Annotated in this window: 41 protein-coding genes (1 of these 41 cut by a window edge); 29 read left to right on the forward strand and 12 right to left on the reverse strand. The window is 60.6% G+C overall.

Translation table 11 applies throughout. From position 1 onward, the window contains the following. Positions 1-1,371, reverse strand: partial view of a 2,3-bisphosphoglycerate-independent phosphoglycerate mutase gene (gene gpmI, locus BMX68_RS17850; protein WP_017132491.1) — the 5' portion only. Its footprint begins 165 nt before the window's first position; only the first 1,371 of its 1,536 coding nucleotides appear in the window; it begins with the start codon at positions 1,369-1,371; its stop codon lies off the left edge, out of view. Between the two features lie 147 nt (positions 1,372-1,518). Between gpmI and BMX68_RS17855 the strand changes: the two genes are divergently transcribed. The 3 genes from BMX68_RS17855 to secB are packed head-to-tail and all read left to right on the forward strand — an operon-like array spanning position 1,519 to position 2,712. Then, positions 1,519-1,932 carry a rhodanese-like domain-containing protein gene (locus BMX68_RS17855; protein ID WP_017132490.1) on the forward strand — a complete coding sequence of 138 codons (414 nt, stop codon included), beginning with the start codon at positions 1,519-1,521 and terminating at the stop codon, positions 1,930-1,932. A gap of 1 nt (position 1,933) precedes the next feature. Beyond that, positions 1,934-2,188, forward strand: a complete 255-nt coding sequence (grxC, locus tag BMX68_RS17860) for a glutaredoxin 3 (RefSeq protein WP_017132489.1) — start codon at positions 1,934-1,936, stop codon at positions 2,186-2,188. A 41-nt stretch (positions 2,189-2,229) separates the two neighbouring features. Beyond that, on the forward strand, positions 2,230-2,712 hold the full coding sequence (gene secB, locus BMX68_RS17865) for a protein-export chaperone SecB (RefSeq protein WP_017132488.1): 483 nt from the start codon (positions 2,230-2,232) through the stop codon (positions 2,710-2,712). 69 nt (positions 2,713-2,781) lie between these two features. Here the strand turns inward: secB and BMX68_RS17870 are convergent, their stop codons facing one another. Continuing rightward, positions 2,782-3,237 carry a tRNA (cytidine(34)-2'-O)-methyltransferase gene (locus BMX68_RS17870; RefSeq protein WP_017132487.1) on the reverse strand — a complete coding sequence of 152 codons (456 nt, stop codon included), beginning with the start codon at positions 3,235-3,237 and terminating at the stop codon, positions 2,782-2,784. On the opposite strand from BMX68_RS17870, the gene BMX68_RS17875 reads away from it, so the two are divergent. Beyond that, positions 3,236-3,676: a hypothetical protein gene (locus tag BMX68_RS17875; RefSeq protein WP_017132486.1), complete on the forward strand. Its 441-nt coding sequence runs from the start codon at positions 3,236-3,238 to the stop codon at positions 3,674-3,676. The two genes, BMX68_RS17870 and BMX68_RS17875, sit on opposite strands and share 2 nt — an antisense overlap. Before the next feature lie 256 nt (positions 3,677-3,932). Here the strand turns inward: BMX68_RS17875 and ntrC are convergent, their stop codons facing one another. The 6 genes from ntrC to glnA form a co-directional block, all read right to left on the reverse strand. After that, positions 3,933-5,360: a nitrogen regulation protein NR(I) gene (gene ntrC, locus BMX68_RS17880; RefSeq protein WP_017132485.1), complete on the reverse strand. Its 1,428-nt coding sequence runs from the start codon at positions 5,358-5,360 to the stop codon at positions 3,933-3,935. Continuing rightward, positions 5,357-6,442 (reverse strand): nitrogen regulation protein NR(II), encoded by a 1,086-nt coding sequence (gene glnL, locus BMX68_RS17885; protein ID WP_017132484.1) that lies wholly within the window; start codon positions 6,440-6,442, stop codon positions 5,357-5,359. The genes ntrC and glnL overlap by 4 nt, the downstream gene beginning before the upstream one ends. A gap of 317 nt (positions 6,443-6,759) precedes the next feature. Next, on the reverse strand, positions 6,760-7,287 hold the full coding sequence (locus BMX68_RS17890) for a DUF4124 domain-containing protein (protein WP_017132483.1): 528 nt from the start codon (positions 7,285-7,287) through the stop codon (positions 6,760-6,762). 83 nt (positions 7,288-7,370) lie between these two features. Beyond that, complete coding sequence (locus tag BMX68_RS17895; RefSeq protein WP_017132482.1) at positions 7,371-7,937, reverse strand: chorismate mutase; 567 nt, start codon at positions 7,935-7,937, stop codon at positions 7,371-7,373. Positions 7,938-8,073: 136 nt separating this feature from the next. After that, positions 8,074-8,490, reverse strand: coding sequence for a cupin domain-containing protein (locus BMX68_RS17900; RefSeq protein ID WP_017132481.1), 417 nt, complete (start codon positions 8,488-8,490; stop codon positions 8,074-8,076). Positions 8,491-8,733: 243 nt separating this feature from the next. Then, entirely contained in the window at positions 8,734-10,140 is a 1,407-nt protein-coding gene (glnA, locus tag BMX68_RS17905) for a type I glutamate--ammonia ligase (RefSeq protein WP_017132480.1), read from the reverse strand. A 327-nt stretch (positions 10,141-10,467) separates the two neighbouring features. On the opposite strand from glnA, the gene thiI reads away from it, so the two are divergent. Then, on the forward strand, positions 10,468-11,922 hold the full coding sequence (thiI, locus tag BMX68_RS17915; RefSeq protein WP_074862446.1) for a tRNA uracil 4-sulfurtransferase ThiI: 1,455 nt from the start codon (positions 10,468-10,470) through the stop codon (positions 11,920-11,922). Between the two features lie 139 nt (positions 11,923-12,061). Then, positions 12,062-13,882 carry a translational GTPase TypA gene (typA, locus tag BMX68_RS17920; protein WP_017132479.1) on the forward strand — a complete coding sequence of 607 codons (1,821 nt, stop codon included), beginning with the start codon at positions 12,062-12,064 and terminating at the stop codon, positions 13,880-13,882. A gap of 122 nt (positions 13,883-14,004) precedes the next feature. Here the strand turns inward: typA and BMX68_RS17925 are convergent, their stop codons facing one another. Further along, entirely contained in the window at positions 14,005-14,439 is a 435-nt protein-coding gene (locus BMX68_RS17925; RefSeq protein WP_017132478.1) for a YkgJ family cysteine cluster protein, read from the reverse strand. 264 nt (positions 14,440-14,703) lie between these two features. On the opposite strand from BMX68_RS17925, the gene BMX68_RS17930 reads away from it, so the two are divergent. The 3 genes from BMX68_RS17930 (at position 14,704) to BMX68_RS17940 (ending at position 19,021) form a co-directional block, all read left to right on the forward strand. After that, a complete protein-coding gene (locus tag BMX68_RS17930) occupies positions 14,704-17,154 on the forward strand; it encodes a glycogen/starch/alpha-glucan phosphorylase (RefSeq protein ID WP_017132477.1) in 2,451 nt (816 codons plus the stop codon). A 249-nt stretch (positions 17,155-17,403) separates the two neighbouring features. Beyond that, the gene (locus BMX68_RS17935) at positions 17,404-18,414 is read left to right on the forward strand and encodes a class 1 fructose-bisphosphatase (RefSeq protein WP_017132476.1); all 1,011 of its coding nucleotides are present in this window, start codon (positions 17,404-17,406) and stop codon (positions 18,412-18,414) included. A 4-nt stretch (positions 18,415-18,418) separates the two neighbouring features. Continuing rightward, entirely contained in the window at positions 18,419-19,021 is a 603-nt protein-coding gene (locus BMX68_RS17940) for a DUF924 family protein (RefSeq protein WP_074862449.1), read from the forward strand. A gap of 68 nt (positions 19,022-19,089) precedes the next feature. Here the strand turns inward: BMX68_RS17940 and BMX68_RS17945 are convergent, their stop codons facing one another. Then, positions 19,090-20,982, reverse strand: a complete 1,893-nt coding sequence (locus BMX68_RS17945; RefSeq protein WP_017132473.1) for a methyl-accepting chemotaxis protein — start codon at positions 20,980-20,982, stop codon at positions 19,090-19,092. A 273-nt stretch (positions 20,983-21,255) separates the two neighbouring features. Here BMX68_RS17945 and bamE point away from each other — a divergent pair, with 273 nt between their 5' ends. Then, positions 21,256-21,510, forward strand: coding sequence for an outer membrane protein assembly factor BamE domain-containing protein (bamE, locus tag BMX68_RS17950; RefSeq protein WP_017132472.1), 255 nt, complete (start codon positions 21,256-21,258; stop codon positions 21,508-21,510). A gap of 30 nt (positions 21,511-21,540) precedes the next feature. Further along, on the forward strand, positions 21,541-22,098 hold the full coding sequence (locus tag BMX68_RS17955) for a lipocalin family protein (RefSeq protein WP_017132471.1): 558 nt from the start codon (positions 21,541-21,543) through the stop codon (positions 22,096-22,098). A 149-nt stretch (positions 22,099-22,247) separates the two neighbouring features. Here the strand turns inward: BMX68_RS17955 and BMX68_RS17960 are convergent, their stop codons facing one another. After that, positions 22,248-23,612 carry a formimidoylglutamate deiminase gene (locus BMX68_RS17960; protein ID WP_017132470.1) on the reverse strand — a complete coding sequence of 455 codons (1,365 nt, stop codon included), beginning with the start codon at positions 23,610-23,612 and terminating at the stop codon, positions 22,248-22,250. Positions 23,613-23,832: 220 nt separating this feature from the next. On the opposite strand from BMX68_RS17960, the gene hutC reads away from it, so the two are divergent. The 17 genes from hutC to BMX68_RS18045 all read left to right on the forward strand — a co-directional run bounded on the left by hutC (position 23,833) and on the right by BMX68_RS18045 (position 46,128). Next, complete coding sequence (gene hutC, locus BMX68_RS17965) at positions 23,833-24,501, forward strand: histidine utilization transcriptional repressor HutC (RefSeq protein WP_244159658.1); 669 nt, start codon at positions 23,833-23,835, stop codon at positions 24,499-24,501. Next, positions 24,498-25,076 (forward strand): HutD/Ves family protein, encoded by a 579-nt coding sequence (locus BMX68_RS17970; protein WP_017132468.1) that lies wholly within the window; start codon positions 24,498-24,500, stop codon positions 25,074-25,076. Before hutC ends, BMX68_RS17970 begins: the two co-directional genes overlap by 4 nt. 383 nt (positions 25,077-25,459) lie before the next feature. After that, positions 25,460-27,160: a urocanate hydratase gene (hutU, locus tag BMX68_RS17975; protein WP_017132467.1), complete on the forward strand. Its 1,701-nt coding sequence runs from the start codon at positions 25,460-25,462 to the stop codon at positions 27,158-27,160. Between the two features lie 44 nt (positions 27,161-27,204). Then, positions 27,205-28,674, forward strand: a complete 1,470-nt coding sequence (locus BMX68_RS17980; RefSeq protein ID WP_017132466.1) for a purine-cytosine permease family protein — start codon at positions 27,205-27,207, stop codon at positions 28,672-28,674. Between the two features lie 118 nt (positions 28,675-28,792). Next, a complete protein-coding gene (locus BMX68_RS17985; RefSeq protein WP_017132465.1) occupies positions 28,793-29,761 on the forward strand; it encodes an ABC transporter substrate-binding protein in 969 nt (322 codons plus the stop codon). Positions 29,762-29,987: 226 nt separating this feature from the next. After that, the gene (locus BMX68_RS17990; RefSeq protein WP_017132464.1) at positions 29,988-30,839 is read left to right on the forward strand and encodes an ABC transporter permease; all 852 of its coding nucleotides are present in this window, start codon (positions 29,988-29,990) and stop codon (positions 30,837-30,839) included. Next, positions 30,836-31,666 (forward strand): quaternary amine ABC transporter ATP-binding protein, encoded by an 831-nt coding sequence (locus tag BMX68_RS17995; RefSeq protein ID WP_017132463.1) that lies wholly within the window; start codon positions 30,836-30,838, stop codon positions 31,664-31,666. The genes BMX68_RS17990 and BMX68_RS17995 overlap by 4 nt, the downstream gene beginning before the upstream one ends. An 83-nt stretch (positions 31,667-31,749) precedes the next feature. Continuing rightward, positions 31,750-33,273, forward strand: a complete 1,524-nt coding sequence (locus tag BMX68_RS18000) for an HAL/PAL/TAL family ammonia-lyase (protein WP_017132462.1) — start codon at positions 31,750-31,752, stop codon at positions 33,271-33,273. Positions 33,274-33,382: 109 nt separating this feature from the next. Next, positions 33,383-34,927 carry a histidine ammonia-lyase gene (hutH, locus tag BMX68_RS18005; protein WP_017132461.1) on the forward strand — a complete coding sequence of 515 codons (1,545 nt, stop codon included), beginning with the start codon at positions 33,383-33,385 and terminating at the stop codon, positions 34,925-34,927. A gap of 198 nt (positions 34,928-35,125) precedes the next feature. After that, positions 35,126-36,526, forward strand: a complete 1,401-nt coding sequence (locus BMX68_RS18010) for an amino acid permease (protein ID WP_026013230.1) — start codon at positions 35,126-35,128, stop codon at positions 36,524-36,526. Between the two features lie 16 nt (positions 36,527-36,542). Beyond that, positions 36,543-37,748, forward strand: coding sequence for an imidazolonepropionase (gene hutI / locus BMX68_RS18015; RefSeq protein WP_017132459.1), 1,206 nt, complete (start codon positions 36,543-36,545; stop codon positions 37,746-37,748). Between the two features lie 2 nt (positions 37,749-37,750). Next, a complete protein-coding gene (gene hutG / locus BMX68_RS18020) occupies positions 37,751-38,554 on the forward strand; it encodes an N-formylglutamate deformylase (protein WP_026013229.1) in 804 nt (267 codons plus the stop codon). Between the two features lie 367 nt (positions 38,555-38,921). Continuing rightward, entirely contained in the window at positions 38,922-39,893 is a 972-nt protein-coding gene (pip, locus tag BMX68_RS18025) for a prolyl aminopeptidase (RefSeq protein ID WP_017132457.1), read from the forward strand. Next, positions 39,890-40,327: a D-aminoacyl-tRNA deacylase gene (gene dtd / locus BMX68_RS18030; RefSeq protein WP_017132456.1), complete on the forward strand. Its 438-nt coding sequence runs from the start codon at positions 39,890-39,892 to the stop codon at positions 40,325-40,327. The genes pip and dtd overlap by 4 nt, the downstream gene beginning before the upstream one ends. Positions 40,328-40,751: 424 nt before the next feature. After that, positions 40,752-42,518 (forward strand): glucan biosynthesis protein G, encoded by a 1,767-nt coding sequence (locus tag BMX68_RS18035; protein WP_026013228.1) that lies wholly within the window; start codon positions 40,752-40,754, stop codon positions 42,516-42,518. Then, positions 42,511-45,081: a glucans biosynthesis glucosyltransferase MdoH gene (mdoH, locus tag BMX68_RS18040; RefSeq protein WP_017132454.1), complete on the forward strand. Its 2,571-nt coding sequence runs from the start codon at positions 42,511-42,513 to the stop codon at positions 45,079-45,081. Before BMX68_RS18035 ends, mdoH begins: the two co-directional genes overlap by 8 nt. 246 nt (positions 45,082-45,327) lie before the next feature. After that, complete coding sequence (locus BMX68_RS18045; RefSeq protein WP_017132453.1) at positions 45,328-46,128, forward strand: transporter substrate-binding domain-containing protein; 801 nt, start codon at positions 45,328-45,330, stop codon at positions 46,126-46,128. 27 nt (positions 46,129-46,155) lie between these two features. On the opposite strand, the gene BMX68_RS18050 is transcribed toward BMX68_RS18045, so the two are convergent. Next, the gene (locus BMX68_RS18050) at positions 46,156-48,111 is read right to left on the reverse strand and encodes a methyl-accepting chemotaxis protein (RefSeq protein WP_017132452.1); all 1,956 of its coding nucleotides are present in this window, start codon (positions 48,109-48,111) and stop codon (positions 46,156-46,158) included. Positions 48,112-48,687: 576 nt separating this feature from the next. On the opposite strand from BMX68_RS18050, the gene BMX68_RS18055 reads away from it, so the two are divergent. Beyond that, on the forward strand, positions 48,688-50,631 hold a 1,944-nt coding region (locus BMX68_RS18055; protein WP_074862454.1), incomplete at its 3' end, for a type VI secretion system Vgr family protein.

The raw sequence follows: 50,631 nt of genomic DNA on the forward strand, positions 1-50,631 counted from the left end.
GTGGGCCTGGCCGGTGGATTCGTCTTCCATCTGCTCGGCATTGCCATGGTCGGCGGTGATCAGCGCTTCGCCGCCGACCTTTTCCAGCGCCTCGATGATACGTCCTACACACAAATCCAGGCATTCCACTGCCTTGACGGCCGCATCGAACACCCCGCTATGACCCACCATGTCGCCGTTGGCGTAGTTGACCACGATCACGTCATAGCGCTGCTGCTCGATGGCCTCGACGATCTTGTCCGTGACTTGCGGCGCACTCATTTCCGGTTGCAGGTCGTAGGTGGCAACTTTTGGCGAGGGGATCAGGATGCGCTCTTCGCCTGGGAAGGGTTCTTCCCGACCGCCGGAGAAGAAAAAAGTCACGTGGGCGTATTTTTCTGTCTCGGCGATGCGCAGCTGAGTCTTACCGTTTTTCGCCAGGTAGTCGCCCAGGACGTTTTCCAGGCTGCCTGGGGCGAAGGCCGAAGGCGCGGCAATGCTGGCCGCGTATTGGGTCAGCATGATGAAACCGGCCAGTTCGGGCTGGCGGGCGCGCTCGAAGTCCTTGAAGCCATCCTCGACGAACACCCGGGTCAGCTCACGGGCGCGGTCGGCGCGGAAGTTCATGAAAACCACCGCGTCGCCGTCTTCGACGCGGACTTTTTCGCCGATACTGGTGGCCTTGACGAATTCATCGCTTTCGCCGCGCTCATAGGCGGCTTGCAGGCCGTCCTGGGCGGTAGCGGCCTGGAATTGGGCCTGGCCGTCGACGATCAGGTTGTAGGCCTGGGCCACGCGGTCCCAGCGGTTGTCACGGTCCATGGCGAAATAACGCCCCACCAGGCTGGCGATACGACCCCTGCCGAGGGTGCGGAAGGTTTCATCCAGCAGCTCGATGGACGACCGGGCGCTTTTCGGCGGGGTGTCGCGACCGTCGAGGAAGGCGTGCAGGTAGATCTTCTGGGCGCCGCGCTTGAACGCCAGCTCGGCCATGGCGACCAGGTGGTCCTGATGGCTGTGCACGCCGCCGTCGGACAGCAGGCCAAGGATATGTACCGCCTTGTCGGCGGCCACGGCCTTGTCCACGGCGGTGCACAGGGCCGGGTTGGCGAAGAATTCGCCGTCGCGGATGGCCTTGGTGATGCGGGTGAAGTCCTGGTACACCACTCGGCCGGCGCCGAGGTTCATGTGGCCCACTTCCGAGTTGCCCATCTGCCCGTCCGGTAGGCCAACATCCATGCCGGAGCCTGAGATCAGGCCGTTGGGCATGGTCGCTACGAGGCGATCGAGTACCGGTTTCTTCGCCGAATAGATGGCATTGTAGTCATGGTTCTCGCTGTGACCGAAGCCATCCAGGATGATCAGGACCAAAGGTTTAGGCGTGGTAGTCATAGATCCCACTCGTGGCTGGATTGAAAGGACATGGAAAAAGAGTCGCAGTTTAAAGCCAAGTTCAAACACAGTCACCGCCGGGCGGGGTTTGGCCCACCTTGAGGGCTGTGTATACTGGTCGACATTTTAACGCCCTGGAACCTCCTGATGGTTGCTCACCTGATTGAATTTGCCTCAAGCCACTATTTGTTAGTCGGTGCCTTCGTGCTGTTGCTAGCATTGCTGATTGCTCATGAAATGAGCCGTGGAGGCGCCAGCCTCAGTACTGGCCAGCTAACCGCGCTGGTCAACAAAGACCAGGGCGTGGTCATTGATCTGCGGCCCAGCAAGGATTTTGCCGCCGGTCACATCGTCGGCGCGCTGAATATTCCACAGGATAAGTTGATGGCGCGTATCGGCGAACTGGAAAAGCACAAGGCCAAGACCCTGATTCTGGTCGACGTTCAGGGCCAGCATTCCGGGAGTCATGCTCGCGAATTGCTCAAGTCCGGGTTCATCGCGGCCAAACTATCCGGCGGTATTTCCAGTTGGAAAGCCGACAATCTTCCATTGGTGAAATGATATGACTCAGGTTGTCGTCTACTCCAGTGAATATTGCCCTTACTGCGCACGCGCCAAGCATCTGTTGGCGAGCAAGCAGGTTGACTTCCAAGAGATCAAGGTCGATGGCAAGCCGCAGGTGCGTGCGCAAATGATCAAGAAGGCCGGGCGCACGTCCGTGCCGCAGATCTGGATCGGCAGCAAACACATCGGTGGTTGCGACGACCTGTTCGCTCTTGAGCGCGCCGGTAAACTGGACGCGCTGCTCAACGCCTGACTCTGAAACCCTAAAGACCTGAAGATCAAGAAGGATCTGCGATGACTGACCAACAGAACACTGCTGCCAGCGAAGACCAAGACAACCCGCAATTCTCCCTGCAGCGCATCTATGTGCGTGATCTGTCCTTCGAAGCCCCGAAAAGCCCGGCGATCTTCCGTCAGCAGTGGGAGCCCAGCGTCGGCCTGGATTTGAACACCCGCCAGAAAGCTCTGGAAGGCGATTTCCACGAAGTGGTGCTGACTCTGTCGGTGACGGTCAAGAACGGCGAAGAAGTTGCCTTTATCGCCGAAGTTCAGCAGGCAGGCATCTTCCTGATCAAGAACCTCGACGCCGCTTCCATGAGCCACACCTTGGGCGCGTTCTGCCCCAACATCCTGTTCCCGTATGCTCGTGAGACTCTGGACAGCCTGGTGACCCGTGGTTCGTTCCCGGCGCTGATGCTCGCCCCGGTCAACTTCGATGCCCTGTACGCGCAAGAGTTGCAGCGCCTGCAGGAAGAAGGCTCGCAGACCGTTCAATAAGGTCGAACCTGTAGGCGCCGCGTGGTGGCATCTACAAAGAAAAAAGCGCCATTGCCGGCGCTTTTTTATTCAGGCGAAACCTAACTGGCGCCACCCTTCGTAAACCGCCACCGCCACGGTGTTCGACAGATTCAAGCTACGGCAGCCTTCTCGCATCGGTAGGCGCAGGCGTTGCTCGCCGGGCAACACATCGAGCACCTCAGCCGGCAATCCGCGACTTTCCGGGCCGAAGAGAAAGGCATCGCCCTCGGCGAATCGAGCGTCGTGGAACAGCCGCGAGCCCTTGGTGGTGAAGGCGAATAGCCGTGGCCGCCCGAGGCTTTCCAGGCAACTGGCCAGGTCCGGGTGGATCTTGAGCGTGGCGTACTCGTGATAATCGAGGCCGGCACGGCGCAGGCGCTTATCGTCCATTTCGAACCCGATGGGCTCGATCAAATGCAGGTGGCAGCCGCTGTTGGCGCACAGCCTGATAATGTTGCCGGTATTCGGCGGAATTTCCGGTTGAAAAAGGATGACGTGAAACATGCACGGCTCCAAAGGTGAAGATGGGCAGCATTCTACCCCCGAAGAGGACCCGCGACCGAAGCTATTGCCGCGGGTACTGGGATCGTTGGCGATTGTCGGCCTGATGGTGGGGTTGATGATCGGTCGCCTTAGCGCTCCTGAGCCACTGGTGTTGCAGCAGGTCGAGGCGCAGGCCGATACGCTGACACTGTGGTTCAGTGCCGAACCGAAGGTTCATGGCGAGCAGGTCGATGGCGTTGTGGCGCTGTTGTTCGATGCCGAGGGCAAGGCACAAAGTGGCCGCCTGACGGTCGCCGGCAAGGACGCCAATTGGCGGGTGCGCTTGAGTGACAAGGGAATGTTGGTGACGCTGCTAGCTGCGCGTCCCCTGCAGGGCGAGTGGGTCGGTGCGAAGGTCGATGGACGCTGGAGGTTGGTGGTTAAGCTGCGAGAGAAATAGCCGAGGGAACCTGCGGCCTGCCGGCACCTAGTGGCCTGTGCGGTGAGTTCGTTAGCTCACGTTCGGATGCCAGAAGTTCATGGCCAAGGCGCTGTGACGAGTCATAGCAGGACTATGGTGAGGAACAGCAACGCCGGCCAGGGGCTTGTGGCGCCGAAATTGACTCATAGAACTCACCACACAGGCCACTAGGTTCCCAACAAGCCCTCTGCTGGCTTCGCCGGGCTCGTGGCTTGAGGGTTGGGGCTTGCCGCGTTTAGCTTTCGTCGTCGTCCGTGCCCTCGACGCGCATGCCTAGCTCCTTGATCTTGCGAGTCAAGGTGTTGCGGCCCCAGCCCAGCAAGACAGCGGCGTCGCGGCGCCGGCCGGCAGTGTGCTTGAGGGTGGTTTCGATCATGATCCGCTCGAAACTCGGCACGGCGCTGTCCAACAGGTTCGACTGGCCTCGCGCAAGGGCCTGGTCCGCCCACTGGCGCAAGGCCTGTTCCCAGTGGCTGACTGGAATTTCATCCTGTGGCAGGTTCAACAGTTCCGGTGGCAGGTCGCCGATATGCACTTCGCGACCGGAGGCCATGACCGTGATCCAGCGGCAGGTGTTTTCCAGTTGGCGCACGTTGCCAGGCCACGGCAGGGTCTTCAGATATTGCTCGGTTTGCGCTTTCAGCAGTTTCGGCTCGACCGACAGTTCCTGTGCCGCGCGGGCGAGGAAGTGCCTGGCCAGGGTCGGGATGTCCTCGCGACGATCCGACAGGCGCGGAATATGGATGCGAATCACGTTCAGTCGGTGAAACAGGTCTTCGCGGAATTTTCCGGCGTGAACCAGGGCTTCCAGATGCTGGTGGGTGGCTGCGATAATTCGCACGTCGACCTTGACTGGCGTGTGACCGCCCACCCGGTAGAACTCGCCGTCGGCCAGGACCCGCAGCAGGCGGGTCTGGGTGTCAGCCGGCATATCGCCGATTTCATCCAGAAACAGAGTTCCGCCGTCGGCCTGTTCGAAGCGTCCACGACGCAGGTTGGCGGCGCCGGTGAAGGCGCCTTTTTCATGGCCGAACAGTTCCGACTCCATCAGGTCCTTGGGGATGGCCGCCATGTTCAGGGCGATGAACGGCGATGCGGCCCGTGGGCTGTGACGGTGCAGGGCGTGGGCGACCAGTTCCTTGCCAGTGCCGGACTCGCCATTGATCAGCACGGTGATATTGGACTGGCTGAGGCGCCCGATGGCGCGAAACACCTCCTGCATCGCCGGAGCTTCGCCGATGATTTCCGGGGTGCGGGTCGGTGTTGGTGACACCTCCAGGCCTTGCTGCTCCTGGGCATGCTGGTTGGCGCGCTTGACCAGCGACACCGCCTCATCGACGTCGAACGGCTTGGGCAGATATTCGAAGGCTCCGCCCTGGTAGGACGCCACGGCACTGTCGAGGTCGGAGTGGGCGGTCATGATGATCACCGGCAAACGCGGGTGCTGCTCGCGAATCCGTGCCAGCAGGTCCAAGCCGTTGGTGCCAGGCATGCGGATGTCGGAAATGATCACGTCCGGCTGCTGGCGGGCCAGGCGACTCATTACGCCGTCGGCGCTGTCGAAGCTCTGGGTGGTCATGCCCTCCTGTTGCAAGGCTTTTTCCAGGACCCAGCGAATAGAACGGTCGTCATCGACGATCCACACGGTTTCACTACGGCTCATGTCGATGCGACTCCTTGTTCCAGAGGCAGGAAGATCGAGAAGGTGGTGTGGCCAGGATGGCTCTCACACTCGATCAGGCCCTGGTGTTGGCTGATGATGTTCTGGGTTATGGCCAGGCCCAGTCCGGTACCGTCCGGACGGCCGCTGACCATTGGGTAGAAGATGGTGTCCTGAAGTTCGGCGGGAATGCCCGGACCGTTGTCGATGATCTCGATCTTGGTCACCAGGCGATGGCGGACATGGCCGATGGTGAATTGGCGGATGGCACGGGTGCGCAAGCTGATACGGCCCAGGCGCAGCTCGTTCTGGCTGCTGATAGCTTGCATGGCGTTGCGCACGATATTGAGCACGGCCTGGATCATCTGTTCACGGTCGATCAAGACGTCGGGGAGGCTCGGGTCGTAGTCGCGCACCAGCGTGACGCAGCCCTGGCTTTCGGCTTCCACCAGGCTACTGACGCGTTCCAGGACTTCATGGACATTGGTCATGGCCAGCGATGGCAGCTTGTTCGAGCCAAGCATGCGGTCCACCAGGTTTCGCAGGCGATCGGCTTCCTCGATGATGACGTTGGTGTAGTCCTTGAGGCTTTCTTCCGGCAGTTCGCGGGCCAGCAACTGGGCGGCACCGCGAATCCCGCCGAGAGGGTTCTTGATCTCGTGGGCCAGGCCGCGCACCAACATCTTGGTGGTTTCCTGCTTGGACAGTTGGGCCTCTTCCTTGGTGATGCGCAGCAGGCGATCACGGGGGTGGACTTCCAGCAGGAGCAGGGTTTGACCCTGGCTGAGGATCGGTGTCACAGCATAGTCGACGGTCAGCGTCTGGCCGGTCAATGCCGTCAGCATGGCTTCGCGCTTGGTGAACGGGTGTGCCTGCTCGACGGCCTGGCGTAGGGAGTTCAAGGCTTCGGTCGATTCAGTGAACAGCTCGCTGATGAATTGACCATGGCTGCGCTGGCCGCTGATGGCGAGCAACATTTCGGCCGCCGGGTTCATGTACTCAAGGCGCAGTTGGGCATTGAGCAGGATGGTGGCGGTGGTCAGGTTGTCGAGTAACAGTCTGTGCAAGGCATCGCTGATGGTCATGGGGACCTCTTTTGGAGCATGGCAAACGGGATCGGTGCCGATTTGCGCGCACGAACAAGGCGTCGATAGAAGCAAAATGCAAAAACCAAACCAAGGCTGCAAAAAAGCGGCGTGAATTGTCTGAAATAGGCGTTTCGGGCTCGATTGAGTAGCGCTGCGCCAGTCGCGACGGGTATTTTCGAACCAAAATGCGATTCGGGTCGGGTAGGTGTGCAGTTTAGTGCACCAACATGGTGCTTTGCTGGCGTGTGATTATAGAAATGGCGGAAGGCTGGCTGGCGCGACGCACACCTGTGAAAAGTCGAATCATGAACAGCTCAAGGGGTATGCACCCGTTGGACGGTGAACGCCACGGTAGGGCTTTGCTGGACGAGTTGCTCGCCTTCGAGCGCTTGTACGCTGAGCGTGTGATCGCCACGGTCGACGTTCACCAGTTGCAGGCGTGGGACATTGCTGGATTGGCCATAGGGATTGCCGTCGAGCACCAGTCGCAGCAGATGTTGGCGCTGTAGTCGCGGCTCCATTTTCACGCCGACGGTAAAGGTCCCGTTGTTGGCGCGCAGGGCTTGCTGGGTAGGGACGTCCGTCAGTTCAAACACGCTGTAGGGCGCGATGTTTGCCTGGGCTTTTGCCGGCTGCGTGGCTGCGGATTGCGCAGCGGCCGGTTGGGCCGGTTTCTGTAGCTCGACGCTGTTGAGCGGCGGCAATTCCACGGCGCGGGCGGCGCTGCCTGCGGGCGGCTGGTTGCTGTAGGCGGTATTGCCGTTCGCATCGGTGTATTGATAGATCTGCGCCGATACGGGCAGCGTGAAGGCCAGCAGCAGGTAGAGCAGAGGTCGACCCATGGAGACTCCCGATGATGGTCCTGGTCGGGGCGCATGGTTTAGCTGCGTCCTGTGATCAGCATAGAGCACAACTCCAGGCCTTTTCACCGTGGATTCTGGCACAGCTCACCCGTGGCGCGAATCAGTGCCAGGTCGTGGAGAGTGTCCGAGGTCAGGGTTTGGCGGGCCTGGATTAGCCAGGCTGGGCATTGTGGGTCCTGCCGGTAAGGGGCGAAGGCTGCATAGTGTTGCAACAATCTGGCCTGTAACCGATCCAGCGCCGGGCGGATCTGCGTGACCAGGTCGGGCCTGGGGATGACCGGTGCTTTGCCGGCTGCTCGCCATTTAGCCAATAGTGCGTACTGCACCAGTTTATTGGCTTCGATCTGCGCCGCGACAAACTCACCGATGTCTTCGGGCTGGATCTTATAGGTCGCTGCCTGCTGCCGGGCATTGGCGATCACCTGCTGTTCGCGCGAGCTGTCCTGGATCGGCTTGGCGCTGTCCCATTTGGTCAATGCTACCTGCTCGGCGATGTTCAGGCGCTCGCTGATGGCCCGCAGCAGGGGCGGCAGGGCATCGGGAGCTTTCGCGGGGGCAGGAGCGGCAAGGACGTTGGCGCCCAGGAGGCTGGCGAGCAGCAGGCTCACAATACGGTAGTTCGGCAACATGGCGGGCTTCGACTTTTTCGGCGGCGGATGCAGGCCCAAAGTTAACGTTACAGGATCGGGCAAGCGCCAGCGTATTTTCATAAAAGAAGCGGATTGCCGTTGCATCCGTCGATGGGCGGCGAGCCATTGACGCCAGTCAGGTCGGCTCGGTGGCCTCCGAGAGCGCCATGCCTTCGCTGCCGGCATAGAACACCAGCAGGTCCACCGGGACTGCCCCGGTCCTGGCGCGATGTTCGACATTGACCACGGCGGCAATCGTATCGCCAGATTTCAGCAAAGTCTGCTTGTTGCCTTCTCGCGTCTCGACCAGTACTTCGCCGGAGATGATGTAGGCGGCGCTGGGAATGGGATGGATATGCCAGTTCAGTTCGGTGTCGGCGGGAATGTTGATCCTGAGCAGGGTCAGTTCGGGCGGCCCTGCGGGGTAGGCCTCATAGGGAGTGCCCTCCCAGCCGCTGCTGGCACGCAGCAGGACCTCGGCGGTCGGTGCGGCGAGTGTCTTCGGTTGGCTGCTGTCGGGATGTTCGGCGGCGGTGTTTGAAGGCAATGTCATGGGCTAACTCTCCGTGTTGGCGGGCATTCGCCGTCCGTCCGTGCGCGGCGGCTTGCGTAGGATTTGGCGGCAATCCTGGGGAGAGTAGTCAACGCCGGTCTACACGCTTTGGCTAGCGTCTAAGCGTTGCAAAAAATCTCGAATAATGGGCTGTCGTTTATCGTCGCCTATAAAAAATGCCCCGTATCCATCGATACGGGGCATTTCCTCGAAGCAGTGCCTGCTGGCGCAGGCGCCACGGGATCAGCAGCTGTAGTACAGCTCGTATTCCAGTGGGTGTACGAAGGTACGTACCTTGATTTCTTCTTCGCTCTTGAGCTCGATGTAGGCATCGATGAAGTCGTCGCTGAAAACGCCGCCTTTGGTCAGGAACGCACGACCTTTATCCAGCTCTTCCAGGGCTTCTTTCAGGCTACCGCAAACCTGTGGGATCTCTTTGGCCTCTTCAGGCGGCAGGTCGTACAGGTTCTTGTCAGCGGCATCGCCGGGGTGGATCTTGTTTTGGATGCCGTCGAGGCCAGCCATCATCAGCGCGGCGAAGGCCAGGTAAGGGTTGGCGGCCGGATCCGGGAAGCGTGCTTCGATACGACGAGCCTTGGGGCTGGAGACGTAAGGAATGCGGATCGAGGCAGAGCGGTTGCGAGCCGAGTAGGCAAGCATCACCGGGGCTTCGAAACCTGGGACCAAACGCTTGTAGGAGTTGGTCGACGGATTGGTGAAACCGTTCAGAGCCTTGCCGTGCTTGATGATACCGCCGATAAAGTACAGGGCAGTGTCGGACAGGCCGGCATAGCCTTCGCCCGCGAAGGTGTTCTTGCCATCCTTGGAGATGGACACATGCACGTGCATGCCCGAGCCGTTGTCGCCATACAGCGGTTTTGGCATGAAAGTCGCGGTACGACCGTAGGCATCGGCCACGTTGTGTACGCAGTACTTCAGGGTCTGGACTTCGTCAGCCTTGGCTACCAGGGTGTTGAATTTCACGCCGATTTCGTTCTGGCCGGCAGTCGCCACTTCGTGGTGGTGAACTTCGACGGTCTGGCCCATTTCTTCCAGCGCGTTGCACATGGAGGTACGGATTTCGTGGTCGTGGTCGAACGGTGGCACCGGGAAATAGCCGCCCTTGACGCCTGGACGGTGGCCTTTGTTGCCGCCTTCCACGTCCTGGTCGGACATCCATGAACCTTGTTCGGAGAAGATCTTGAACATGGAACCGGAGATGTCGGACTTGAATTTGACCGAATCGAAGATGAAGAACTCAGGCTCGGGGCCGAAGAAAGCGGTGTCGCCGATACCGGTGGACTTCAGGTACTCCTCGGCGCGACGGGCGATTGCCCGTGGGTCGCGGTCGTAGCCTTGCATGGTCGAGGGCTCGATCACGTCGCAAACCAGGATCAGGGTCGGCTCTTCGGTGAACGGGTCGAGCACGGCGGTGCTGTCGTCCGGCAGCAGGATCATGTCGGAGGCTTCGATGCCTTTCCAGCCGGCGATGGAGGAACCGTCGAACATCTTGCCCATTTCGAAGAAATCGTCATCCAGCGCATCACGAGCCGGCATGGTCACGTGGTGCTGAGTACCTTTGGTGTCCGTGAAGCGCAGATCAATCCACTTAACGTCATGATCTTTGATGAGTTGAACCGACTTCGACATGGTGTCCTCCGGGTGGCTTCGGGCTAGTGGCGTTAGCCCTGAAATAGTGGTGATGCCGGCGCGAATACTCGGCCAAGGCAATCTGCCTCACAAGAGAGCAAATTGCATGCCAGCATCTTGCGAGAGTTTTTTTGCTCCAATCTCAAGCATTACGGCCAGCAATAGGAGAATTTCGGTGCATTGAGCGCACCTTTTCGGTGCCAAAAAGGCACGCTTGGTCTTTTTTGGTGCGCAAAAAACCGTCTGTACAATAACTGGTTAAACGTTGAACAATTTCCGCTATAATCCGCGCCCCCTTTTTCGGCCGGCCCTTCGCGCGCTGTTTTTATGAAATTAATCGTAAAAGTCTTCCCCGAAATCACCATTAAAAGCCGCCCTGTCCGGATGCGATTCATCCGCCAGTTGGCCAAGAACATCCGTGCCGTGCTCCGTGACGTGGATCCGGCTGTGGTGGTGAATGGCGTGTGGGACAACCTCGAGCTGCAAACCGCGCTGACCGACCCTAAGGCCCTGCACGAACTGACTACACGCTTGTGCAATACACCAGGTATCGCCCATTTACTGCAGGTCGCCGAGTACCCGCTGGGCGACTTCGACGACATCACCGCCAAATGCAAGCAGCATTATGGCGAGGTGTTGCCGGGCAAGATTTTTTCCGTGCGCTGCAAGCGCGCCGGCAAGCACGTCTTTACCTCGATGGAGGTGGAGAAATACGTCGGCAGCCAGCTGCGGCGCCAGTGCGCTGCGGCGGGGATCTCCTTGAAAGAGCCGGAAATCGAAGTGCGAATGGAAATTCGCGACCAACGGTTGTTTGTCATCCACAGCCAGCATGACGGCCTCGGCGGTTACCCGCTGGGGTCGGTGGAGCAGACTCTGGTGCTGATGTCCGGTGGCTTCGACTCCACCGTTGCCGCCTACCAGATGATGCGACGCGGCCTGATCAGCCATTTTTGCTTCTTCAATCTCGGCGGGCGTGCCCACGAGCTGGGGGTGATGGAAGTCGCCCATTACCTGTGGAAGAAGTACGGCAGCTCTCACCGGGTGCTGTTCATCAGCGTGCCGTTCGAGGAAGTCCTGGGAGAAATTCTCGAAAAAGTCGATAACAGTCATATGGGCGTAGTATTGAAGCGTATGATGTTGCGCGCGTCGGAAGTCATGGCCGAGCGGCTGCACATCGATGCGCTGGTCACCGGCGAGGCGATCTCCCAGGTTTCCAGCCAAACGCTACCGAACTTGTCGGTGATCGACTGCGTGACCGAGAAGCTGGTGATCCGCCCGCTAATCGCTAGCCACAAGCAGGACATCATCGACCTGGCGACCCGAATCGGCACGGCTGACTTCGCCAAGCACATGCCCGAATACTGCGGGGTGATTTCGGTCAACCCCAAGACCCACGCCAAGCGTGGCCGGGTGGAGCATGAAGAAAAAGAGTTCGACATGGCGATCCTCGGGCGTGCGCTCGAGCGAGCCAAGCTGGTGCCGATCGATCGGGTGATCGACGAATTGGGCCAGGACTTGCAGATCGAAGAGGTCAGCGAAGCGTTGGCAGGTCATGTCGTGATCGACATCCGGCATCCGGATGCCCAGGACGATGAGCCGCTGGAGCTCGCTGGCATCGAGGTACAAGCGATGCCGTTTTATGCACTGAACGCTCGTTTCAAGGCACTGGACCCTACTCGCCAGTACCTGCTGTATTGCGACAAAGGCGTGATGAGTCGCCTGCATGCCCACCATTTGCTCAGTGAGGGGCATGCCAATGTGCGCGTTTATCGACCGAGCTAAGTGCCCGGGGCTGTTTGCCTGTGGCCTGCGTCACCGGCCCCCCGACGCCGCCGTCAAGCTGTAACGGCCACGCCGGACACTACTGTCAATCGCTGCCAAGACTTGTCAGCACACCGAATCCTCTGATCGAGATACACAAGTGATCGAAAATCTACGCAACATCGCCATCATTGCCCACGTTGACCATGGCAAGACCACCCTGGTAGACAAACTCCTGCGTCAATCCGGCACTCTGGAGCGCAACGAGCTCAACGACGAGCGCGTGATGGACTCCAACGACCAGGAAAAAGAGCGCGGTATTACCATCCTGGCGAAAAACACCGCCATCAACTGGAACGGCTACCACATCAACATCGTGGATACCCCGGGCCACGCTGACTTCGGTGGCGAAGTTGAACGCGTCATGTCGATGGTCGACTCCGTTCTGCTGTTGGTCGACGCCCAAGACGGCCCTATGCCGCAAACCCGTTTCGTGACCAAGAAGGCTTTCGAAGCCGGTCTGCGTCCGATCGTGGTCATCAACAAAGTCGACCGCCCAGGCGCGCGTCCGGACTGGGTCCTGGACCAGATCTTCGACCTGTTCGACAACCTGGGCGCCACCGAAGAACAACTGGACTTCCAGGTCGTCTACGCCTCGGCTCTGAACGGTATCGCCGGTCTGGACCACGCCGACATGGCTGAAGACATGACTCCGCTGTACCAGGCGGTCGTCGATCACGTTCCGGCGCCGAAAGTCGACCGTGACGGCCCGTTCCAGATGCAGATCTCCGCACTGGACTACAACAGCTTCCTGGGTGTGATCGGCGTTGGTCGTATCGCTCGTGGTCGCGTCAAGCCGAACACCCCGGTCGTCGCCATCGACGCTGACGGCAAGCGCCGCAACGGTCGTATCCTGAAGCTGATGGGCCACCACGGCCTGCACCGCATCGACGTCGAGGAAGCGTCTGCCGGCGACATCGTCTGCATCAGCGGCTTCGACCAGTTGTTCATCTCCGATACCCTGTGCGATCCACTGAACGTTGAAGCGATGAAGCCGCTGACCGTTGACGAGCCGACCGTTTCCATGACCTTTCAGGTCAACGATTCGCCGTTCTGCGGTAAAGAAGGCAAGTTCGTCACCAGCCGCAACATCAAGGAACGTCTGGACAAGGAGCTGCTGTACAACGTGGCATTGCGCGTTGAAGAAGGTGACTCGGCCGACAAGTTCAAGGTTTCCGGTCGTGGCGAGCTGCACCTCTCGGTCCTGATCGAAACTATGCGTCGCGAAGGCTTCGAAATGGGCGTGGGTCGTCCGGAAGTGATCATCCGTCTGGTCGACGGCGTGAAGCACGAACCCTACGAAAACGTCACCATCGACCTGCCGGAAGAGTCGCAGGGCGCAATCATGGAGCAAATGGGCCTGCGTAAAGGCGACCTGACCAACATGGTTCCGGATGGCAAGGGCCGTGTGCGCCTTGAGTACAACATCCCGGCTCGCGGCCTGATCGGTTTCCGTAACGAGTTCCTGACCCTGACCTCCGGTGGCGGCATCCTGACCTCGATCTTCGATCGTTACGACGTGATGAAGTCCGGCGACATGTCCGGTCGTCAGAACGGCGTACTGGTTTCGGTTGAAACCGGCAAGGCGCTGACCTACTCCCTGGAAACCTTGCAGGCCCGTGGCAAGCTGTTCGTCGAACACGGCCAGGAAATCTACGGTGGCCAGATCGTTGGTCTGAACAGCCGTGACAACGACCTGGGCGTCAACCCCACCAAGGGCAAGAAGCTCGACAACATGCGTGCTTCGGGTAAAGACGAAACCATCGCTCTGGTACCACCTGTTCGCTTCACCCTGGAACAGGCCCTGGAATTCATCCAGGATGACGAGCTGTGTGAAGTCACGCCCAAGTCGATCCGTCTGCGCAAGAAAATCCTCGACGAAAGCGAGCGCACCCGCGCCGCCAAGAAAGCCAAGGCTTGATCGTCTAGCCCAGGTGCAATGAAAAACGCCCCCGACCGCAAGGTCGGGGGCGTTTTTGTTGGTGCTTTATCTGCGCTGCACGCCTTGAGGGCGAAGGGCGATGCGCCCGTGGGTGCTACTGGTCAGAAATGATACAAAGTCTTGTCTGGTGCCTGACGCACGGGGGCCTTTGGCTTATAGGCACAATACCCGGGTCGTGGTCCGATTTTGGGATGGTTGCGGCAGGTGTCGGGACGTTTTTCATAGATGGTACACAGCCGTGACTTGCGATCCAGGTACAGGCAATCGTTGTTGCTCATGCGTTGCAGGGTGAAAATCTCGGACTTCTGGTTGTAACGTTCGACGATCCCTTCTTTCTGCAGGCGCTTGGCGATGTTCTTCGGCGGGTCGCCGCGCTCGAATTCGTCGACGATACCGATGCGGATCAGGTCCTTGATCTTCACTTCCACAGGCAGGGTGCAGCAGCTGGAGATGCAGCCTGAGCACATATGGCTCGAATACTTCTGCCAGGTTTCGAGGCGGTCGAGTTCCGCGGCGGCGATCAGAGTGGGTTTCATCCGGCTGTTATCCAGGGTGTATCAGGGCGCGCGATGATACCGGGGCTGGCGAATTTGTGAACAACCTTTTGCCGGTTTTTCGCACAACGGCACGTTTGTGCGAAGTTTCCCGCAGGACCGCATTTTTTTGCGCATCTCGGGTCTATCCGGTTTTTCCCGTTATGCTCGAAAAAACCAGCGAACCAGAGCCGTCGCCTTGTGTCGAAGCGACTAGGCTCAGACAGCCCGCCTTTTCAATCGTCCATCTCGCTAGAGGTCGTATCGATGTCTCAGGAACCGCTTGTCCGTGACGATGAGGTGGCGGCCTTTCGTGCCGCCGTCCTCGCCAAACTTACCTACGCAGTAGGTAAAGATCCCGATCACGCGTTCGATCATGACTGGTTCGAGGCCATCGCCTTGGCCGCCCGCGACCATATGGTCGAGCACTGGATGGATCACACCCGACAGATCTATCGCAAGGGCCAGAAGCGCGTCTATTACCTCTCCCTGGAGTTCCTGATCGGTCGACTGCTGTACGACAGCCTGAGCAATCTCGGACTGCTGGATATCGCCCGTGAGGCGCTGGTGGACCTTGGCGTGGATCTGGAGCGTATTCGCCTGCTGGAGCCCGATGCGGCGCTGGGCAACGGTGGCCTGGGGCGCCTGGCGGCATGTTTTATGGAAAGCATGTCGACTCTGGGCATTGCCGCTCATGGTTATGGCATTCGCTACGAGCACGGGTTGTTTCGCCAGGCCATCGTCGACGGTTGGCAGCAGGAGCAGACCGAGAACTGGCTGGACTTCGGCAACCCCTGGGAGTTCGAGCGCGCCGAGGTGATCTATCCCGTGTGCTTTGGCGGCAGCGTCGAAACCGTGCAGGACGAGACCGGTCTGAGTCGGCAGGTCTGGTGGCCGGCGGAAACGGTCCGGGCGGTGGCCTACGATACGCCGGTGGTCGGCTGGCGCGGTGCTAGCGTCAACACCTTGCGCCTATGGCGGGCACGGGCGACGGAAGAATTGCACTTGGAGCGCTTCAATGCCGGCGACCATTTGGGGGCGGTGGCCGAGGTGGCCAGGGCCGAAAGTATCTCCCGCGTGCTCTATCCGGCGGACAGCACCGAAGCCGGTCAGGAACTGCGGCTGCGCCAGGAATATTTCTTTGTCTCCGCGTCCCTGCAGGACCTGTTGCGCCGGCATAAGAACATGCATGACTCGGTGCTCAGTCTCGGCGAGCACGCGGCCATCCAGCTCAACGATACTCACCCCTCGATTGCCGTCGCCGAGCTGATGCGCCAACTGGTCGACCTGTATGGCGTGACTTGGGATGCGGCGTGGCAAGTCACCGTCGAGACGCTGTCCTACACCAACCACACCCTGCTGCCCGAGGCTTTGGAAACCTGGCCCGTGGGGTTGATGGAGCGCATGCTGCCGCGCCATATGCAGATCATTTACCTGATCAACGCCCAGCATATCGATGCGCTACGGGCCAAGGGTATTCATGATTTCGACGTGCTGCGCGCGGTGTCGCTGATCGAGGAAGACAACGGGCGTCGGGTACGCATGGGCAACCTGGCGTTCCTCGGCTCCCACAGCGTCAACGGCGTTTCTGGCTTGCACACACAGTTGATGCGCAGCACGGTGTTCCGCGAGTTGCACGCGCTTTATCCGGAGCGAATCAACAACAAGACCAACGGTATTACCTTCCGTCGCTGGCTGTACCAGGCCAACCCGCCGCTCACCGAGATGATGGTCGAGGCCTTGGGCCCGGAGCTGCTCGACAATCCCGAGGCGCTGTTGCAGGGGCTGGAGCCGTTTGCCGAGAAGGCCGGGTTTCGCAAGCAGTTCGCCGAACAGCGGTTGCACAATAAGCGGGCCTTGGCGGCGTTGATCCAGGAGCGGCTGGGGATCGCGATCAACCCGGCGGCGATGTTCGATGTGCAGGTCAAGCGGATCCACGAGTACAAGCGTCAGTTGCTCAACCTGTTGCACACCGTGGCCCTGTACCAGGCGATCCGCGCCGAGCCGGAAACCGAGTGGGTGCCGCGGGTGAAGATTTTCGCCGGTAAGGCTGCGGCGAGTTATCACCAGGCCAAGCTGATCATCAAGTTGACCAACGATATCGCCCGCACGGTCAACAACGATCCGACCGTGCGCGGCCTGCTTAAAGTCGTGTTCCTGCCCAACTACAACGTCAGCCTGGCGGAAAGCATCATCCCGGCGGCCGACCTGTCGGAGCAGATCTCTACCGCTGGCTTCGAGGCGTCCGGTACCAGCAATATGAAGTTCGGTCTCAACGGCGCGCTGACCATCGGCACCCTGGACGGCGCCAACGTGGAGATGTGCGAGCGAGTGGGCCAGGAGCACATGTTCATCTTCGGCCTCACTGCCCAGCAGGTGGAATTACGCAAACACAATGGCGAGTTCAGCGCGGTGCCGGATGTGGCGGCCTCCCATCGCCTGAATGATGTGTTGCAGGCTATTCGGGGTGGGGTGTTTTCCCCGGACGACCCGGCGCGCTATGTCGGTTTGATCGATTCGTTGATCGATTACGACCGCTTTTTGGTCTGCGCCGACTTCGATGCCTACTGGGCCGCCCAGGCCCAAGTCGAGGCGCATTGGCATGACAGCAACCAGTGGTGGCGTTCTGCGGTACTGAACAGTGCGCGCATGGGTTGGTTCTCGTCGGATCGGACCATTCGCGAATACGCCACCGATATCTGGAAAGCACTGGAATGATCAGTTGTCAGGCTGACGCCACTGCCTTTGGGGCAGATCGATAGACTGCGCGGGCGGCCCTTGGCTTGTTGCGCACGCCGCCGCAGCCCGGAGGAACGAGCAATCCTCCAGGCGCGTTGCACAGGTTTGCGACAACACTGAGTCGTGCTTGTGAACTCTCTGCGGGGCATCTGTGTCTGACAAGAGGATTTGCAGCGCAACTCGCGTTAAACTGCGCGGGTTTCCAGCCCCCTTTCTCCGGAGCCATCCATGTCCCGCGTTACCCTGAGTCGCTATTTGATTGAGCAGACCCGCAGCAACAACACGCCTGCCGATCTGCGCTTCCTGATCGAAGTGGTCGCGCGTGCCTGCAAGGAAATCAGCCATGCCGTCTCCAAAGGCGCGCTGGGTGGCGTGCTGGGCAGCATGGGCACGGAGAACGTGCAGGGCGAAGTGCAGAAAAAACTCGACGTGATTTCCAACGAAATCCTGCTCGAAGCCAACGAGTGGGGCGGCCACCTGGCCGGCATGGCGTCCGAAGAAATGGACAATGCCTACCAGATTCCCGGCAAATACCCCAAAGGTGCCTACCTGTTGGTATTCGATCCGCTGGACGGCTCGTCGAACATCGACGTCAATGTCTCGGTCGGTACCATCTTCTCGGTACTGCGCTGCCCCAACGAGCACCTGAGCCAGAACGAAAGCCTGAATGAAAAGGCCTTCCTGCAGCCGGGCACCCAGCAGGTGGCGGCCGGCTACGCGATCTACGGTCCGCAGACCATGTTGATCCTGACCCTCGGTGACGGCGTCAAGGGCTTTACCCTGGACCGTGAAATGGGCAGCTTCGTACTGACCCATGAAAATATCACCGTGCCGACCAGCACCCAGGAGTTCGCTATCAACATGTCCAACGAGCGTCACTGGGAAGCCCCGGTCAAGCGCTACGTAGACGAGCTGCTGGCCGGTGAAGAAGGTCCGCTGAAGAAGAACTACAACATGCGCTGGATCGCCTCCATGGTCGCCGATGTGCACCGCATCCTGACCCGTGGCGGCCTGTTCATGTATCCACGCGACAGTCGCGAACCCTCCAAGCCGGGTAAGCTGCGCCTGATGTATGAAGCCAACCCGATGTCCTTCTTGATCGAGCAGGCCGGCGGCGCGTCCACCGACGGCCACCAGCGCATCCTCGATATCCAGCCTGACGGCCTGCACCAGCGCGTGGCGGTATTCCTTGGGTCGAAGGAAGAAGTCGCCCGGGTGACCGGTTATCACAAGGAATAACGCCATGTCCGCGCCCTGGCAACCGCTGCTCGATTGGTGGTTCGGTTTCGCCCAGACACCGGCTGAGATCGTGGCTGATAAGGGGCGGTTGTGGTTTGGCAAGCGTGACAGCCAGGACCTTGAGGCCCGCGAGCGTTTCGGCGCCCAGGTCGAGCAGGCACTGACCGGTGGTTTAGCTGAGTGGACGCAATGTCCCGAAGGCTGGCTGGCCGTGGTGATCCTGCTCGATCAACTGCCGCGCATGATCTTTCGCGATACGCCACGGGCCTTCTGCGGTGATGCCCGCGCCCAGGCGCTGGTGTCCCAGGGACTGGCGGCGGACTTCGACCGACGACTACCGGCGATACAGAGGGTGTTTATCTACCTGGTGTTGGAGCACTGCGAGAGCCCGGCGGCGCAGGACGAGGCGGTGTCGCGTTTTGTGGCCTTGGTCGAGGAGCAGGCGGCGGAGCAGCAGGCGGTGTTTGCCGATAATCTGGACTATGCCGAACGGCATCGGCGAGTGATTGCCCGGTTCGGGCGCTTTCCCCACCGCAATGCCATTCTCGGACGTGAGTCTACGGTTGAGGAAGCGGCGTTCCTGCGCGAACCCGGCTCAGGGTTCTGAATTTTCTGGAGGCGGGCACCGCTCGCTCGCCACCAGAGCGGTGCCCGCCTCGGGATAATTGGGGCTGGTCAGATCCGGAAGCTGCCCACCAACTGCTTCAACCGCGCCGCCTGCTGTTCCAGGTCCGCACAGGCACGCAAGGTTGACTCCAGGTTTTCCACGCCTTCCTGGTTCAGCGTATTGATCTCGGTGATGTCGACATTGATCGACTCCACCACCGCCGTCTGTTCCTCGGTCGCGGTGGCAACCGACTGGTTCATGCCGTCGATCTCGCCGATCCGCTGGGTCACGCTGCCCAGCCGCTCGCCGGCCTGGTTGGCGATGCCGACGCTGCTTTCGCTCTGACGCTGGCTGTCGGTCATGATGCCTACCGCTTCCCGTGCACCGACCTGCAACTCCTCGATCATCTTCTGTACTTGCTGCGCCGAGTCCTGGGTTCGGTGCGCGAGGTTGCGTACCTCATCGGCTACCACGGCGAAGCCGCGCCCGGCCTCACCGGCCCGCGCCGCTTCGATCGCGGCGTTGAGCGCCAGCAGGTTGGTCTGCTGGGAAATGCCGGTGATCACTTCGAGAATCTGCCCGATGTTCACCGTATTGCTGTTCAGGGTTTCGATATTGGCGCAGGAATCGCTGATTTTCGCCGACAGTTGCTGCATCGCGACGATGGTCTTGTCCACCACGTGTTGACCCTCTTCGGCGAGGCTGCGCGCATCGCTCGAATGCTGCGAGGCGAGGGCGGCGTTCTGGGCGATTTCCTGGGCTGCGGCGCCGAGCTGGTTGATCGCCGCCGCGACGCTGCTGGTGCGGCTGGCCTGTTGGTCGGAGTTGAGCATCGACGAGTTGGACGCGCTGACTACGCGCAGAGCGACCTCATTGACCTGGTCGGTGGCCGACGCCACCTCGCGAATCGAGGTGTGGACGCGCTCTACGAAGCGATTGAACGACATGCCGAGGGTGCCGAATTCGTCATGGCCGTGGATAGTCAGGCGCTTGGTCAGATCACCCTCGCCTTCGGCGATATCGTGCATGGCCCGGCCCATCAGGTGCAGTGGCTGCATCAGCACGCGGATCAGCATACCCAACAGGGCAATGATGATGACCACCGCGATCGCCATGGCGATGATCGCCGAGGTACGGAATTCGCGAAGCATCGAGAAAGCGGCGTCTTGATCGAGCACCAACGCCACGTACCAGTCGGCCGAAGGTACGCCGGTGACATGGGTGAAGGAGATGAATTGGGTCTTGCCGCCCACGGTGACCTCTGTCTGGCCGGCACTGATCTTCGGTGTGTCGGTTGGATAGGCTTCGCTGAGGTTCTTGAGGATCAGCTTGCTGTCCGGGTGGATCAGGATCTTGCCGTCGGCGCTGACGATAAAGGCCTGGCCGTGGCCACTGAAGTTCAACGAGTGGATGATAGCGCTGATGCTGGTCAAATCGATGTCCGCGCCGGCCACGCCGATGAACTTGCCGTCATGCAGTACCGGGGTGGCGAGGGTGATCACCAACTTGCCCGAGGAGGCGGCAATGTAGGGTTCGGTGACGATGCTCCGCTGGGCAGCCGTGGCGGCTTTGTACCAGCCACGGGCGCGCGGGTCGTAGTCGGCGGTGCGGTTGCCCGCAGGGACCGAGACCATCACACCGTCCTGGCCGCCGAAATAGCTCAGTTGGAAGTTGTCGGCGTAGACGGGTAGGCCCAAGGCGTGCTTGAGGCTATCGGCGGCATTGCCGTCCACGGCGATCTGCTGCGCCAGTGAGTGCAGGAGTTGCATGCGGCTTTCCAGCCAGACCTGGATGTTACTGGTGGTCAGGCTGCCAAGGACCTGCATCGAGGCTTCTGTACTGCTGCGCAGGGCTTCGCGTTGGCGATAGTCGTTGAACAGGATGAAGCAGGCGAACGCCACGGCAACCACCAGGGCCGCAGCCAGGAGGATCTTGTGACTGAATTTGAGATTTTTGGTCATGAAGTGGCTGTCCGCAAAAGGCTGGTCAACAAAAGGGCGACAATTTGCCACGCTTGATGGCAGGATGCCTTTATCTATCGGCATATTCTTGTTAAATATTAATTTCTTAATGATAAACCTGCGGCACTGGCTGTTTTTGCTAGCAAAATCGCTGATCTGCACAGGAAAGTGCCGTAAGAAAAGGTCGTAGGCTCGGGAACCAGATGGCACTTTTCTCTTCTAAGATTGCGGTAGGCCTCGCGCCGACCTTTTCGTCCTCAGGAGTTTCTCCCCATGTCGTTGCGCTCTCTCGCTCTGCTGTCGTTGTGCGTGTCGTTGGTCGCTTGCAGCAAAGTCAACCAGGAAAACTATTCGAAGCTGTCCACGGGCATGCCCAAGGCGCAGGTCGAGTCGTTACTGGGCAGTCCTTCGGATTGTTCGGGGGCGTTGGGCATGTCGAGCTGTACCTGGGGTAACAAGAATAGCTTTATCAGCGTGCAGTACGCCGGTGACAAAGTCCTAATGTTTTCCGGGCAAGGCCTGAAGTAAACCGGGGCGCGAGCCCTTGGGAGAAGAAGAATGTTGCGTTTGGTTGTCTCTCTCTTGGCTGGTTTGTTGCTGGCTGGTTGCGCTACGTCTGGTGACGATCTAGCGCCTAAGACCGCAGGTCATGTCGACCTCAAGCGCTACCAGGGCACCTGGTACGAATTGGCGCGAATGCCGATGTATTTCCAGCGCCACTGCGCTCAGTCCGAAGCGCGCTACAGCTTGATGGCCGACGGCAAGATGGCAGTGTTCAATCGCTGTCTGACCGAGCAATGGGCGTGGGAGGAGGCCAAGGGAACGGCGACACCGCAAGTGCGAGGGCGGACCGACAAGCTGTGGGTGCGCTTCGACAATTGGTTCACCGCATTGCTGCCGGGCGTGGCCAAGGGTAACTACTGGGTTCTGTATGTCAGCGATGACTACCACACGGCAATTGTCGGTGACCCGAGCCGGCGTTACCTGTGGCTGCTATCGCGCACCACCAAGGTCAATGCGGAGGTTCGGGAAGATCTGCTGAGCCGGGCACGCCAGCAAGGCTATGACACCACGCGACTGATCTGGCGCACGCCGGACTCGAAGATGCCCAACTGATTGGTTGATGATGAGCGTTTGTGGCGAGAGGCGTTCCTACAGGCTACGTGAGCCTGTAGGAAATGGTTTCGGGCGAGGGCCAGGCCAGGCGAGCCGACTTTCAACGCCGCATGGGCGAGCGCTGATACATCTCGTACAGAGCCTAGGGCTCAGTTCAGCAGGTCACGCAATACCTGGGTAAATGCCCGCCCGCTTTGTTCTTCGTCCGCATGTCGACCACCCCGCACCACCCACTGGCCGTTGACCATGACGTCACGGACCTGGCGATCGCCGCCAGCGAACAGCCAGCGATTGAGAATGCCATCGTCCTCGGCGGTCACCAGATAGGGGTCGTTGCCGTCGAGCACCAGCCAGTCGGCGCGTTTGCCCGCTTGCAGCTTGCCGATCGATTGCCCGAGCGCTTGAGTGCCGCCGTCGAGTGCCGCGTCATACAGGGTGCGCCCGACCATCGGTTGGGCGGCACGATACAGGCGGTTACGCCGTTGATCGCGCAAGCGCTGGCCATATTCCAACCAGCGCAATTCCTCCACCACACTCAGTGACACATGGCTGTCGGAACCGATGCCCATGCGCCCGCCCTGAGCGAGAAAATCCACCGCCGCAAAGATGCCGTCGCCCAAATTCGCTTCGGTGGTCGGGCACAGCCCGGCGATCGCCCGGCTGCGGGCCATGCGCGTGACTTCCTCGGCATTGGCGTGGGTAGCGTGTACCAGGCACCAGCGTTCATCGACCTCGACATTATCGTACAGCCATTGCAACGGCCGCTTGCCGCTCCAGTCCAGGCAGTCATCGACTTCCTTCTGTTGCTCGGCGATATGGATATGCACCGGGCACTGGCGGTCGCTGGCGGCCAGCACCTCGCTGATCTGCCGCGGTGTCACCGCCCGCAACGAGTGGAAGCACAACCCGAGAGTCTGGGCCGGCTGCTTGGCCAGCGGCGGCTGCAAGCGGGCCTGCAACTCCAAGTAATTCTCGGTGCTGTTGATAAAGCGCCGCTGGCCGTCATTCGGGGCCTGGCCGCCAAAGCCGGAATGGCTGTAGAGCACCGGCAACAGGGTCAGGCCGATGCCCGCGTCCGCAGCCGCCTGGCTGATGCGCAATCCCAGTTCCGCTGGATTGGCATAGGGCTGGCCGTTGGTGTCGTGGTGTACATAGTGGAATTCGGCCACCGAGGTGTAACCGGCCTTGAGCATCTCGATATAGAGTTGGCGGGCGATGATGCCCATCTGCTGCGGGCTGATCTTGCCCACCAGCCGATACATCAAATCGCGCCAGGTCCAGAAGCTGTCGTTCGGATTGCCGGCCACTTCCGCCAGACCGCCCATTGCCCGCTGGAAGGCGTGGGAATGCAAGTTCGGCATGCCCGGCAACAACGGGCCGCTCAACCGTTCGGCGCCTTGCGCATGGGAGTCGGCCTGGACCTGAGCCAGCATGCCTTCGGCATTGACCTCAAGGCGTACATTTTTGGCCCATCCACTGGGCAGCAGCGCGCGTTCGGCAAAGAAGACGGACATGGTTTAGCACCCCATCGTGTGTTATTTGTATATACATATACAGACGTTTGCCTGCCCGGTAAACTCCGGCAAGCTAGTGGTTTGTACGGTTAGTGGGTTACAGGCCACTACCACCTTTAACATCGAACAAGGATTTCCTGTGCCGACTCCGCCTGCCAACAAGCCGCTGGCTGCCCACCTGGGCGATAGTCCGGCGCCGTTATATGCCCGCGTCAAACAGATGATCACCCAGCAGATCGACAGCGGAAACTGGCCGCCGCATTATCGCGTGCCGTCCGAAAGCGAACTGGTGGAACAGCTGGGCTACAGCCGCATGACCATCAACCGCGCCCTGCGGGAAATGACCGCCGAAGGCCGGCTGGTGCGCATGCAGGGTGTCGGCACCTTTGTCGCCGAGCCCAAGAGCCAGTCGGCGCTGTTCGAGGTGCACAACATTGCCGATGAGATCGCCGCGCGCGGCCATCGCCACACCTGCCAGATCATTACCCTTGGCGAAGAGGCCGCTGGTTCCGAGCGGGCCGTGGCCCTGGACATGCGTGAAGGGCAGAAGGTCTTCCATTCGCTGATCGTACATTTGGAGGATGGTATTCCGGTGCAGATTGAAGACCGCTTCGTTAATGCGCTGGTGGCTCCGGACTACCTCAAGCAGGATTTCACTCTGCAGACGCCCTACGCCTACCTGTCCCAAGTCGCGCCACTGACCGAGGGCGAGCATGTGGTTGAGGCCATTCTCGCCGACGCCACCGAATGCCAGTTGCTGCAGATCGAACCAGGTGAGCCGTGCCTGCTGATCCGCCGCCGGACCTGGTCCGGTCGTCAGCCGGTGACAGCCGCTCGCCTGATCCACCCCGGTTCCCGTCATCGCCTGGAAGGACGCTTTACCAAATGAGCTCACTGAAAGTCCTACGCGCGGCGGATTATCCGCGCATGCCGTGGAAAAACGGCGGTGGCAGCACCGAGGAAGTCACCCGTGACGCCGGGGAGGGCTTGGATGGTTTTGGCTGGCGTCTGTCGATTGCCGATATCGGCGAGTCGGGCGGCTTTTCCAGCTTCGCCGGCTATGAGCGGATCATTACCGTACTGCAGGGCGCGGGCATGATCTTGCAGGTCGATGGCGAGCGCAGCCGGGCGTTGCTGGCCCTGGACCCGTTTGCCTTCAGTGGTGCGAGCCAGGTTAGTTGCACGCTGCTCGATGGGCCGATCCGCGACTTCAACCTGATCTATCTGCCGGATCGCTACAGCGCTCGCCTGCAATGGCTGGATGCCGTGCAGCCCATGCGTTTCTTCAGTTCGGCGCACGTGCTGCTGGTCTTCAGTATCAGTGACCCACTGCATGTCGGCCTGGGCAATCGCGGCGCTGAAGTGCTGGGATGCCATGACTGTCTGCAACTGGAAGGTAACGCACAGTTGCTTGAGGTATCGGTGACCGGACGTTGCTGTGTGATCGAGTTGACTCCCACCTGACTAGGACGGGTGGGCGCCCCGCTCATTCGATCAACCGCCGTTTACGCTGCGCACTAACCTGTTACCGAACGCCCCAGCATGGCGCAAAACCATCGCTCGGTAACAGTTTCTTACCTGTATCTTCTTTTCGTCCCACCACTTCATTTTCCGCTCAAGGCCCCGTCCTACAGCGTTCTCCAACTATTCTGAAAAATTTCTCAGCCTCTGATTTTCAAGTTGGCCGTTTGATTGCATATGCTTGTATGTACAAGTAAGTATGTGTGCGTATGAATCGACGGATACGGTTACGCGCCACCCTATTTTCCGCTTGTGAGGATCTGGTCCGCACGAGCTCGCTTGCCCACTGCCTGGGCGGGTTTGGACGATCGCAGAGGAGTTTTTTCGTGACTGAGAATACCCAGAAACCTACCGCCAATTTTACCAAGCGCCGTGACGTCGAAATCCGTGCCGCCCGTGGCAACCAACTGGCCGCCAAGAGCTGGCTGACCGAAGCGGCGCTGCGGATGCTGATGAACAACCTCGACCCGCAAGTGGCTGAGAATCCGAAGGAATTGGTGGTCTACGGCGGTATCGGTCGGGCTGCGCGAAACTGGGAATGCTACGACAAGATCGTCGAGAGCCTGACTCACCTGAATGACGACGAGACCCTGCTGGTGCAATCCGGTAAGCCGGTCGGCGTATTCAAGACCCACAGCAACGCCCCGCGCGTGCTGATCGCCAACTCCAACCTGGTGCCGCACTGGGCCACCTGGGAGCACTTCAACGAACTGGATGCCAAGGGCCTGGCCATGTTCGGCCAGATGACCGCTGGTAGTTGGATCTATATCGGTAGCCAGGGCATCGTCCAGGGCACTTATGAAACCTTCGTCGAAGCCGGTCGCCAGCATTACGACAACAACCTGAAAGGCCGTTGGGTCCTGACCGCCGGTCTAGGCGGCATGGGCGGTGCGCAACCTCTGGCCGCGACCCTGGCCGGCGCGTGCTCGCTGAATATCGAATGTCAGCAGGTCAGCATCGATTTTCGCCTGAACAGCCGTTATGTCGATGAACAAGCCCGCGACCTCGACGATGCCCTGGCGCGTATCGCCAAATACACTCAGGAAGGCAAGGCCATTTCCATCGCCCTGCTCGGCAACGCCGCCGAAATCCTGCCGGAACTGGTCAAGCGTGGCGTGCGCCCGGACATGGTCACCGACCAGACCAGCGCCCACGACCCGCTCAACGGCTACCTGCCGGCTGGCTGGACCTGGGAAGAATACCGCGCTCGCGCCATCACTGAACCTGCGGTGGTGGTGAAGGCCGCCAAGGCGTCGATGGCGGTGCACGTCAAAGCGATGCTTGACTTCCAGAAGCAAGGCATCCCGACCTTCGACTACGGCAACAACATCCGCCAGATGGCCCAGGAAGAAGGTGTCGAGAACGCGTTCGACTTCCCTGGTTTCGTTCCCGCTTATATCCGTCCGCTGTTCTGCCGTGGCATCGGTCCGTTCCGCTGGGCCGCGCTGTCGGGCGATCCGCAGGACATCTACAAGACCGACGCCAAGGTCAAGGAACTGATCCCGGACGACGCCCACCTGCACAACTGGCTGGACATGGCGCGCGAGCGCATCAGCTTTCAGGGCCTGCCGGCGCGTATCTGCTGGGTTGGCCTGGGCCAGCGCGCCAAGCTGGGCCTGGCCTTCAACGAAATGGTGCGCAACGGTGAGTTGTCGGCACCGATCGTCATCGGTCGCGACCACCTGGATTCCGGTTCCGTGGCTAGCCCGAACCGCGAAACCGAGTCGATGCAGGATGGTTCCGACGCTGTGTCCGACTGGCCCCTGTTGAACGCTCTGCTCAATACCGCGAGCGGTGCTACCTGGGTGTCCCTGCACCACGGCGGTGGCGTGGGCATGGGCTTTTCTCAGCATGCGGGCATGGTGATCGTCTGCGACGGTAGCGACGAAGCGGCCGAACGTATCGCCCGCGTGCTGCACAACGATCCGGCGACGGGTGTCATGCGCCACGCTGATGCCGGTTACCAGATCGCCATCGACTGCGCCAAGGAACAAGGCCTGAACCTGCCGATGATTACCGGCAAATAAGCCGGCGCCGCACCCAACGACAAACAATCCACAGAGGTTGAACAATGGCAGTGCCAAATGATCGTGCAGGCAACAAACCGTTGATCGAAAGACGTTCGATCGACTACATACCCCAAGCGGAAAGACATGGTCGCCTACTCAGTCAGTTTACCCTGTGGTTGGGGGCCAACCTGCAGATCACCGCGATTGTCACCGGTGCCTTGGCGGTGGTGCTCGGTGGCGATGTCTACTGGTCGCTGATCGGCCTGCTGCTCGGGCAGTTGCTCGGCGGCGGGGTGATGGCGTTGCATGCCGCGCAAGGCCCGCAGCTTGGCCTGCCGCAGATGATCTCCAGTCGCGTGCAGTTCGGTGTCTACGGTGCGGTGATCCCCCTGGTGCTGGTGTGCCTGATGTACATCGGCTTCTCGGCCAGCGGTTCACTGCTGGCCGGACAAGCAGTGGCGCAGTTGCTCCATGTCCAGGACTGGGTCGGTATCGTGCTGTTCGCCGCCTCGATCATGATCTTCACTATCTTCGGCTATCGGGTGATCCACGGCGTGGGCCGTATCGCCAGTGTGCTGGGAGTGATCGCTTTCATCTACCTGTTTTACAAGCTGCTGGCCGGCAATGATATTGCCGCGCTGCTGGGCAACAAGCATTTCTCCCCGGCGAGCTTCCTGCTGGCGGTGTCGCTATCGGCCTCCTGGCAGATCGCGTTCGGACCTTATGTGGCGGATTACTCGCGTTACCTGCCACGCAGCACCTCGGCAGCGAAAACCTTCTGGGCCGTGGGCCTGGGGTCGGTGATCGGTGCCCAGGCCTCGATGGTCTTCGGTGTGTTCGCGGCGGCACTGGCCGGTTCGCAATTTGCCCATCACGAAGTTTCTTTCATCGTCGGTCTCGGTGGTACCGGAATTGTCGCGGCGGCGTTGTACTTCGCCGTGGCCTTCGGCAAAGTCACCGTGACCACGCTGAACGCCTATGGCAGCTTCATGTCGATCGCCACCATCATCAGCGGCTTTCGTGGCAGCCGGCATATTTCCAGCGCTGTGCGCCTGTTCTACATCTTCATCATGGTGAGTATCGCCACGGCTCTGGCGCTGCTTGGCAAGGACTCGTTCCTCAAGGATTTCTCCGCGTTCATCTTGTTCCTGTTGGCGTTCTTCACGCCCTGGAGCGCGATCAACCTGGTGGACTTCTATTGCATCACCAGGGAACGTTACGACATCCCCGCGCTGTCCGATCCCAATGCCCGCTACGGTCGCTGGAACATCATGGGCATCAGCATCTATGTGTTCGGCGTGCTGATCCAGATGCCGTTCATTGCCACCCATTTCTATACCGGCCCCCTGGTTGCGAGCCTGGGCGATACCGACATTTCCTGGATCATCGGTCTGGTGGTTCCGGCGGCGTTGTACTACTTCGCCGCGAAGAAGTGGCATAGCGCGGTTCCTGATCATTTGATCCTGGCGATAGAGCAGGGCGACCTCGCGGCGCAAAAGATCGACGATCGGGTTCAGCCGTCGGCCGTCTAGCCGCCGAGCACAACCCGCGCCTGTATTGGAAAACGTGGACAGGGCCTGCTCGCGGGCCTCCCAAGGCCGGATGCCTCTTGACTGCCGTTAACCCCTTCATGATGAGGAACGTCACATAATGAAAATGACCAAGACCCTGCTCACCACGGCGTTATCCCTGGGCCTGTTGGCCGCCGCCGGTGCCAGCCAGGCCGCTGGCTGGTGCGAATCCGGCAAGCCTGTGAAGTTCGCCGGCCTCAACTGGGAAAGCGGTATGTTGCTGACCGACGTCCTGCAATTTGTCCTCGAAAAAGGCTACGACTGCAAGACCGACAGTCTGCCAGGCAACTCCATCACCATGGAGAACGCCCTGAGCAGCAACGATATCCAGGTCTTCGCCGAGGAGTGGGTCGGTCGCAGTGAAGTCTGGAACAAGGCTGAGAAAGCCGGGAAGGTCGTCGGTGTCGGTGCGCCGGTGGTCGGTGCCATCGAGGGCTGGTATGTGCCGCGTTATGTGGTCGAAGGCGATGCCAAACGCAAGATCGCGGCCAAGGCTCCCAACTTGAAGAAGGTTTCCGACCTGGCGCAGTACGCCTCGGTGTTCAAGGACCAGGAAGAACCGAGTAAGGGGCGCTTCTATAACTGCCCAGCCGGCTGGACCTGTGAGCTGGACAACAGTGAGATGCTGAAAAGCTACGGCTTGGAAAGCACTTACACCAACTTCCGACCTGGCACCGGGCCGGCGCTGGATGCGGCGGTGCTGTCGAGCTACAAGCGCGGCGAACCGATTCTGTTCTACTACTGGTCGCCGACGCCGCTGATGGGCCAAGTGGACCTGATCAAGCTGGAAGAGAAACCGGGTGTCGACAAGAGCGTGAGTATCAAGGTCGGTCTGTCCAAGGCTTTCCACGACGAAGCCCCTGAATTGGTCGCTGTCTTGGAAAAGGCCAATCTGCCGATCGATCTACTGAACCAGAACCTGGGGCGCATGGCCAAGGAGCGGATCGAGTCGCCAAAGTTGGCGAAAACCTTTCTCAAGGAACACCCTGAGGTCTGGCAGGCTTGGGTCAGCGCCGAGGCGGCCAGAAAAATCAATGCGGCTCTGTAGGTAATAACCTTCCGGCTAACCGAGAGGCTGGCCGGGACGTTCGCAGGCTCCGACGTAAATGGCCTGCGCGACGATCATGCACCGTTAAAAATTGGCTCGGGCGAACGAAGTGAGTAATGCTCAGTGAGTGAACTAAACTGCGTTTCCCCGCCCATTTTTGCCTTGCCTGATCGCCGCTCGACTGGTTTTCGTCCGAGCGCTACACCCACTTGATCGAGAGTTTGCAATGTTTCCCGAGAATTTCACGTTTTCCATCGCCGACTGGGTCAACGGTTGGGTTGATTCGCTGGTGACCAACTACGGCGATGTGTTCCGCCACATCTCCGACACTCTGCTGTGGGCCATCGTCAATCTGGAAGGCCTGCTGCGCCTGGCGCCCTGGTGGTTGATGCTGGCCATTGTCGGCGGTATCGCCTGGCATGCCACCCGCAAGGTGGTGACCACCGTGGTGATCGTCGGCCTGCTGTTTCTGGTCGGCGCGGTCGGCCTGTGGGACAAACTGATGCAGACCCTGGCGCTGATGCTGGTGGCGACGCTGATCTCGGTGCTGATCGGGATTCCCCTGGGCATTTTGTCGGCACGCAGCAATCGCCTGCGTTCGGTGCTGATGCCGCTGCTGGATATCATGCAGACCATGCCCAGCTTCGTGTACCTGATCCCGGTGCTGATGCTGTTCGGCCTGGGCAAGGTTCCGGCGATCTTCGCCACGGTGATTTACGCCGCGCCGCCGCTGATCCGCTTGACTGACCTGGGTATCCGCCAGGTGGATGGCGAGGTGATGGAAGCGATCAATGCCTTCGGCGCCAACCGCTGGCAGCAACTGTTCGGCGTGCAACTGCCGTTGGCGTTGCCGAGCATTATGGCTGGGATTAACCAGACCACCATGATGGCGTTGTCGATGGTGGTGATCGCCTCGATGATCGGTGCCCGTGGTCTGGGCGAGGATGTGCTGGTCGGGATCCAGACCCTGAACGTCGGACGCGGTCTCGAAGCGGGGCTGGCCATTGTGATTCTTGCCGTGGTCATTGACCGCATTACCCAGGCCTATGGTCGTGCGCGTCATGAGGTGAGCAAATGACTGATTCCATCGTCAGCAAGATCGAAGTCAAGAACGTCTTCAAGATTTTCGGCACGCGTGCAAGCGATGCGCTGAACCTGATCCACCAGGGCAAGACCAAGGACCAAGTGCTGGCCGAGACCGGTTGCGTGGTCGGGGTCAACGACCTGTCACTGACCATTGGCACCGGCGAGATCTTCGTGATCATGGGCCTGTCGGGTTCCGGCAAGTCGACCCTGGTTCGCCACTTCAACCGCCTGATCGATCCGACCAGCGGCGTGATCCTGGTGGACGGCGTGGACATCCTCCAGCACGACATGCAAGCCCTGCGCGAATTCCGTCGGCACAAGATCAGCATGGTGTTCCAGAGCTTCGGCCTGCTGCCCCACAAGACCGTGCAGGAAAACGTCGCCTATGGCCTCAAGGTCCGTGGCGAGAGCAAGGAACTGTGCGTCGAGCGCTCACAGCATTGGATCAACACCGTGGGCCTCAAGGGCTACGAGAACAAGTATCCGCACCAACTGTCGGGCGGCATGCGCCAGCGCGTCGGCCTGGCCCGGGCATTGGCTGCGGACACCGACATCATCCTGATGGACGAGGCGTTCAGCGCACTGGACCCGCTGATCCGCGCCGAGATGCAAGATCAGTTACTGGAACTGCAGAAGTCGCTGCACAAGACCCTCGTGTTCATCACCCACGACTTGGACGAGGCTGTGCGTATCGGTAACCGCATCGCGATTCTCAAGGACGGCAAACTGATCCAGGTCGGCACGCCGAAGGAAATCCTCCATTCGCCCGCCGATGAGTACGTGAACCGGTTTGTTCAGCGGCGTATTGCAACGATATGAAGTGAGTTTTTTGGCGGCGAGGGGCTGCTCGGAACGCCGTACCGCCACAGGTGTTGATCATCGGAATTTGTGTGAGGCTTCAGATGTCCCAGGCTGAAAAAATCGTTATCGCCGATGCGCCCTTGCGCTGGCAAGATGTGGTCGCGGTGGCTCGCCACGGCGCACGGCTCGAACTGGCGCCACAGACCTGGGCACGGATCGACAACGCCCAGGCCATCGTCCAACGGATCGTGGTCAGCGGTGAGCGGGCCTATGGCGTGAATACCGGCCTCGGTGGCCTGTCCGATGTGTCGCTGAGCGGCGAACAACTCAGCCAGTTGTCGCGCAATACCCTGCTCAGCCACGCTTGCGGCGTCGGCGCGCCGTTGGCCGACGAGCAGACCCGGGCGATCATCTGCGCCGCCATCATCAACTACAGCCACGGCAAGTCCGGCCTGCATCGTCAGGTGGTCGAAGCCCTGCTGGCGTTGCTCAATCACGGCATCACCCCACAGGTGCCCTCTCAGGGGTCGGTGGGTTACTTGACTCATATGGCCCATATCGGTGTGGCCCTGCTCGGCATCGGCCAGGTCAGCTATCGCGGGCAGATCGTTGCCGCTCGGCAGGCGCTGGCCACGGCAGGTCTGCTCCCGGTGCAGTTGGGGGCCAAGGACGGACTGTGCCTGGTCAACGGCACACCGTGCATGAGCGGCTTGAGTTGCCTGGCGCTGGCCGACGCGCATCGTCTGGTGCAGTGGGCCGATGTGACCGCGGCCATGAGCTTCGAGGCCCTGCGCGGGCAGATCGCCGCGTTCGACGCACAAATCATCGCGCTCAAGCCGCATCCCGGTATGCAACAGGTCGGCGCCAACTTGCGCAGGCTGCTTGACGGCAGCGCAGTGATCGCCGCGAGCCAGGGCATTCGCACCCAGGACGCCTTGAGTCTGCGTTCGATCCCACAGGTTCACGGTGCGGTCCGCGATCAACTGGTCCATGCTACCCAGCAGATCGAAATCGAACTCAACGGTTGTACTGACAACCCGTTGTTGCTGGGCACTCCGGATAATTTCCGGGTGATGTCCCAGGCCAATCCCCACGGGCAGTCGGTCGCTCTTGCGGCGGATCTGCTGGCGATCGCCATGGCGGAAATCGGTTCGATTGCCGAGCGTCGCCTCGACCGCCTGATCAACCCCCATGTCAGTGGGCTGCCGGCGTTCCTGGTCAGCCAGCCGGGAGTCAACTCCGGGATGATGATCGTGCAGTACGTCGCCGCCTCCCTTTGTGCGCAGAACCGCCAGTTGGCGCAGCCGGCAGTGCTCGATAACTATGTCACTTCCGCGCTGCAAGAAGATCACCTGAGCCTGGGCACGAACGCCGCGCTCAAGCTGCATCAGGTTTTGGAAAACTGCACGCAGATCCTCGCCATCGAGTATTTACTGGCGGGCCAGGCTTTTGAATTCCTCAAGGAGCAGCGCTTCGGCGCTGGCACCGACGTCGCGTGGAAACTGCTGCGCGAGCACGTACCGGCCTATGAGCACGACCGCTGGCTGGCGCCGGATATCGCCAGCGCGGCAGCGCTTCTCAAGCACGCCACGCTTCTGCACGACAGGTTGACGAACCTGCATTGATCCCACGATAACCAGCGTGCCAAGGCGCCATCCGCTCAAAAAAGCGGACAGCGACGGATAACGGAAGCTTCCGGAGCGACTGGTAGTTAATAAAACTCTCAAAAGGAGCATGAATGTGACTGCGTTAAACCTGATTCCCGGCCAACTGACCCTCGCGCAACTGCGCGCCGTCTATCAGCAGCCGGTCAAACTGACCCTCGACCACAGCGCGGCGGCGCAGATCGAGGCAAGCGTTGCCTGCGTCGAGCAGATCCTTGCGCAAAACCGTACCGCCTACGGCATCAACACCGGGTTCGGTCTGCTGGCGTCGACCCGCATCGCCAGTGAAGACTTGGAAAACCTCCAGCGCTCTCTGGTGCTGTCCCATGCCGCCGGTGTCGGCGCGCCGATCAGCGACGCGCTGGTGCGCCTGGTCATGGTGCTCAAGGTCAACAGCCTGAGCCGGGGCTTCTCCGGGATTCGTCGCCAGGTGATCGATGCGTTAATCGCGCTGATCAATGCCGAGGTCTATCCGCACATTCCGTTGAAAGGCTCGGTCGGCGCCTCCGGCGACCTGGCACCCTTGGCCCATATGTCGCTGGTGCTGCTGGGCGAAGGCAGGGCCCGCTATCAGGGTGAGTGGCTGGACGCACCGACCGCGCTGAAGCGGGCCGGCCTGCAACCGCTGACTCTGGCCGCTAAAGAAGGCCTGGCGTTGCTCAACGGCACCCAGGTATCCACTGCCTTTGCCCTGCGTGGCCTGTTCGAAGGCGAAGATCTGTTCGCCGCTGCCCTGGTCGCCGGTAGCCTTACGGTCGAGGCAGTGCTGGGCTCGCGCTCGCCGTTCGACGCCCGAATCCATGCAGCGCGTGGCCAGCGCGGCCAGATCGACGCGGCGGCCAGCTATCGTCACCTGCTGGGCGAGCACAGCGAAGTGTCCGGCTCCCACGAGAACTGCGAGAAGGTCCAGGACCCGTACTCCCTGCGCTGCCAACCGCAGGTCATGGGCGCCTGCCTGACCCAGATGCGCCAGGCAGCCGACGTGCTGGTGGTCGAAGCCAACGCCGTATCGGACAACCCGCTGGTATTCGCTGCCGAGGGCGATGTGATTTCCGGCGGCAATTTCCACGCCGAACCGGTGGCCATGGCCGCCGATAACATGGCTCTGGCGATTGCCGAGATCGGTTCCCTGAGCGAGCGCCGTATTTCGTTGATGATGGACAAGCACATGTCGCAGTTGCCGCCGTTCCTGGTGGCCAATGGCGGCGTCAACTCCGGCTTCATGATTGCCCAAGTGACCGCTGCGGCCCTGGCCAGCGAGAACAAGGCTCTGGCGCACCCGCACAGTGTTGACAGCCTGCCGACTTCCGCCAACCAGGAGGACCATGTGTCGATGGCTCCTGCAGCCGGCAAGCGCCTGTGGGAGATGGCCGAGAACACCCGTGGGATTCTCGCGGTCGAATGGTTGGCGGCCTGTCAGGGCCTGGACCTGCGTAACGGCCTGAAAACCTCGCCGGCTCTGGAAACCGCCCGTGCGACCCTGCGTGAAAAAGTGGCCTACTACGACAAGGACCGTTTCTTCGCCCCGGATATCGAAGCGGCTAGCGAGCTGCTGGCATCGCGCTGCCTGACCCCGCTGGTCCCGGCGAAGTTGCTGCCTAGCACCGGCCACTAGCCTGTAAGCATTGCCAGGAACGGACTTGGCGGCTGCCACCGATTGAAATGGGGGCCTGCCGCCCGGCAGATGATTTTTGCCTGAGCGGGTTGGGTTGGGTACTCTGCGACCCTTTTTTGCGGTCGGGTGGCCGCAAGACCTTCGCCACAAGTCTGATTCTCATCGATCTGTACCGATAAGAATAATTAAGGACGAGTTATGCAACAGTCAGTCAAAGGTTTGAGACGTGGGCTTTGCGCCCGACATATTCGCTTCATGGCCCTGGGTTCCGCCATCGGCACCGGGTTGTTCTATGGTTCCGCCTCGGCCATTCAGATGGCCGGCCCGGCCGTGTTGTTGGCCTACCTGATCGGTGGCGCGGCGGTATTCATGGTGATGCGCGCCCTCGGTGAAATGGCGGTGCACAACCCGGTGTCCGGCTCCTTCGGCCAATACGCCAGTACCTACGTCGGCCCGATGTCCGGCTTTATCCTGGGCTGGACCTATGCCTTCGAGATGGTCATCGTCGGCCTGGCCGACGTCACCGCCTTCGGCATCTATATGGGCTTCTGGTTTCCGGAGGTCGACCGTTGGGTCTGGGTCCTGGGTATTGTGTTCTTTATCGGCGCGCTGAACCTGTGCGCGGTGAAGGTTTTCGGTGAGATGGAATTCTGGCTATCGCTACTCAAGGTCGGCGCCATTGTCGCGATGATCCTCGGCGGCTTCGGCATTATGTTCTTCGGCATCAGCACGGCCACGCCGACCGCTGAAGTCGGTGTCAGCAATCTCTGGACTCACGGCGGCTTCATGCCCAACGGCGCGGCGGGGATGATCGCCTCGTTCGCGGTGGTGATGTTTGCCTTCGGCGGTATCGAGATCATCGGTGTCACCGCCGGCGAAGCCGAGGACCCGCAGCGGGTGATCCCCAAGGCGATCAATGCGGTGCCGGTGCGTATCCTGCTGTTCTACGTGCTGACTCTGTTCGTGCTGATGTCCATCTACCCGTGGCCGCAGATCGGCAGCCAGGGCAGCCCGTTCGTGCAGATCTTCCAGAACCTGGGCATTGGCTCGGCGGCGACCCTCCTCAATATCGTGGTGATCTCGGCGGCCGTGTCGGCGATCAATAGCGATATTTTCGGTGCCGGGCGCATGATGTATGGCCTGGCCCAGCAAGGGCAGGCACCGAAGGCCTTTGCCCGGCTGTCCCGGGCCGGTGTGCCGTGGATGACCGTGGTGGTCATGGGCGCAGCCCTGTTGGGTGGCGTGGTCCTGAACTACCTGATTCCGGAAAACGTGTTCCTGCTGATCGCTTCGATCGCGACCTTCGCCACCGTCTGGGTGTGGATCATGATCCTGATCACCCAGGTCGCCATGCGCCGCTCGATGAGCCGTGAAGAAGCGGCCCAACTGAAGTTTCCCGTGCCATTTTGGCCTTATGCACCCATGGCGGCCATCGCCTTCATGGTCTTTATCTTCGGCGTGCTGGGCTGGTTCCCGGACAGTCGTCCGGCGCTGATCGTCGGCGCGGTCTGGATCGGCCTGTTGGTGCTGGCCTACCTGATCTGGGTCAGGCCAGCGGCCGCCCTGGTGGTTCAAGCGCCTTCCTCGTCGCATCGATAGCCCATGGAGGCTCCGAATGAAAACCCTTTGGCAGAACTGTCACGTTGCAAGCATGGCGCAAGGCAGCTACTCGATCATTGAGGATGCCGCCATCGTGACCCTGGCGTCGAAGATCGAGTGGATCGGCCCGCGTGCCGAACTGCCGGCGGCGGACTATCCACGGGTCAACGACTTGGAAGGGGCCTGGGTGACACCGGGGTTGATCGATTGCCATACCCACGCGGTGTTCGGTGGTAACCGCAGTGGTGAGTTCGAGCAGCGCCTGCAAGGGGTGAGCTACGCCGAGATCGCCGCCGCCGGTGGCGGTATCGCCAGCACCGTGCGGGCCACCCGCGCCGCCGGTGAGGACGAACTGTTCGCCAGTGCCCGGCAGCGTCTGATCTGCCTGCTGCGCGACGGCGTGACCAGTGTGGAGATCAAGTCCGGTTATGGCCTGGACCTGGACAACGAACGCAAGATGCTCAAGGTCATCCGCCGTCTCGGCGCCGAACTGCCGATCAGCGTGCGCGGCACTTGCCTGGCTGCCCACGCACTACCGCCCGAATATACGGGCCGTGCCGATGACTACATCGAGCATATCTGCAACGAGATGCTTCCGGCCCTGGCCGCCGAAGGCCTGGTGGATGCGGTCGATGCGTTCTGTGAGTACCTGGCGTTTTCCCCGGCCCAGGTCGAGCGGGTGTTCAAGGTTGCACGACAACTGGGCCTGCCGGTGAAACTGCACGCCGAGCAATTGTCGTCGCTGCACGGTTCGAGCCTGGCGGCGCGCTATCAAGCGCTGTCGGCGGATCACCTGGAGTTCATGACCGAAGAGGATGCCATTGCCATGGCAGCCGCTGGTACGGTGGCGGTGTTGTTGCCCGGTGCCTTCTATTTCTTGCGCGAAACCCAATTGCCGCCGATGGATGTACTGCGCAAGCACGGGGTGAAGATTGCCGTTGCCAGCGACCTCAATCCAGGGACTTCACCGGCCCTGTCGTTGCGCCTGATGTTGAACATGGCCTGCACACTGTTTCGCATGACGCCGGAAGAGGCCTTGGCCGGTGTCACCCTGCACGCCGCCACGGCGCTGGGCATGGGGGACAGTCACGGTTCCCTGGAGATCGGCAAGGTGGCGGATTTTGTCGCCTGGCAGATCGAGCGTCCGGCGGACCTGGCCTACTGGCTGGGCGGTGAGCTGAACAAGCGCGTGGTGCGCCACGGCACTGAACTAGGAGAATGATGGTGGATAACGTCCTGAGCTTCAAACAAGGCCGCGTGCCATTGCTGATCAGCATGCCCCACGCCGGGTTGAAACTGACCCCGGCGGTCCGGGACGGGCTGATTCCCGAGGCCCGCAGCCTGCCGGATACCGATTGGCACATTCCGCGGCTCTATGACTTCGCCACGGAACTGGGCGCCAGCACCCTGGCTGGAGAATATTCGCGGTTTGTCATCGACCTCAACCGTCCATCCGACGACAAACCCCTGTATGTCGGTGCCACCACCGGCCTCTACCCGGCGACGCTGTTCGACGGTGTAGCGCTGTTCCGGGACGGCCAAGTACCGTCCGCCGAAGAGCGGGCGAGCTATCTGGAGCAGGTGTGGACGCCGTATCATCAGGCCCTGCAAGCGGAGCTGGCGCAGCTCAAGGCCGAGTTCGGCTATGCACTGCTGTTCGATGCGCACTCGATCCGCTCCGTGATTCCACGCCTGTTCGAGGGCAAATTGCCGGACTTCAACCTCGGTACGTTCAACGGCGCGGCCTGCGATCCGCAGCTGGCATCGCGGTTGGAAGCGATCTGTGCCAGGCAGCCGAACTATAGCCATGTGCTGAACGGGCGCTTCAAGGGCGGTCACATCACTCGCCACTACGGCAACCCAGCCGAGCATATCCATGCGGTGCAACTGGAGCTGTGCCAGTGTACCTATATGGAAGAGTTCGAACCGTTCAACTACCGTGACGACCTGGCCGAACCGACGCGAGTCGTGCTCAAGGAACTGATGCAAGGATTGCTGGCCTGGGGACGTGAGCATTACGGGCGTTGACTGATTCGGCTGCTGCTGCGTCTGTCAGGGCCTCTTCGCGGATAAAAATTCCGTTATCGGCGACGATAACGGCTTTTCCCAGGTAGGAAAGCAGATCGGGCCAGCGGTACTGACACACTCCGAATTCCCCTGCATACCTGGTGCTGCTAGCCCTGTGGAGCCGCTCCTGCCGCTTGGTTTTATCCTGCGAATTAAAGCGTTTATTGAACTGATTTAAGCGTTGGCCAAACCGTGGACGCCAGGGCCGCAGCGCGCGCGAGCGCTTTTGACAAGAACATGCCGTTTCGGCAATTCGGGTTTATGATGCCGGACGGCAGAATAACAGAAGTCCCCCTCAGGGATGACCTCGACCCTTACGGAGCGCGTAATGCAGACTTTGTACCCACAGATCAAACCCTACGCCCGGCATGATCTGGCCGTGGATGAGCCGCATGTGTTGTACGTCGACGAAAGCGGCTCGCCCGAGGGCTTGCCCGTGGTGTTCATTCACGGTGGTCCGGGTGCCGGCTGTGATGCCCAGAGCCGTCGTTATTTCGATCCGAACCTGTACCGCGTCATTACCTTCGACCAGCGCGGCTGCGGTCGTTCGACGCCGCACGCCAGTCTGGAAAACAACACCACCTGGGACCTGGTGGCAGACCTGGAGCGGATTCGCGAGTACCTGGGCATCGACAAGTGGGTGGTGTTCGGCGGCTCCTGGGGTTCGACCCTGGCTCTGGCCTATGCTCAGACTCACCCGGAGCGGGTTCATGGCCTGATCCTGCGGGGCATCTTTCTTTGCCGCCCGCAGGAAATCGAGTGGTTCTACCAGGCTGGCGCCAGTCGCCTGTTCCCGGACTATTGGCAGGATTACCTGGCACCGATCCCCGTGGAGGAGCGCGGCGACCTGCTGAGCGCCTTCCACAGACGCCTGACCGGCAACGACCAGATCGCCCAGATGCATGCGGCCAAGGCTTGGTCACTTTGGGAAGGCCGCACCGCGACCCTGCGCCCCAATCCGTTGGTGGTCGATCGCTTCTCCGAGCCGCAGCGAGCCTTGTCGATTGCCCGGATTGAGTGTCATTACTTCACCAACAATGCGTTCCTGGAACCCAACCAACTGATCCGCGACATGGACAAGATCGCCCATTTGCCGGGCGTGATCGTGCATGGTCGCTACGATGTGATTTGTCCGCTGGACAATGCCTGGGAATTGCACCAGGCCTGGCCCAATAGCGAGTTGCAGGTGATTCGCGATGCCGGGCACGCGGCGTCGGAGCCGGGTATTACCGATGCGCTGGTGCGCGCCGCCGACCAGATGGCGCGGCGTCTGCTCGATCTGCCTCCTGAAGAAGCATGAAGGGCCTGCTACAACGTGTCAGTGGGGCACGGGTCGAGGTCGCGGGGGAAGTGATCGGCGCCATCGACCAGGGGTTGCTGGTGCTATTGGCCGTGGAACCTGACGACACTTTGGCCTGTGCCGACAAACTTCTGAAGAAGCTACTGAACTATCGGGTGTTCAGCGATCCTCAGGGCAAGATGAACCTGTCCCTGGCGGATATCGGTGGCGGTTTGCTGCTGGTGTCGCAGTTTACCCTGGCCGCCGATACCCAGAGCGGATTACGCCCGAGCTTCTCCACGGCGGCGCCGCCAGCGGTCGCCGAGGCGCTCTTCGACTATGTAGTGGCACAGGCGCGACGTTGGCATGGCCAAGTGGCGACGGGGCGTTTCGGGGCGGATATGCAGGTGCATCTGGTCAATGATGGCCCGGTAACATTCCTGTTACAGACCTGAAAGCAGCAAAAACGACATATCGGGCTGAAAACAGGGGGATTTGCCGATAAATACTTTGTTTCGCCTGATGCGTTGTCACGCGGCCTACTAGATAATCGCGCGCTATGGGGATCGGCGTTCGTTGGTCCATTTTGACTTGGGTAGAGACTTGTCCGACACCGTTTGGGGAATCATTTTGTCCCAGGGGAGTCGGAACAATGCTCGCCAACCTGGCATGGGTGGCCTGTACGGTTGGTTTGGCTGGCATTATTTCTGATGCCGGGAGGCCAGAGACAAAGCGCTGCGACGAGTCATAGCCGGCTATGGCAAGGCGTCGCAACGTAGTATCTGGATTTGTGGCGCTGAAATAAGCCATCCCAACGGATCACGCAGGTTACTTGGTCTAGCCGTTGGTTTTTTGATCTGTTTTCGGCGAGGGTTGCTCGTGATTGTTAGTCCCTGTAATGCACCAAAATTGACTGCCAAAGGGTTACGAAAAGCATTGGTGACGGGCTCCGCACTGCTTTGCCTGCTCGGTGCCGGCCAACTCTTTGCATTCAATTTGGACGATGTGGCGGCCAAGGCGAAGACCCTGGCCGGGCAGAAATACGAAGCTGGGCGCAGCAATCTGCCGAACGAATTTCGTGAGATGAAGTTTGCGGACTATCAAAAAATCCGCTTCCTGACCGACAAGGCCGAATGGGCCGATCAGAAGACGCCGTTCAAGTTGTCGTTCTATCATCAGGGCATGCATTTCGACACGCCGGTGAAAATCAACGAAATCACCGCCAAGGATGTCTCGGAGATCAAATACGATCCGAGCCGTTTCGATTTCGGCGACCTGAAGTTCGATCCTAAAACCACCGAACAATTGGGTTATGCCGGTTTCCGCGTGCTTTACCCGATCAACAAGGCCGACAAGCAAGACGAAATCATGACCATGCTGGGCGCGAGTTACTTCCGCGTCGTCGGCAAGGGCCATACCTATGGCTTATCCGCTCGTGGCATGGCAATCGATACCGCATTGCCGTCCGGCGAAGAGTTCCCGCGCTTCACCGAATTCTGGGTGCAGCGGCCCCAGCCGACCGACAAGCACCTGGTAATCTTTGCTTTGCTCGACTCGCCACGGGCCACGGGCGCCTATCGACTGACCCTGCGTCCGGGCAGCGATACCATCGTCGACGTGAAGGCGCAGATGTTCCTGCGCGACAAGGTCGGCAAGCTGGGCGTGGCTCCGCTGACCAGCATGTTCCTGTTCGGCGCCAACCAGCCGTCGAAAGTCCTCAACTACCGTCGCGAGTTGCACGACTCCAGCGGCCTGTCGATCCATGCCGGCAATGGCGAATGGCTCTGGCGCCCGCTGAACAACCCGAAACACCTGGCAGTGAGCAACTTCTCCGTGGAGAACCCGCGTGGTTTCGGCCTGTTGCAACGGGGTCGCGACTTCAGCCACTACGAAGACCTCGACGATCGCTACGACAAGCGCCCAAGTGCCTGGATCGAGCCGAAGGGCGATTGGGGCAAGGGCACCGTCGATCTGGTGGAAATTCCGACTGCCGACGAAACCAACGACAACATCGTGGCTTTCTGGAACCCGGAAAAGCTCGCCCAGCCAGGTGAGGCGATGAACTTCGCCTACCACATACACTGGACCCAGGATGAAGCCGCCCTGCATTCGCCAGACAGCGCCTGGGTCAAGCAGACCCTGAAGTCCACCGGTGACGTCAAGCAGTCGAACCTGATCCGTCAGCCAGACGGCAGCGTCGCCTATCTGGTGGACTTCGAAGGGCCTGCCCTCAAGGCCTTGCCGGAAGATGCCCCGGTACGCAGCCAGATCAGCGTCGGCGATAACGCCGAAGTGGTGGAAAACAACCTGCGCTACAACCCCGAGACCCAGGGCTGGCGCCTGACGCTGCGCCTGAAGATCAAGGACCCGAGCAAGACCACCGAGATGCGCGCCACCTTGGTCAAGGATATCGTTGCGCCTGAGCCGGCCACGGTCGAGCCCCAGGTAGCCAAGACCGACAAGATTGTGGCCAAGACTCAGGAGAAAGGTGCGGCCAAGGTCCCGGAGAAAGACAAGGCCAAGGCCAAGAAAGAGCATGATGCCCCGGCGCCGGCTCCCGAGGCTGTTCCTACCCACCCGGAGCCGGTGAAGACTGAACAAGTTTTGACCGAGACCTGGAGCTATCAGTTGCCCGCCGATGAGTAATTCAATTACCCAGCCAGAGACTCTCGCCGAGTATCTGGCGCACCTGCCGTTGAGCACCGAGCAGCGCGCCGAGCTGGCGAGCTGTGCTTCGTTCGCCGAGCTGCATGAGCGCCTCAGTGCCCATCCGTCCGTCGACTCCGCCGAAGCTGCGCAAGCCTCGGTGGGGCGTCGCCTGACCCTCAATTCGGCTGCTGAGCTGGAAGACGCCGAGATGCTCGCGGTCGACGCCAGTGGCCGGGTGTGCCTCAAGGCGACGCCACCGATTCGACGTACCCGAGTCGTGCCCGAGCCCTGGCGAACCAATATCCTGGTGCGCGGCTGGCGTCTCCTGACCGGGCGCGGCAACCCGCCACCGCCCAAGGATGACAAGCGCGACCTGCCTCATGCGCGCTGGCGCACCGTGGGTTCGATCCGCCGTTATATCCTGCTGGTGCTGATGCTTGGCCAGACCGTCATCGCTGGCTGGTACATGAAAGGCATCATGCCTTACCAGGGTTGGTCGTTCTTCGACCCCTCCGAGGTGATGCGCCAGCCGCTGCTACAGACCGCCCAGCAAGTGCTGCCGTATGCTCTGCAGACCAGCATCCTGGTGCTATTCGGCATCCTGTTCTGCTGGGTCTCGGCCGGTTTCTGGACTGCCTTGATGGGCTTCCTCGAACTCCTGACAGGGCACGACAAGTATCGTATTTCGGGTGCCAGCGCCGGCAGCGAGCCGATTGCCCAGGATGCGCGCACTGCCATCGTCATGCCGATCTGCAACGAGGACGTGCCACGGGTCTTTGCCGGCCTGCGGGCAACCTTCGAATCGGTCGCGGCCACCGGTGACCTGGATCGCTTCGACTTCTTTGTCCTGAGCGACAGTAACGACACCGATATCTGCGTCGCCGAGCAACAGGCCTGGCTGGATGTTTGCCGTGAGGCCTCGGGCTTCGGTCGGATCTTCTACCGTCGTCGCCGTCGCCGGGTAAAACGCAAGAGCGGCAACCTCGACGACTTCTGTCGTCGTTGGGGGGGCGATTACAAATACATGGTGGTGCTCGACGCCGACAGCGTCATGAGTGGCGAATGCCTGACCAGCCTGGTGCGCCTGATGGAGGCCACGCCGGACGCCGGAATCATCCAGACCGCGCCGCGGGCGTCGGGCATGGATACCCTCTATGCACGCATGCAGCAGTTCGCGACCCGTGTCTATGGCCCATTGTTCACCGCCGGCCTGCATTTCTGGCAGTTGGGCGAGTCTCACTACTGGGGCCACAACGCGATCATCCGTATGAAGCCGTTTATCGAGCACTGCGCCCTGGCGCCGTTGCCCGGCAAAGGCGCGTTCGCCGGGGCGATTCTCTCCCACGACTTCGTCGAAGCCGCGCTGATGCGCCGTGCCGGCTGGGGCGTGTGGATTGCCTATGACCTGCCCGGCAGCTATGAAGAGTTGCCGCCGAACCTGCTGGACGAGCTCAAGCGCGACCGCCGTTGGTGCCACGGCAACCTGATGAATTTCCGGCTGTTTCTGGTCAAGGGCATGCATCCGGTACACCGTGCGGTATTCCTTACCGGGGTGATGTCCTACCTGTCGGCGCCGCTGTGGTTCTTCTTCCTGGTGTTGTCGACGGCTCTGCTGGCGGTCAACACCTTGATGGAGCCGCAGTACTTCATGGAGCCGCGCCAGCTTTATCCGTTGTGGCCGCAGTGGCATCCGGACAAGGCAGTGGCGCTGTTCTCCACCACTATCGTGTTGCTGTTCCTGCCTAAGCTGTTGAGCATCATCCTGATTTGGGCCAAGGGCGCGAAAGAGTTCGGTGGCAAGTTCAAAGTGACTCTGTCGATGCTGCTGGAGATGCTGTTCTCCATGCTGCTGGCGCCGGTGCGGATGATTTTCCATACCCGCTTCGTGTTGGCCGCATTTCTCGGTTGGGCAGCGACCTGGAACTCGCCGCAGCGTGACGACGATTCGACGCCTTGGAGCGAGGCGGTCCGCCGCCATGGTCCGCAAACCTTGCTGGGGGCATTCTGGGCCTTGCTGGTGATCTGGCTCAACCCGAGCTTCCTTTGGTGGCTGGTGCCAATCGTCGGTTCGCTGATGCTGTCGATCCCGGTTTCGGTGATCTCCAGTCGGGTCAACCTGGGTCTGCGTTCGAAAGATGAGAGCCTGTTCCTCATCCCCGAGGAATACAATCCGCCCCAGGCGCTGTTGGCAACCGATGAATACACCCATGAGAACCGTTGGCACGCGCTGAACGACGGTTTCGTCCGGGCTGTGGTCGATCCACAGCAGAATGCCCTGGCCTGTGCCCTGGCCACTGCCCGCCACGGTCAGGCCGAGCCCATCGAATGGCTGCGGGTGGAGCGCGTGCGGCACGCGTTGAAGGTCGGTCCGGCGGCACTGGACAATCATGCTCGCCTGCAATTGCTGAGCGATCCGGTCGCCCTGGCCCGCCTGCATGCGCAGGTCTGGGGTGACGGTCATGCCGAGTGGCTGACGGCTTGGCGTGATTCGATCAATGCCGATCCCCATGCGCCGCTGTTGCCGTTGCAACCTGCCGCCGTGGTCAGTCAACCTGCCTGAAACCTCCCCCCCGAGCCGTCAGCTCGGGGGGGAGGTTTCATCGTTACAGCGCATTTCCCCTCCAGTACCTCGCCGCATCTATTGTCATTTGGTAACAAAAGAGCCACCCGATGCCGTATGGCAGCGTGATCGAGTACGTTAGGATCGCGCCCCGAAATCGTGCCGACCAGGCTTGCTGGTGACTGTGGCTTCGCACAGCGCGCCAAAAGCTGCTGGCATCATCGGGAAATGGACCAAGGAATCTTCATGACGAAAAGGTATCTGTCGATACTCTTGCTGGGCGCTGCCACACTCTTCCACGCCTGCTGGCTCCAGGCGGGGGCCATCGAAGAGGCGGTCAAGCGGGGAAGCCTCAAGGTCGGCACCAATCCGACCTATATGCCTTTCCAGATGACTGACAAGCTGGGCCGGATCGTGGGCTTTGAAATCGACCTGTTGCATGAGATGAGCAAGTCCCTGGGGGTGAAGCTGGAGTTGCTGCCCAGCAGCTACCCACAACTGATCCCTGATCTGCTGGCGGGCAAGACCGACCTGGTCGCCAGCGGCATGACCCTGACCCAGGAGCGCAACCTGCGCCTGAATTTCAGCGATCCCTTTATCGTGGTCGGGCAGACGCTATTGATTCCGTTGGGCTTGGCGGACAAGGTCCAGAGCTTCGAGGACCTGAACGAGTCCGGCTACCGTATCCGGGTCAAGGCCGGCACTACCGGTGAAATAGTCGCCAGAAGAATGATCGGCAATGCCCAGTTGGTCAGCTATGCCACCGAGGAGGAGGGTGTACAGGACGTGATCAACGGCAAGGCCGATGCCTTTATCCATGATGCGCCCTACAACCTGGTGGCGGTGAACAAGCTGGGCCAGGGCAAATTGCTCTGTCTGGAGCAGCCCTTTACCTATGAGCCCCTGGCCTTCGGATTGAAGAAGGGCGACCACGATAGCCTGAACTGGATCAACCACTTCCTCCACCAGATCGCCGAAGACGGCACCTATGATCGCATCCATGACAAGTGGTTCAAGGAAACCGCCTGGCTGGCCGAAATCGACTGAGGCACTGTCGTTGCTGGGGCGAGCGGCTCAGACCTTGAAACGCTCCACCAGGTGCTGCAACTGAACGCCCAACTGGCTCAGTTGCAGGCTCGCGGCGGTGGTCTGCTCGCAGGTGCTTGCGGTCTGCTGTGAGATGTCCCGCACGTGCAGCACATTGCGACTGATTTGTTCGGCGACGACGCGTTGTTGTTCGCCGGCGGCGGCAATCTGCTCGTTCATCCCGAGGATCTGCGATACGCTCTGGCTAATCCCTTCCAGCTTGCTGCCGCTGTGTCGACTTGACTCGACACTGGTGCGGGTCAGGCCGCGGCTTTTGTCCAGGCGTTGTGCCACTTGCTGGGTACCGTTTTGCAAGGCGCTGACCAGGCTTTCGATCTCCTCGGTGGAGTCCTGGGTGCGTTGCGCCAGGCTGCGCACTTCGTCGGCGACCACCGCAAAACCGCGCCCGGCCTCGCCGGCCAGGGCTGCTTCGATCGTGGCATTGAGTGCCAGCAGATTGGTTTGCAGCGATACCGACTTGATCACGTCCAGCACACCGCCGATCTTCTCGCTTTGCTGTTTGAGCGAGCCCATGGCCTCGGTGCACTGGCGCATTTCCTGTTCAAGCTGTTCGATATGGACAATCGTTTCGGCCACCGCCCGGTCGCCTTCCTGGGCCTGTTGCTCGGCCTGGCTGGCGGCCTGAGACGCAGCTTCGGCATGTTGTGCGACTTCGCGTGTGGTCGCGGCCATCTGCTTCATGGCCGTGGCGATCTGATCGATTTCGTCACGCTGCCTGCCAATGCGAGTGTTGGTCTGTTCGGTACTGCCGGACAACTGGTGGGCGGCCTCGGCAACGCGGGCCGTGCCCTGGCCGATGCCGCCCACCAGATTGCGCAGGCCCTGGTTCATGCCGTGTAGAGCCTGCTGCAATTGACCCATTTCATCGCCACGTTCGACCCGGATATCGCGGCTCAGGTCGCCCGCGGCCATGTACTCGGCGACCTTGAGGCTGCGCTTGAGGGGCACCAGGATCTGCGTGCTGATGATCCAGGCGGATAACGCGCCAATCACCAGGGCGAGCGCGGCAACACCGACCAGCACCCTGTTCGAATGACGCGTGTCGCGGTCGCGTTTTTCTGTCTGGCCCAGGCTCAAGGCGTCAATGCCGTCGAGCAGGGCTTTTCCAAGGATTTCCATGCGGTTATGCAACGTTGCGGTTTGCGTCTGTACGTCGCGAAATTGCATGAGGCTGGCGCGGTAAGTCGTCAATGCACCGACGGTGGCGGATAGGTCGTCGCTGACCGTCGAGGGCAGGCTGGCAAAGTGTTGCCTGACCTGACCCAGAATCTCGTCGAATCGCTCGATGGCCTGGAGTGCCTGTTCTGCGTAGCTTTGCGGCGAGGCAAAGGTGTAAGCCGGGGCTTCCACGCGGTGGTGGCCGTGGTCGATCTGTTGGCGCAGTTGTTCGAGGCCCTCGATCGGCTCACGCCATTGTGCGCCGGTGGCGAAGATCCCACTGGCCACGAGGACACTCGCCTGGGTCGTCGCCACGGCGAGCTGGGCCTGCTCCAGGCCAGCGAATAGCCGCACCCGCAATCGTTCGCGAACGTCGACCGTCTGGCTGAGATCATCGAGGGCGTTTTGGAAGGCGACGAGGCTGGCGTGCTGTTTTTCCAGCAGATCCCGATAGACAGGCTCCTCGATGCGCTCACGCAACGCACCCAGATACTGGTCGGTCTCGGATAGCTGGCGCCTGACATTGTCATGGCTATGCATGTCGTTGAGGACCCGAAAGGTCATGCGGTCAGCGCGCATATCCTGGGTGATATGACTGAGTCGGGCAATGATCGACAGTTGTTGCGAATGTTCGATGGTGTGTCGCAGGGCGTACCAGCCGGTGGCGGTGATGACGAGTGTCAACAGCAGCACGAGGCCGAAACCCAGGGACAGTTTGAAGCGGACACTGCGATTGATTAAAGCGTGAGTAAACCAAGGGAACATGATCCGTCTCCTGCCTGGCGGATAAGTGGCCATGCCCTGCGCGTATATGCGTGGGGCGATGTCCTCTCATCGGCTTTCCGGTCGGAGACCTGACCTGATCATGCTGTAGGAATATTCCTTTGTATTTGAAGGAATTGAGATGCGGGGCATTGCCCGGCGCGAGGGAAAGCGAAATGTCGTTATCGAACTGGTGCAATCAAATTGTAGAAGCTCAAACTTGATTTGACAGTTATCGGATTTTTGGTCGCGACGGTCAGGTCAGGTCAAGTTCAGTTGATCATTTTGGCCTGCAAAATTTTCTTTCTATCCGTAAACCTCGGCCCTTGTCTAGTTTTGAAACAGATGTAAACCTATTTTAGGACTAGGCAAGGGCGTCAATCCACGCTTCATCGTCGCCTCCCAATTCACCGAGAGTACCGCCCAACTGTACGATAGCTCCCCATAGGTTATTGAGCGATCCGACCGGGAATACCCCCTATGGAGAAATAACCCCCTCGCAGCGAGGACATTTCCGACAGACTTGGTTGCCATTCTGTCTTTACTCTCTGGGCTCCGTTGAAATCCAGGAGCCAAGGGATGTCCTCCATCTTATTGAACAAAGCGTTTTCCCAACAGAACCGCCTCCTGCGCCTGCACACACCCTTGGGCGAGAACGTATTCATCGCCGAATACCTCGACGGCTGGGAAGCGCTGGATCAAGGCGGCTACTGCCTGGAACTGAGTGCTTTATCCTCGGATGGGCGCTTACCCCTGGAACAACTGGTGGGCGCGCAGGTCCTGCTGCAGATGCAGTGCGCGGACTCGCGTAGCGAGTTACGCCCCTTTCATGGGCATGTCAGCCACTACACGCGAGTGGGTAGCAATGGCGGGCTGGCCCGTTACCAGTTGCGCATCGAGCCGTGGCTGGGCCTGTTGCGTTATCGGCAAGACAGCTACGCCTTTCACGACATGAGCGTGGTGCAGATCTGCGATCAGATCTTTGGCTTCTACCACCGAGGCGTGATTCATCCGCACTGGCGTTGGGAGCTGGAGGATCGGGGCCGATACCGCCAGCGCAGCCTGACCACGCAATACCAGGAAACCGATTTCGACTTCGTCCAGCGCCTGCTGGCCGAGGAAGGCATCGCCTACCGCTTTGAACACCAAGGCGATCCCCGCTCCCCGAGCCTGGGGTGCCACACCCTGGTATTGAGCGACAGCAACTTCAGGCTGGCACCCCAGGCGCCGGCCACTGTGCCCTTTCAGCGCAGCGATGTGACCGCCAACGAAGATGGCATTCAACAGTGGGAAGAAGAACACCATTGGGTGGTGAGCCGCGTCACACGCCAAAGCTGGGACTATCGCAGCCATCAATGCCTGTCGGCGCGGGCCGACAGCCACGATGGTATCAAAGGCTGTGAGGATCATGACAGTGTCGGGCTTTACGCTTGGAACACGTGGGCACAAGGCGAACGGCTGGCGCATCAACACCTGGATGCGCTCCACGTAACACGCCAGCAGGTGCACAGCCGGGGCACCTGGCGGCGTCTGGCCCCCGGTTCACGGCTATGCCTGAAGGGCAATGCCAGCGTGGCGGCAGATGAAGCCATGCTCTGTCTGCGAGTGCGTCACCAGGCACGCAATAACCTCGATGCCCAACTGCAAGCGGCGGTGTTGGCGGCCCTGGGGCCACCGCCGGACGCCATCGATGCGCTGTACGTCAACCAGTTCAACCTGATTCCCGCCCGTCAGACCTACCGTCCGCAAACCCGCGACGGCCATGGTCGCCGCCTGCACCCGCGCCCCACCGTCCAGGGTTCGCAAAGCGCCCTGGTGATCGGCGATGGCGACCCACTGCTGACGGATCGCGACCATCGCATCAAAGTGCAATTCCATTGGCAGCGGGGGACGCGTGGCTCCAGTCTCGAACCCCATCCCCGTGGCACTGACAATGCGCCAGGGGACGCTCGCATCGGCACCTGGGTCCACGTGGCCGCGACACAGGCCGGCAGCAACTGGGGCAGCGTCTGGATCCCTCGGGTGGGTCAGGAAGTCTTGGTCGACTTCCTCGAAGGCGACATCGACCGCCCAGTGGTGATTGGCGCGCTGTACAACGGTCAAGGCTGGGACAATGCCGCCCATAACCAGGTGGGGGGTGGTCCTTCAGGTTGCACCGGCAATGCTCCGGCGTGGTTTCCGGGCAATCAGCACGCCGGGGTCCTCAGCGGCTGGAAAACCCAAGACCTGTCCAGCAGCCGCACGGGCAACGGCGGCTATCGCCACTTGCAGTTCGACGACAGTCCCGGGCAAAGCCGTCTCGAACTCTACACCACTGACCAGCACAGCGGCCTGAGCCTGGGGCACCTCAAACAAACCCAGGACAATCAACGTCTGGCCGATCGGGGTTACGGCTCGGAGCTGCACACCCAGGCCCAAGGTGCCGTGCGCGCGGGTGCCGGGCTGTTGTTGAGTACCGAGCCTGCCGTGCAGCAAATGCAGGCCGATGGGTTGCTGAGCGAATTGGAAAAAACTCAAGCCCAG

Origin of the sequence: Pseudomonas agarici (genome assembly GCF_900109755.1) — a bacterium.
GTDB lineage: Bacteria > Pseudomonadota > Gammaproteobacteria > Pseudomonadales > Pseudomonadaceae > Aquipseudomonas > Aquipseudomonas agarici.

Coding starts and splice junctions, on each gene's coding strand:
- BMX68_RS17855 (WP_017132490.1), top strand. CDS start 1,519: ATGGTTGCTCACCTGATTGAATTTGCCTCAAGCCACTATTTGTTAGTC.
- grxC (WP_017132489.1), top strand. CDS start 1,934: ATGACTCAGGTTGTCGTCTACTCCAGTGAATATTGCCCTTACTGCGCA.
- secB (WP_017132488.1), top strand. CDS start 2,230: ATGACTGACCAACAGAACACTGCTGCCAGCGAAGACCAAGACAACCCG.
- BMX68_RS17875 (WP_017132486.1), top strand. CDS start 3,236: ATGCACGGCTCCAAAGGTGAAGATGGGCAGCATTCTACCCCCGAAGAG.
- BMX68_RS17870 (WP_017132487.1), bottom strand. CDS start 3,237: ATGTTTCACGTCATCCTTTTTCAACCGGAAATTCCGCCGAATACCGGC.
- ntrC (WP_017132485.1), bottom strand. CDS start 5,360: ATGAGCCGTAGTGAAACCGTGTGGATCGTCGATGACGACCGTTCTATT.
- glnL (WP_017132484.1), bottom strand. CDS start 6,442: ATGACCATCAGCGATGCCTTGCACAGACTGTTACTCGACAACCTGACC.
- BMX68_RS17890 (WP_017132483.1), bottom strand. CDS start 7,287: ATGGGTCGACCTCTGCTCTACCTGCTGCTGGCCTTCACGCTGCCCGTA.
- BMX68_RS17895 (WP_017132482.1), bottom strand. CDS start 7,937: ATGTTGCCGAACTACCGTATTGTGAGCCTGCTGCTCGCCAGCCTCCTG.
- BMX68_RS17900 (WP_017132481.1), bottom strand. CDS start 8,490: ATGACATTGCCTTCAAACACCGCCGCCGAACATCCCGACAGCAGCCAA.
- glnA (WP_017132480.1), bottom strand. CDS start 10,140: ATGTCGAAGTCGGTTCAACTCATCAAAGATCATGACGTTAAGTGGATT.
- thiI (WP_074862446.1), top strand. CDS start 10,468: ATGAAATTAATCGTAAAAGTCTTCCCCGAAATCACCATTAAAAGCCGC.
- BMX68_RS17925 (WP_017132478.1), bottom strand. CDS start 14,439: ATGAAACCCACTCTGATCGCCGCCGCGGAACTCGACCGCCTCGAAACC.
- BMX68_RS17930 (WP_017132477.1), top strand. CDS start 14,704: ATGTCTCAGGAACCGCTTGTCCGTGACGATGAGGTGGCGGCCTTTCGT.
- BMX68_RS17935 (WP_017132476.1), top strand. CDS start 17,404: ATGTCCCGCGTTACCCTGAGTCGCTATTTGATTGAGCAGACCCGCAGC.
- BMX68_RS17940 (WP_074862449.1), top strand. CDS start 18,419: ATGTCCGCGCCCTGGCAACCGCTGCTCGATTGGTGGTTCGGTTTCGCC.
- BMX68_RS17945 (WP_017132473.1), bottom strand. CDS start 20,982: ATGACCAAAAATCTCAAATTCAGTCACAAGATCCTCCTGGCTGCGGCC.
- bamE (WP_017132472.1), top strand. CDS start 21,256: ATGTCGTTGCGCTCTCTCGCTCTGCTGTCGTTGTGCGTGTCGTTGGTC.
- BMX68_RS17955 (WP_017132471.1), top strand. CDS start 21,541: ATGTTGCGTTTGGTTGTCTCTCTCTTGGCTGGTTTGTTGCTGGCTGGT.
- BMX68_RS17960 (WP_017132470.1), bottom strand. CDS start 23,612: ATGTCCGTCTTCTTTGCCGAACGCGCGCTGCTGCCCAGTGGATGGGCC.
- hutC (WP_244159658.1), top strand. CDS start 23,833: ATGATCACCCAGCAGATCGACAGCGGAAACTGGCCGCCGCATTATCGC.
- BMX68_RS17970 (WP_017132468.1), top strand. CDS start 24,498: ATGAGCTCACTGAAAGTCCTACGCGCGGCGGATTATCCGCGCATGCCG.
- BMX68_RS17980 (WP_017132466.1), top strand. CDS start 27,205: ATGGCAGTGCCAAATGATCGTGCAGGCAACAAACCGTTGATCGAAAGA.
- BMX68_RS17985 (WP_017132465.1), top strand. CDS start 28,793: ATGAAAATGACCAAGACCCTGCTCACCACGGCGTTATCCCTGGGCCTG.
- BMX68_RS17990 (WP_017132464.1), top strand. CDS start 29,988: ATGTTTCCCGAGAATTTCACGTTTTCCATCGCCGACTGGGTCAACGGT.
- BMX68_RS17995 (WP_017132463.1), top strand. CDS start 30,836: ATGACTGATTCCATCGTCAGCAAGATCGAAGTCAAGAACGTCTTCAAG.
- BMX68_RS18000 (WP_017132462.1), top strand. CDS start 31,750: ATGTCCCAGGCTGAAAAAATCGTTATCGCCGATGCGCCCTTGCGCTGG.
- hutH (WP_017132461.1), top strand. CDS start 33,383: ATGAATGTGACTGCGTTAAACCTGATTCCCGGCCAACTGACCCTCGCG.
- BMX68_RS18010 (WP_026013230.1), top strand. CDS start 35,126: ATGCAACAGTCAGTCAAAGGTTTGAGACGTGGGCTTTGCGCCCGACAT.
- hutI (WP_017132459.1), top strand. CDS start 36,543: ATGAAAACCCTTTGGCAGAACTGTCACGTTGCAAGCATGGCGCAAGGC.
- pip (WP_017132457.1), top strand. CDS start 38,922: ATGCAGACTTTGTACCCACAGATCAAACCCTACGCCCGGCATGATCTG.
- dtd (WP_017132456.1), top strand. CDS start 39,890: ATGAAGGGCCTGCTACAACGTGTCAGTGGGGCACGGGTCGAGGTCGCG.
- mdoH (WP_017132454.1), top strand. CDS start 42,511: ATGAGTAATTCAATTACCCAGCCAGAGACTCTCGCCGAGTATCTGGCG.
- BMX68_RS18045 (WP_017132453.1), top strand. CDS start 45,328: ATGACGAAAAGGTATCTGTCGATACTCTTGCTGGGCGCTGCCACACTC.
- BMX68_RS18050 (WP_017132452.1), bottom strand. CDS start 48,111: ATGTTCCCTTGGTTTACTCACGCTTTAATCAATCGCAGTGTCCGCTTC.